This window comes from Brevundimonas diminuta (assembly GCF_050310045.1).
Classification (GTDB): domain Bacteria; phylum Pseudomonadota; class Alphaproteobacteria; order Caulobacterales; family Caulobacteraceae; genus Brevundimonas; species Brevundimonas diminuta_F.
This window is the reverse complement of sequence record NZ_CP190005.1, coordinates 1,762,734-1,817,200: the sequence shown is the minus strand read 5'-3', so window position 1 is coordinate 1,817,200 and position 54,467 is coordinate 1,762,734. Positions and strand designations below refer to the sequence as shown.

The 54,467-nt window shown below is 65.6% G+C and carries 59 protein-coding genes (2 of these 59 cut by a window edge); 32 read left to right on the top strand and 27 right to left on the bottom strand.

Going from position 1 to position 54,467, the window contains the following annotated elements; translation table 11 throughout:
* A protein-coding gene (locus ACORJG_RS08720; protein WP_427788606.1) for a D-alanyl-D-alanine carboxypeptidase crosses the window boundary here: on the bottom strand, positions 1–159 show its beginning. 1,242 nt of this gene lie to the left of the window's left edge; the window shows 159 of its 1,401 coding nt (coding positions 1–159); it begins with the start codon at positions 157–159; its stop codon lies off the left edge, out of view.
* 264 nt (positions 160–423) lie between these two features.
* Here ACORJG_RS08720 and ACORJG_RS08715 point away from each other — a divergent pair, with 264 nt between their 5' ends.
* The gene (locus ACORJG_RS08715) at positions 424–894 is read left to right on the top strand and encodes a phasin family protein (RefSeq protein WP_427788604.1); all 471 of its coding nucleotides are present in this window, start codon (positions 424–426) and stop codon (positions 892–894) included.
* 55 nt (positions 895–949) lie between these two features.
* Here the strand turns inward: ACORJG_RS08715 and ACORJG_RS08710 are convergent, their stop codons facing one another.
* Entirely contained in the window at positions 950–1,456 is a 507-nt protein-coding gene (locus ACORJG_RS08710) for a nuclear transport factor 2 family protein (protein WP_427788602.1), read from the bottom strand.
* Positions 1,457–1,630: 174 nt separating this feature from the next.
* Here ACORJG_RS08710 and clpS point away from each other — a divergent pair, with 174 nt between their 5' ends.
* Together clpS and clpA are read left to right on the top strand one after the other, a co-directional pair.
* Complete coding sequence (clpS, locus tag ACORJG_RS08705; protein ID WP_003164443.1) at positions 1,631–1,960, top strand: ATP-dependent Clp protease adapter ClpS; 330 nt, start codon at positions 1,631–1,633, stop codon at positions 1,958–1,960.
* 12 nt (positions 1,961–1,972) lie between these two features.
* The gene (clpA, locus tag ACORJG_RS08700) at positions 1,973–4,276 is read left to right on the top strand and encodes an ATP-dependent Clp protease ATP-binding subunit ClpA (protein ID WP_427788600.1); all 2,304 of its coding nucleotides are present in this window, start codon (positions 1,973–1,975) and stop codon (positions 4,274–4,276) included.
* Positions 4,277–4,362: 86 nt separating this feature from the next.
* Here the strand turns inward: clpA and ACORJG_RS08695 are convergent, their stop codons facing one another.
* The 4 genes from ACORJG_RS08695 to ACORJG_RS08680 all read right to left on the bottom strand — a co-directional run bounded on the left by ACORJG_RS08695 (position 4,363) and on the right by ACORJG_RS08680 (position 7,686).
* A complete protein-coding gene (locus ACORJG_RS08695) occupies positions 4,363–4,668 on the bottom strand; it encodes a CsbD family protein (RefSeq protein ID WP_427788599.1) in 306 nt (101 codons plus the stop codon).
* An 87-nt stretch (positions 4,669–4,755) separates the two neighbouring features.
* On the bottom strand, positions 4,756–5,901 hold the full coding sequence (locus ACORJG_RS08690) for a GNAT family N-acetyltransferase (RefSeq protein ID WP_427788598.1): 1,146 nt from the start codon (positions 5,899–5,901) through the stop codon (positions 4,756–4,758).
* Positions 5,898–6,356 (bottom strand): RidA family protein, encoded by a 459-nt coding sequence (locus tag ACORJG_RS08685; RefSeq protein ID WP_427788597.1) that lies wholly within the window; start codon positions 6,354–6,356, stop codon positions 5,898–5,900. The genes ACORJG_RS08690 and ACORJG_RS08685 overlap by 4 nt, the downstream gene beginning before the upstream one ends.
* A gap of 55 nt (positions 6,357–6,411) precedes the next feature.
* Positions 6,412–7,686: a DNA polymerase IV gene (locus ACORJG_RS08680; RefSeq protein WP_427788596.1), complete on the bottom strand. Its 1,275-nt coding sequence runs from the start codon at positions 7,684–7,686 to the stop codon at positions 6,412–6,414.
* Between the two features lie 125 nt (positions 7,687–7,811).
* On the opposite strand from ACORJG_RS08680, the gene ACORJG_RS08675 reads away from it, so the two are divergent.
* Positions 7,812–8,189 carry a response regulator gene (locus ACORJG_RS08675; protein ID WP_346531498.1) on the top strand — a complete coding sequence of 126 codons (378 nt, stop codon included), beginning with the start codon at positions 7,812–7,814 and terminating at the stop codon, positions 8,187–8,189.
* Positions 8,186–9,547, top strand: coding sequence for a PleD family two-component system response regulator (locus ACORJG_RS08670; RefSeq protein WP_427788594.1), 1,362 nt, complete (start codon positions 8,186–8,188; stop codon positions 9,545–9,547). Before ACORJG_RS08675 ends, ACORJG_RS08670 begins: the two co-directional genes overlap by 4 nt.
* Before the next feature lie 92 nt (positions 9,548–9,639).
* On the opposite strand, the gene rpmG is transcribed toward ACORJG_RS08670, so the two are convergent.
* Positions 9,640–9,807, bottom strand: coding sequence for a 50S ribosomal protein L33 (gene rpmG, locus ACORJG_RS08665; RefSeq protein ID WP_003164451.1), 168 nt, complete (start codon positions 9,805–9,807; stop codon positions 9,640–9,642).
* 127 nt (positions 9,808–9,934) lie between these two features.
* Here rpmG and ACORJG_RS08660 point away from each other — a divergent pair, with 127 nt between their 5' ends.
* Complete coding sequence (locus tag ACORJG_RS08660) at positions 9,935–10,549, top strand: hypothetical protein (protein ID WP_427788592.1); 615 nt, start codon at positions 9,935–9,937, stop codon at positions 10,547–10,549.
* An 18-nt stretch (positions 10,550–10,567) separates the two neighbouring features.
* On the opposite strand, the gene ACORJG_RS08655 is transcribed toward ACORJG_RS08660, so the two are convergent.
* Both ACORJG_RS08655 and rnr read right to left on the bottom strand, forming a co-directional pair.
* On the bottom strand, positions 10,568–11,275 hold the full coding sequence (locus tag ACORJG_RS08655; protein ID WP_427788591.1) for an NUDIX hydrolase: 708 nt from the start codon (positions 11,273–11,275) through the stop codon (positions 10,568–10,570).
* Between the two features lie 178 nt (positions 11,276–11,453).
* Entirely contained in the window at positions 11,454–13,769 is a 2,316-nt protein-coding gene (gene rnr, locus ACORJG_RS08650) for a ribonuclease R (protein ID WP_427788590.1), read from the bottom strand.
* A gap of 113 nt (positions 13,770–13,882) precedes the next feature.
* Here rnr and ACORJG_RS08645 point away from each other — a divergent pair, with 113 nt between their 5' ends.
* From ACORJG_RS08645 to ACORJG_RS08635, 3 genes are read left to right on the top strand one after another with little or no spacing between them, the layout of a single operon-like run.
* Positions 13,883–15,286 (top strand): pyridoxal-phosphate dependent enzyme, encoded by a 1,404-nt coding sequence (locus ACORJG_RS08645; RefSeq protein ID WP_427788588.1) that lies wholly within the window; start codon positions 13,883–13,885, stop codon positions 15,284–15,286.
* Between the two features lie 4 nt (positions 15,287–15,290).
* Positions 15,291–16,454, top strand: coding sequence for a cystathionine gamma-synthase (locus tag ACORJG_RS08640; protein ID WP_427788586.1), 1,164 nt, complete (start codon positions 15,291–15,293; stop codon positions 16,452–16,454).
* Positions 16,455–16,510: 56 nt separating this feature from the next.
* On the top strand, positions 16,511–17,737 hold the full coding sequence (locus ACORJG_RS08635) for a mechanosensitive ion channel family protein (protein ID WP_427788585.1): 1,227 nt from the start codon (positions 16,511–16,513) through the stop codon (positions 17,735–17,737).
* An 88-nt stretch (positions 17,738–17,825) separates the two neighbouring features.
* Here the strand turns inward: ACORJG_RS08635 and ACORJG_RS08630 are convergent, their stop codons facing one another.
* The 4 genes from ACORJG_RS08630 to ACORJG_RS08615 form a co-directional block, all read right to left on the bottom strand.
* A complete protein-coding gene (locus tag ACORJG_RS08630; RefSeq protein WP_003164457.1) occupies positions 17,826–18,038 on the bottom strand; it encodes a cold-shock protein in 213 nt (70 codons plus the stop codon).
* Between the two features lie 168 nt (positions 18,039–18,206).
* Positions 18,207–18,413, bottom strand: coding sequence for a hypothetical protein (locus ACORJG_RS08625; protein ID WP_427788584.1), 207 nt, complete (start codon positions 18,411–18,413; stop codon positions 18,207–18,209).
* A gap of 64 nt (positions 18,414–18,477) precedes the next feature.
* The gene (locus ACORJG_RS08620) at positions 18,478–19,170 is read right to left on the bottom strand and encodes a TorF family putative porin (protein ID WP_427788582.1); all 693 of its coding nucleotides are present in this window, start codon (positions 19,168–19,170) and stop codon (positions 18,478–18,480) included.
* Between the two features lie 38 nt (positions 19,171–19,208).
* Positions 19,209–20,135 carry an NAD(P)H-dependent flavin oxidoreductase gene (locus ACORJG_RS08615; protein WP_427788581.1) on the bottom strand — a complete coding sequence of 309 codons (927 nt, stop codon included), beginning with the start codon at positions 20,133–20,135 and terminating at the stop codon, positions 19,209–19,211.
* Positions 20,136–20,563: 428 nt separating this feature from the next.
* Here ACORJG_RS08615 and queF point away from each other — a divergent pair, with 428 nt between their 5' ends.
* From queF to ACORJG_RS08600, 3 genes are all read left to right on the top strand, one after another.
* Positions 20,564–21,025 (top strand): preQ(1) synthase, encoded by a 462-nt coding sequence (gene queF, locus ACORJG_RS08610; RefSeq protein ID WP_200216075.1) that lies wholly within the window; start codon positions 20,564–20,566, stop codon positions 21,023–21,025.
* 43 nt (positions 21,026–21,068) lie between these two features.
* Positions 21,069–22,484: a methylamine utilization protein MauJ gene (mauJ, locus tag ACORJG_RS08605; RefSeq protein ID WP_427788580.1), complete on the top strand. Its 1,416-nt coding sequence runs from the start codon at positions 21,069–21,071 to the stop codon at positions 22,482–22,484.
* A 70-nt stretch (positions 22,485–22,554) separates the two neighbouring features.
* Positions 22,555–23,364: a DUF817 domain-containing protein gene (locus ACORJG_RS08600; RefSeq protein WP_427788579.1), complete on the top strand. Its 810-nt coding sequence runs from the start codon at positions 22,555–22,557 to the stop codon at positions 23,362–23,364.
* A 30-nt stretch (positions 23,365–23,394) separates the two neighbouring features.
* Here the strand turns inward: ACORJG_RS08600 and ACORJG_RS08595 are convergent, their stop codons facing one another.
* On the bottom strand, positions 23,395–23,997 hold the full coding sequence (locus tag ACORJG_RS08595) for a nitroreductase family protein (RefSeq protein WP_427788578.1): 603 nt from the start codon (positions 23,995–23,997) through the stop codon (positions 23,395–23,397).
* A gap of 46 nt (positions 23,998–24,043) precedes the next feature.
* Between ACORJG_RS08595 and ACORJG_RS08590 the strand changes: the two genes are divergently transcribed.
* The 3 genes from ACORJG_RS08590 (at position 24,044) to ACORJG_RS08580 (ending at position 25,859) form a co-directional block, all read left to right on the top strand.
* Positions 24,044–24,673 carry an NUDIX domain-containing protein gene (locus tag ACORJG_RS08590; RefSeq protein WP_427788577.1) on the top strand — a complete coding sequence of 210 codons (630 nt, stop codon included), beginning with the start codon at positions 24,044–24,046 and terminating at the stop codon, positions 24,671–24,673.
* Between the two features lie 27 nt (positions 24,674–24,700).
* Positions 24,701–25,522, top strand: coding sequence for a serine O-acetyltransferase (cysE, locus tag ACORJG_RS08585; RefSeq protein ID WP_427788575.1), 822 nt, complete (start codon positions 24,701–24,703; stop codon positions 25,520–25,522).
* A 130-nt stretch (positions 25,523–25,652) separates the two neighbouring features.
* Complete coding sequence (locus ACORJG_RS08580) at positions 25,653–25,859, top strand: DUF3126 family protein (RefSeq protein WP_003164469.1); 207 nt, start codon at positions 25,653–25,655, stop codon at positions 25,857–25,859.
* 93 nt (positions 25,860–25,952) lie between these two features.
* Here ACORJG_RS08580 and ACORJG_RS08575 read toward each other — a convergent pair whose 3' ends face one another.
* The gene (locus ACORJG_RS08575; protein WP_427788574.1) at positions 25,953–26,459 is read right to left on the bottom strand and encodes a hypothetical protein; all 507 of its coding nucleotides are present in this window, start codon (positions 26,457–26,459) and stop codon (positions 25,953–25,955) included.
* Positions 26,460–26,660: 201 nt separating this feature from the next.
* On the opposite strand from ACORJG_RS08575, the gene ACORJG_RS08570 reads away from it, so the two are divergent.
* The 4 genes from ACORJG_RS08570 (at position 26,661) to ACORJG_RS08555 (ending at position 30,619) form a co-directional block, all read left to right on the top strand.
* On the top strand, positions 26,661–27,527 hold the full coding sequence (locus ACORJG_RS08570; protein ID WP_427788572.1) for a 50S ribosomal protein L11 methyltransferase: 867 nt from the start codon (positions 26,661–26,663) through the stop codon (positions 27,525–27,527).
* 203 nt (positions 27,528–27,730) lie between these two features.
* On the top strand, positions 27,731–29,554 hold the full coding sequence (locus tag ACORJG_RS08565; RefSeq protein ID WP_427788571.1) for an aminopeptidase P family protein: 1,824 nt from the start codon (positions 27,731–27,733) through the stop codon (positions 29,552–29,554).
* 4 nt (positions 29,555–29,558) lie between these two features.
* On the top strand, positions 29,559–29,930 hold the full coding sequence (locus ACORJG_RS08560; RefSeq protein WP_427788569.1) for a CidA/LrgA family protein: 372 nt from the start codon (positions 29,559–29,561) through the stop codon (positions 29,928–29,930).
* A complete protein-coding gene (locus ACORJG_RS08555) occupies positions 29,927–30,619 on the top strand; it encodes an LrgB family protein (protein ID WP_427788568.1) in 693 nt (230 codons plus the stop codon). The genes ACORJG_RS08560 and ACORJG_RS08555 overlap by 4 nt, the downstream gene beginning before the upstream one ends.
* A 101-nt stretch (positions 30,620–30,720) precedes the next feature.
* Here the strand turns inward: ACORJG_RS08555 and ACORJG_RS08550 are convergent, their stop codons facing one another.
* From ACORJG_RS08550 to ligA, 3 genes are all read right to left on the bottom strand, one after another.
* A complete protein-coding gene (locus tag ACORJG_RS08550; protein WP_427788567.1) occupies positions 30,721–31,143 on the bottom strand; it encodes a DUF2147 domain-containing protein in 423 nt (140 codons plus the stop codon).
* Between the two features lie 300 nt (positions 31,144–31,443).
* Positions 31,444–32,058: a 3'-5' exonuclease gene (locus tag ACORJG_RS08545; RefSeq protein ID WP_427788565.1), complete on the bottom strand. Its 615-nt coding sequence runs from the start codon at positions 32,056–32,058 to the stop codon at positions 31,444–31,446.
* A gap of 14 nt (positions 32,059–32,072) precedes the next feature.
* A complete protein-coding gene (gene ligA, locus ACORJG_RS08540) occupies positions 32,073–34,397 on the bottom strand; it encodes an NAD-dependent DNA ligase LigA (protein WP_427788563.1) in 2,325 nt (774 codons plus the stop codon).
* Positions 34,398–34,545: 148 nt separating this feature from the next.
* Here ligA and ACORJG_RS08535 point away from each other — a divergent pair, with 148 nt between their 5' ends.
* Positions 34,546–35,511: a M20/M25/M40 family metallo-hydrolase gene (locus ACORJG_RS08535; protein WP_427788561.1), complete on the top strand. Its 966-nt coding sequence runs from the start codon at positions 34,546–34,548 to the stop codon at positions 35,509–35,511.
* Positions 35,508–36,026: a hypothetical protein gene (locus tag ACORJG_RS08530; protein WP_427788559.1), complete on the top strand. Its 519-nt coding sequence runs from the start codon at positions 35,508–35,510 to the stop codon at positions 36,024–36,026. Before ACORJG_RS08535 ends, ACORJG_RS08530 begins: the two co-directional genes overlap by 4 nt.
* Before the next feature lie 141 nt (positions 36,027–36,167).
* On the opposite strand, the gene ACORJG_RS08525 is transcribed toward ACORJG_RS08530, so the two are convergent.
* Positions 36,168–36,632: a peptidylprolyl isomerase gene (locus ACORJG_RS08525; RefSeq protein WP_087140057.1), complete on the bottom strand. Its 465-nt coding sequence runs from the start codon at positions 36,630–36,632 to the stop codon at positions 36,168–36,170.
* A gap of 80 nt (positions 36,633–36,712) precedes the next feature.
* On the opposite strand from ACORJG_RS08525, the gene ACORJG_RS08520 reads away from it, so the two are divergent.
* The gene (locus ACORJG_RS08520) at positions 36,713–37,435 is read left to right on the top strand and encodes an RlmE family RNA methyltransferase (RefSeq protein ID WP_003167306.1); all 723 of its coding nucleotides are present in this window, start codon (positions 36,713–36,715) and stop codon (positions 37,433–37,435) included.
* Here the strand turns inward: ACORJG_RS08520 and ACORJG_RS08515 are convergent.
* On the bottom strand, positions 37,432–38,001 hold the full coding sequence (locus ACORJG_RS08515) for a DUF2061 domain-containing protein (protein ID WP_427788557.1): 570 nt from the start codon (positions 37,999–38,001) through the stop codon (positions 37,432–37,434). The two genes, ACORJG_RS08520 and ACORJG_RS08515, sit on opposite strands and share 4 nt — an antisense overlap.
* 128 nt (positions 38,002–38,129) lie before the next feature.
* Between ACORJG_RS08515 and guaB the strand changes: the two genes are divergently transcribed.
* The 7 genes from guaB (at position 38,130) to ACORJG_RS08480 (ending at position 45,795) form a co-directional block, all read left to right on the top strand.
* Complete coding sequence (guaB, locus tag ACORJG_RS08510; RefSeq protein ID WP_427788555.1) at positions 38,130–39,590, top strand: IMP dehydrogenase; 1,461 nt, start codon at positions 38,130–38,132, stop codon at positions 39,588–39,590.
* 65 nt (positions 39,591–39,655) lie between these two features.
* Positions 39,656–40,054 (top strand): MAPEG family protein, encoded by a 399-nt coding sequence (locus ACORJG_RS08505; protein WP_427788554.1) that lies wholly within the window; start codon positions 39,656–39,658, stop codon positions 40,052–40,054.
* A gap of 1 nt (position 40,055) precedes the next feature.
* A complete protein-coding gene (locus tag ACORJG_RS08500) occupies positions 40,056–41,351 on the top strand; it encodes an RsmB/NOP family class I SAM-dependent RNA methyltransferase (RefSeq protein ID WP_427788552.1) in 1,296 nt (431 codons plus the stop codon).
* Positions 41,348–42,043: a 5'-methylthioadenosine/S-adenosylhomocysteine nucleosidase gene (locus ACORJG_RS08495; protein WP_427788550.1), complete on the top strand. Its 696-nt coding sequence runs from the start codon at positions 41,348–41,350 to the stop codon at positions 42,041–42,043. The genes ACORJG_RS08500 and ACORJG_RS08495 overlap by 4 nt, the downstream gene beginning before the upstream one ends.
* Entirely contained in the window at positions 42,040–43,602 is a 1,563-nt protein-coding gene (gene guaA / locus ACORJG_RS08490; RefSeq protein WP_427788549.1) for a glutamine-hydrolyzing GMP synthase, read from the top strand. The genes ACORJG_RS08495 and guaA overlap by 4 nt, the downstream gene beginning before the upstream one ends.
* Positions 43,603–43,893: 291 nt before the next feature.
* Positions 43,894–45,159 carry a tyrosine-type recombinase/integrase gene (locus ACORJG_RS08485; RefSeq protein WP_427788547.1) on the top strand — a complete coding sequence of 422 codons (1,266 nt, stop codon included), beginning with the start codon at positions 43,894–43,896 and terminating at the stop codon, positions 45,157–45,159.
* Between the two features lie 12 nt (positions 45,160–45,171).
* Complete coding sequence (locus tag ACORJG_RS08480; RefSeq protein ID WP_427788545.1) at positions 45,172–45,795, top strand: DUF6088 family protein; 624 nt, start codon at positions 45,172–45,174, stop codon at positions 45,793–45,795.
* Positions 45,796–45,845: 50 nt separating this feature from the next.
* On the opposite strand, the gene ACORJG_RS08475 is transcribed toward ACORJG_RS08480, so the two are convergent.
* From ACORJG_RS08475 to ACORJG_RS08445, 7 genes are all read right to left on the bottom strand, one after another.
* Complete coding sequence (locus ACORJG_RS08475; RefSeq protein WP_427788543.1) at positions 45,846–46,127, bottom strand: helix-turn-helix transcriptional regulator; 282 nt, start codon at positions 46,125–46,127, stop codon at positions 45,846–45,848.
* 84 nt (positions 46,128–46,211) lie between these two features.
* Complete coding sequence (locus ACORJG_RS08470; RefSeq protein WP_427788541.1) at positions 46,212–46,892, bottom strand: hypothetical protein; 681 nt, start codon at positions 46,890–46,892, stop codon at positions 46,212–46,214.
* Between the two features lie 123 nt (positions 46,893–47,015).
* The gene (locus ACORJG_RS08465; RefSeq protein ID WP_427788539.1) at positions 47,016–50,336 is read right to left on the bottom strand and encodes a TM0106 family RecB-like putative nuclease; all 3,321 of its coding nucleotides are present in this window, start codon (positions 50,334–50,336) and stop codon (positions 47,016–47,018) included.
* A 21-nt stretch (positions 50,337–50,357) separates the two neighbouring features.
* Positions 50,358–51,350, bottom strand: a complete 993-nt coding sequence (locus tag ACORJG_RS08460; RefSeq protein ID WP_427788537.1) for a helix-turn-helix transcriptional regulator — start codon at positions 51,348–51,350, stop codon at positions 50,358–50,360.
* A gap of 110 nt (positions 51,351–51,460) precedes the next feature.
* Complete coding sequence (locus ACORJG_RS08455) at positions 51,461–51,865, bottom strand: hypothetical protein (protein WP_427788535.1); 405 nt, start codon at positions 51,863–51,865, stop codon at positions 51,461–51,463.
* 272 nt (positions 51,866–52,137) lie between these two features.
* Positions 52,138–52,506 carry a hypothetical protein gene (locus ACORJG_RS08450; RefSeq protein ID WP_427788533.1) on the bottom strand — a complete coding sequence of 123 codons (369 nt, stop codon included), beginning with the start codon at positions 52,504–52,506 and terminating at the stop codon, positions 52,138–52,140.
* Positions 52,507–52,512: 6 nt separating this feature from the next.
* Complete coding sequence (locus ACORJG_RS08445) at positions 52,513–53,241, bottom strand: putative quorum-sensing-regulated virulence factor (RefSeq protein WP_427788531.1); 729 nt, start codon at positions 53,239–53,241, stop codon at positions 52,513–52,515.
* A gap of 32 nt (positions 53,242–53,273) precedes the next feature.
* On the opposite strand from ACORJG_RS08445, the gene ACORJG_RS08440 reads away from it, so the two are divergent.
* The 3 genes in view from ACORJG_RS08440 to ACORJG_RS08430 are tightly spaced (at most 60 nt apart) and all read left to right on the top strand, a layout consistent with a single transcriptional unit that may run on beyond the window.
* Positions 53,274–53,975, top strand: a complete 702-nt coding sequence (locus tag ACORJG_RS08440; protein ID WP_427788529.1) for a hypothetical protein — start codon at positions 53,274–53,276, stop codon at positions 53,973–53,975.
* Positions 53,976–54,035: 60 nt separating this feature from the next.
* Positions 54,036–54,359 (top strand): hypothetical protein, encoded by a 324-nt coding sequence (locus ACORJG_RS08435; RefSeq protein WP_427788527.1) that lies wholly within the window; start codon positions 54,036–54,038, stop codon positions 54,357–54,359.
* 6 nt (positions 54,360–54,365) lie between these two features.
* A protein-coding gene (locus tag ACORJG_RS08430; RefSeq protein ID WP_427788525.1) for a thermonuclease family protein crosses the window boundary here: on the top strand, positions 54,366–54,467 show its beginning. The gene runs 357 nt beyond the window's last position; only the first 102 of its 459 coding nucleotides appear in the window; the start codon lies at positions 54,366–54,368; the stop codon falls past the right edge of the window.

Below are 54,467 nucleotides of genomic sequence, written 5' to 3'. Positions count from 1 at the left end.
CGAGAACAGCACCTCGCCCGAGGCGGCGTCCACGACGATGGCGGCGTACCGGCTGTCGGTCGACTGGGCTTCTGGCGGCGCGACGCCGAGGGTCGGCGTCAGGACGATACCCCCCAGAACCAGGGCGGCCAGGAAACGACGGCGGAAGATGGCGTTCATGGGCAAGCTACTAGCCTCGTCACTGTGGCGCGAAGACGGCTGCGATCACGCACGTTACAAACGCTAACATCCCCCCTGCCGGTTTCGAGAGGGTTAACGCGCCGTCAACGGAGTTGTGATCGCAGCGCTGACGGGCAGGTTATCAGCGATCATATTGTGCGTCGCACAAATTTCACTTGAAGTTTCTTCGCAGGTGCACCATATCGACCGTTGTCGCGATGGGCTTCGCCTGTCGCAAAACCCTTTCGCTTCAGGAGACTCCCCATGGCTGACGCCGCCGAGACCGTGAAGAAGACCGTCGAACAAACCACCGCCAAGGCCAAGGCCCAGGCTGAATCCATCCAGGCTGCGGGCGCCAAGGCGTTCCGCGAAGGCGTCGACAAGTCCGTCGCCTCGCTGAGCGAACTGAACGCGCACGGCAAGAAGAACCTGGAAGCCGTGGTCGAATCCGCCGCCGCCGCCCAGAAGGGCGCTGAAGTCCTGTCGCAACAGGCTGTGGCCTACGGCAAGAAGTCCTGGGAAGACGGCGTCGCCGCCGCCCAGTCCTTCTCGCAGGCCCGCTCGGTGCAGGAACTGTTCGAACTGCAGACCAACTGGGCCAAGTCGGCCGCCGAGGCCTATCTGGCCGAGTTCGGCAAGGCGACCGAGACCATGACCGCTTCGGTCAAGGATACCTTCAAGCCGATCAACGAGCGCGTTTCCGCCGCCGTTGAGCAGTTCCAGGCCGGCCGCTAAAACGCCGCCCTACGCTTGATGCGAACGAGGCCCCGGCGGAGACGCCGGGGCTTTTTCATGGCTGCGATTCTGCGCTCATGGCTGCGTGATCGATGCTGAAGGCGCGGGCAAGTCGCCAGCGCCCGTCCGCTTCCAGCCGCCACAGGACGGAGAAGCGGGCGCGCCCGACCAGGGTTTCCGGCCCGTCGCCCTGCCGCTCATAGAACAGGTGGCTGCCTTCCTCGACGGCGCCGACGCCGGGGATGGCGTAGACCCGCATCGTGCCGGGCGCCAGTTCGCGCCGCGATCGCCAGGCGTCGGGCGCGGTCCAGTCTGCGCAGCCCTTGCGATAGTCGTCGATGAAGCGCGCCCGCGTCGCCGTCAGCCCGCCGCGGTCGTGATAGAATTCCAGATCGTCGCTCACAAGATCGGCCAGGGCCTCGGGATCGCAGCGGTCAAACATGACCGAAAACAGGGCTGAGTCCTGTTCAGCGATGATGTGGGCGAGTTCTGCGTCATCGGCAGGGGCGGCGGGCGACTGGCCCAGCATCAGGGCGGCGAGCAATCCGGCGATTATCGGCATGATGGGCGATCCAGCGGCGAGGAATGGAAGCGCATTGGTGCGGTTTCCCGCCTCAGATGTCCCGTGAATCTTTGGTCAGACTGGCCGCCTCACGCAGGCTGTGACTGGACGCATCTACAAATCAGGCCATCATTCCCTATCTGATTATCGACACTCCCCGCTTACGGACCACGAATGCCTAACAGACGGCCAGGTGAACAGGGCGGAGGCGCAGGCGCCGCCGTCGTCACCGAGACAAAGCCGAAACTTCAGCGGCCCTCGCTCTATCGGGTGCTGATCCTGAATGACGACTACACCCCCATGGAGTTCGTCATCTATGTGCTGGAGCGGTTCTTCCAGAAGAGCCGCGAGGACGCGACCCGCATCATGCTGCACGTGCACCAGCATGGCGTCGGGGTCTGCGGCGTCTTCACCTACGAAGTGGCCGAAACCAAGGTCGCCCAGGTGGTCGAGACGGCGCGACGCCACCAGCACCCCCTGCAATGCACGATGGAAAAGGACTGAGAGGAACCTGCCATGCCTTCGTTTTCCCGTCCTCTCGAAGAGACCCTGCACCGCGCGGTCCACTACGCCAACGAGCGCCGGCATGAATACGCCACGCTCGAACACCTGCTGCTGGCCCTGATCGACGATCCGGACGCCTCGGCCGTGATGACGGCCTGCAACGTCGATCTGGGCGCGCTGAAGGCGGCGCTCGGCGCCTATGTCGACACGGACCTGGCCGCCCTGGCCACGGCTGATGGCGACGACGCCAAGCCGACGGCGGGCTTCCAGCGGGTGATCCAGCGTGCGGTTATCCATGTCCAGTCGTCCGGCCGCGAGGAAGTGACCGGCGCCAATGTGCTGGTCGCCATCTTCTCCGAACGCGAAAGCCACGCCGCCTATTTCCTGCAGGAGCAGGATATGACGCGCTACGACGCGGTCAACTTCATCGCCCACGGCATCGCCAAGAAGGCCGGTGCCAATGAGGCCCGCTCGGTGCGCGGCGCCAGCCCCGAAGAGGCCGAGGACGGCTCGGTCGTCAAACAGGGCGGCGAGGCGTTGGAAGCCTATTGCATCGACCTGAACGAGAAGGCCCGCAACGGCAAGATCGACCCCTTGATCGGGCGTCAGGCCGAGGTCGAGCGCTCGATCCAGATTCTGTGCCGCCGCACCAAGAACAACCCCCTGCTGGTCGGTGACCCCGGCGTCGGCAAGACCGCCATCGCCGAAGGCCTGGCGCGCAAGATCGTCAACGGCGAGGTGCCGGAAGTCCTGAAGGACGCGACGATCTACAGCCTCGACATGGGCTCGCTGCTGGCGGGCACCCGCTATCGCGGCGACTTCGAGGAGCGGCTGAAGCAGGTCGTCAAGGAACTGGAGAGCCACGACAACGCGGTCCTGTTCATCGACGAGATCCACACGGTGATCGGCGCGGGTGCGACCAGCGGCGGGGCGATGGATGCGTCGAACCTGCTGAAGCCGGCTCTGGCGTCGGGCAGCCTGCGCTGCATGGGCTCGACCACCTACAAGGAATACCGCCAGCACTTCGAGAAGGACCGCGCCCTGGTCCGACGCTTCCAGAAGATCGACGTTAATGAGCCGACGATTGAGGACACGGTGAAGATCCTGAAGGGTCTGAAGACGACCTATGAGACGCACCACAAGCTGCGTTTCACCGACTCGGCCATCCGCACAGCGGTCGATCTGTCGGCGCGCTACATCACCGACCGCAAGCTGCCGGACAAGGCCATCGACGTGATCGACGAGGCGGGGGCGTCGCAGATGCTGCTGCCGGAATCGAAGCGCAAGAAGGTCATCGGCCAGAAGGAGGTCGAGGCCGTCATCGCCAAGATGGCGCGCATCCCGCCCAAGTCGGTGTCGAAGTCGGACACGGAATCCCTGCGTGAGCTGGAAACCGATCTGAAGCGCGCCGTCTTCGGTCAGGAACAGGCGATCGATCAGGTCTCGTCGGCGATGAAGCTGGCGCGGGCGGGTCTGCGCGACCCGAACAAGCCGATCGGCGCCTTCCTGTTCAGCGGCCCCACCGGCGTCGGCAAGACCGAAGTCGCCAAGCAGCTCGCCGCCACCCTGGGCATCGAGATGCAGCGCTTCGACATGTCGGAATACATGGAGCGCCACACGGTCAGCCGCCTGATCGGCGCGCCGCCGGGCTATGTCGGCCATGATCAGGGCGGCCTGCTGACCGACGCGGTCGATCAGCATCCGCACTCTGTGGTGCTGCTGGATGAGATCGAGAAGGCGCACCCCGACGTCTACAACATCCTGTTGCAGGTGATGGACAACGGGACGCTGACCGACGCCGTGGGCAAGAAGGTCGACTTCAGGAACGTCATCCTGATCATGACCACCAACGCCGGGGCCGCCGACAACGCCCGCGCCTCCATCGGCTTCGGCCGGGGCAAGGTCGAGGGCGAGGACGACAAGGCCATCCAGCGCCTGTTCGCGCCGGAGTTCCGCAACCGTCTGGACGCCATCGTGGCCTTCAAGCCTCTGGGCGCCGAGACGATCCGCTCGGTGGTGACCAAGTTCGTGCTGCAGCTGGAAGCCCAGCTGGCGGACCGCAACATCACCATCGAACTGACCGACGAGGCGACTGACTGGCTGGCCAAGAACGGCTTCGACGAACTGTATGGCGCACGGCCCCTGGCCCGCGTCATTCAGGAACACATCAAGAAGCCGCTGGCCGACGACATCCTGTTCGGCCGCCTGACCCGCGGAGGACACGTCAAGGTTGAGCTGAAGGACGGCAAGATCGCCTTCGACATCACCCCGACCAAGGGCGCGGCGGTGAAGGAAGAGGAAGAGGAAACGGCCTGATTTTAGTCAGGCTCTAATGAGAAAGGCCCGGACGTCGCCGTCCGGGCCTTTTTATTCGTCTCTCACAGAGAAGAGAGACGCCTTTATCAGTTCTTGCGGCCGAGGGCGCTGAGCACGACGGCTGCGCCGGCGATGATGCCGACAGTCAGCAGGGGCTTTTCGCGGGCGAAGTCCAGCGCCTTGCGGGCCGGTTCGCGCACGTCGGACGGAGCCTGATCGACCATGTCGTCCAGACCATCGATGACGCGGCCATAGGCGTTCTTGGCGCGGCCCGAGACTTCCTTGACGGCGCCGTCGACCTGCAGCTTGCTGTCGCCGACCACGCGGCCCAGACCGCGCTTGGCTTTGCCTTCGAATTCTTCGACTGCGCCCTGGATGCGTTGATTTGCCATGATGTCTTACCTTTGGGGAGTGAAACTCCCCTAGGAAGCGCGCGGAAAAGGCTCAGGTTCCGGCGGTTTTTCAGGTGCGGCGTGATGTCAGCCCTGACGATAGGGCGACAGTTTCGCCGTCATCGCCTGCATCTCGGATTCCACTGCCGGGCGCTCCTGTTCCAGGTAGCGGGCGACCGGGTCACGCAGGGCCGGATCGGCGATGAAATGGGCCGAATAGACAGGGGAGGGCAGGTAGCCGCGCGCGATCTTGTGGTCCCCCTGCGCGCCCGCCTCGACCCGCGACAGGCCGCGGGAAATGGCGAAGTCGACGGCTTGATAATAGCACAGCTCGAAATGCAGGAAGGGTCGGTCGACCAGCGTTCCCCACTGGCGTCCATACAGGGCGTCGCGACCGATGAAGTTCAGCGCGCCCGCCACGGGCGTCCCGTTCTCGAACGCCATGACCAGGGCGATGCGGTCGGCCATGCTGGCGCCCACGCGGGCGAAGAAGTCGCGCGTCAGATAAGGCCGCCCCCATTTGCGGTCGCCGGTGTCCATGTAGAAGGCGAAGAAGGCGTCCCAGTGCGCCTTTGTGATCTGCGCCCCGGTCAGGACGCGGATGTCGAGACCGGCCTGCGCCTCGCGTCGTTCGCGGCGGATGGTCTTGCGCCGGTTGGACGACAGGGCGGCCAGAAAGTCGTCGAAGGTCCGATAGCCCTCGTTGCGCCAGATGAACTGGATGTCCCGGCGCGGCAGCAGACCCGCTTCGGTCATGGCGCGCCACTCGGCCTCAAGCGGGAAGTTGACGTGCAGGGACGAGACGCCGAGCTGTTGCGTCAACGTCAGCGCGCCTTGCAGCAGGGCCTGCCTGACTGTGGCGGCGTCCGTTCCCAGCGCGTTCAGGAAGCGCGGGCCGCTCGCGGGGGTAAAGGGCACGGCGCCCAACAGCTTGGGATAATAGCGCCCGCCTGCGCGCTGATAGGCGTCGGCCCAGCTGTGATCGAAGACGTATTCGCCCTGACTGTGGCCCTTCAGATAGAGGGGCATGACGCCGATCACGACGCCGTCCTTATCGTGCAGGGACAGGTGACGCGCCGCCCAGCCCTCGGACGGGACGGCGCTGCCGGACGCCTCGCAGGCGTCGAGGAAGTCGTAGGAAACGAAAGGATCGCCGCTGGGGGCCGCACAGGCGTCCCATGCAGCCCGGCCTATGGCGGCGATGCTGTCGTTGACCTGAAGGGTGAAGCTCACTTCACCTCGATGACGGCATCCACTTCGACGGCGAAGCCGAGCGGCAGCTTGTAGACGCCGACGGCCGAGCGCGAGTGCTTGCCCGCGTCGCCGAAGACCTGGACCATCAGGTCCGAGCAGCCGTTGATGACGCCGGGGATGGCGTCGAAGTCCGGCCCGGCCTGGACGAAGCCGCCCAGCTTGACGATGCGGACCACGCGATCCAGGTCGCCGTCGACGGCGGCGTTGATCTGGGCCAGCAGGTTGATCCCGCACAGGCGGGCGGCCTCGGCGGCCTGTTCCGGGGTCACGTCGACGCCGACGGTGCCCTTGATGCCGCCGCTGGCGTCGTTCGACAGCTGGCCCGAGATGAAAATCTGGTCGCCCGAGCGGACGTAGGAGACATAGCTGGCCACCGGCTTGGCGGGCTCGGGCAGGGTGATGCCGAGTTCAGCGATGCGGGCGTGGATGCTCATGGGGCGACTCCATATGAAAGGGGTGAAAGGGGTTTAGCGCGGTGCGGCGGCCGCGTCATCCGGGGCGTTCGTTGGGACGTTTCAGCGCGCGTCCGGAGACGACGGCGGCGGCTCCGAACTTGTCGCGCAGGGCGTCGATGGCGGTCTCGGTTTTCAGCGCCCGCGTCTCGGCCGTGGCGAACAGACCGGCGGGCGCGTCATGGGCGTCGGCGATGTCAGCCATGCCGATGCCGATCAGCCGATAGGGCACGCCAAGTTCCGGCTTTAGTAAGTCGCGCCCGGCGGCGAACAGGGCGCGCGCCGTCTGCACCGGCTCGGCCAGGGTGACGCGGCGGGTCACGATCTTGAAGTCCGTCTTGCGCAATTTCAGCACCACGACGCGGCTGGCCACGCCGTCGCGCCGCGCCTTGGAGGCCAGCTTCTCGCACAGGGGCCATAACTCGGCCTCCAGCGCTTCGGCGGTGGTCAGGTCGTCGTTGAAGGTGGTCTCGGCGCTCATGCCGCGCCGGTCGTGGTCGGGGTTTACCGGGCGGCTGTCGCGGGCGTGGCTGAGGTCGTGCAGGCGCAGGCCCGTCTCGCCATAGCGCCGCACAAGATCCTTGACGTCGGCAGAGGCCAGATCGCCGATCGTGGCGAAGCCGTCCGAGCGCAGGGTGCGCCCGAACACCGGCCCGACGCCGGGCAGGGTGGTCACGGGGCGCGGCGCCAGTAGCCCCTGCGCCTCGGCGACGCCGATGACGGAGAAGCCGCGCGGCTTGTCCAGCTCCGACGCGATCTTGGCCAGGAAGCGGTTGGGCGCCAGGCCGATGGAGACGCTGAGGCCCGTCTCGTCCTCGATCCATTTCTGCAGGCGCGCCAACTGGAAGGCGGGCGGGCCGCCGTTCAGGCGCTCGGTGCCCTTCAGATCGATCCAGGCTTCGTCCAGCGACAGGGTTTGAACCAGCGGCGTCAGACGGTGGACGGCGCCGAATATCCGCTCGCTCTCGGCCACATATTTGCGGAAGTCCGGCTTGATGACCACGGCGTCGGGACAGGCTTTCAGCGCCTTGAACATGGGCATGGCCGAACCCACGCCATACAGTCGCGCCACATAGCAGGCGGTGGAGACCACCCCGCGCTTGCCGCCGCCGATGATGACCGGCTTGTCGCGCAGTTCGGGCCGGTCGCGTTTCTCGACCGAGGCGTAGAAGGCGTCGCAGTCCATGTGGGCGATGTGCAGATCGGCCAGCTCGTCATGGGCGATCACCCGGCGCGAGGCGCACGACGGACACCGCGCGACCTTATGGTCGCCGGTCCACAGACAGTCGCGGCAGAGGGCCGTAATGGCCAAGCATGAACTCCATTTGTCTCAGCTTCACGTCAACTTAAGACTGCTGCGGTCACAGTGCATCCAAGAAGGCGTAACAGCCCGCCGCGAATGCGGATGAAACAAGAGGCGCAACAGCCGGGTGACGGATGTCCAAGAAGGTCCTCATCGTCGAGGATAATGAGCTGAACATGAAGCTTTTTCATGATCTGCTCGAGTCCCAGGGGTATGAAGTGCTGCAGACCCGCGAAGGTCTGCAGGCGCTGGCGATTGCGCGCGAGCATCGCCCCGATCTGATCCTGATGGACATCCAATTGCCGGAAATTTCCGGCCTTGAAGTCACGAAATGGCTCAAGGACGACGAAGAACTGAACCACATCCCCGTCATCGCCGTTACGGCCTTCGCCATGAAGGGTGATGAGGAACGGATTCGGCAGGGGGGCTGCGAGGCCTACATCTCCAAACCGATCTCGGTCATGTCTTTCCTGGAGACGGTGCGCAGGCACCTGGGACCGGAGGCGGCATGAGCGCACGAATCCTGGTGGTCGACGACGTTGACGCCAACGTCCGGCTGCTCGAGGCCAAGCTGACGCTTGAATATTATGACGTCCTGACCTGTCATGATGGGTTGAGCGCCATCTCACTGGCTGCGAGCGAGCAGCCTGATCTGATCCTGCTGGATGTGATGATGCCCGGCATGGACGGGTTCGAGACGTGCCGCCGGATCAAGGCGGCCGCGGACACGCGCCATATCCCCGTCGTGCTGGTGACGGCGCTGGACGGGCGCCATGACCGCATCAAGGGGCTGGAAGCCGGGGCCGACGACTTCCTGTCCAAGCCGCTGGATGATGTGATCCTTATGGCGCGGGTGCGCAGCCTGACCCGTCTGAAGATGGTCATGGACGAGCTGCGCGAGCGCGAGGAAAGCGGCCGTCGCGTCGGCGTGGACACTGGCGGTTCAGCACGGCTGAAAGGCTCGGGCGGTCGGGTTCTGATCGTCGACGACAATGTCCTTCAGGCTCAGATGATGGCGCAGGAGCTGTCGCAGGAGCATCGCCCGATCATCGAGACGTCGACCGAGGCCGGGCTGGAAACCGCGCGCGGTCCGGTGGATCTGGTCATCGTCAATATCACGTCGGAGCGGTTCGACGGCCTGCGCCTGATCGCCAATCTGCGCTCCAAGGAGCCGACGCGGCGCCTGCCCATACTGGCGCTGGTGGACACGCAGGACCGGCCGCGCCTGCTGAAGGCGCTGGAACTGGGCGCGCACGACATCCTGACCCGTCCGGTCGACCCAGAGGAACTGGCCGCGCGGGTGCGGACCCAGGTGCGGCGCAAGCGGTATGGCGATTTTCTGCGCCAGAAGTTGGACCACAGTCTGGAGATGGCGGTCACCGATCCGCTGACCGGCCTGCATAACCGTCGCTATATGAACAGCCAACTGGAGGCGCTGGTCGCCCGCGCCAATCGCGGCGGCGATCCAGTGGCGGTGCTGGTGCTGGACATCGACCACTTCAAGGCGGTCAACGACAGTCTGGGCCACGATGCGGGCGACGAAGTGCTGCGCGAGTTCTCGGTGCGGTTGGCGACCAATGTGCGGGCCGTGGACCTGCCGTGCCGGTTCGGCGGAGAAGAGTTTGTGGTCGTCATGCCCGGCACGACGCTGGATGACGCCCATCGTATCGCCGAGCGGATCCGCCGCGACGTGGGGTCTTCGCCCTTCCGCATTCTGGGCGGAGAGCCTTTGAGCATCACCGTGTCGGTCGGCGTGGCGGCCAGCATGGGCGCGGACGACACTCCGGCCTCCCTGCTGAAGCGCGCGGACGAGGGCGTCTATGAGGCCAAGAAGGCCGGGCGCAACCGGGTGGTGGCGCGCGCCGCCTGACGATCCCGGCGCAACCTTACGGACAACGAAAAACGCCCGGTCTTGCGACCGGGCGTTTCGAATTTCGCAGATTCAAGCGGAGGGCTAAGCCCTTACTTGATCTTGCCTTCCTTGAACTCGACGTGCTTGCGGACGACCGGGTCGTACTTCTTGACGACCATCTTCTCGGTCATCGTACGAGCGTTCTTCTTGGTGACGTAGAAGAAGCCGGTGTCGGCGGTGGAGTTCAGGCGGATCTTGATGGAAGCCGGTTTGGCCATCGGAATTAACCTCTGCGACGGCGAAAGCCGCTTGAAATAAGAGGCGCGGAACATACTCAGGACGGGCTCAAAGTCAACGGCTTCGATGTCACGTTGAGCCTGGCCATACAGGCGCTAGTGTTTCGCCATGAAAAAGCCCTGCTTCAAGCCCGCCCATGTCCTGTCCGCCGCTGTCGTCGCCGCTGGCCTGGCCCTTTCCGCCTGCTCGTCAGAGCCTGCCGCGCCGGCGGCCGCGCCCGCTGAGGCCCCGGCGTCAGCCCAGGACGCCTTTTTCGCCAATCTGACCGCCCTGTGCGGCCAGCGATTCGAGGGCAAGGTCGTCACGACCGAGGCCGCCGACTCGGATTTCACGGGCAAGCGCCTGCTGATGCACGTGCGCGAATGCTCGAAGGATGAGATTCGCATTCCCTTCTGGGTCGGCGAAGACCACTCGCGCACCTGGGTCGTGACCCGCACCGATTCGGGCCTGCGACTGAAGCACGATCACCGCCAGCCGGACGGCAAGACCGATCCGCTGCACTGGTACGGCGGCGACACGGCGAATGAAGGCACGGCCGAGCGCCAGGAATTCCCGGTCGATAAGGAGTCCATTGATCTGTTCAACGCGCAGAACGCTTCGGTCTCGACGACCAACGTCTGGGCGATGGAGGTCCATCCCGGCAAGACCTTCACCTATGAACTGCGCCGCCCGAATCGCCACTTCCAGGTCGATTTCGACCTGACCAAGCCGGTCGCGGAATAAGACTCAGCGGCCGCCGCGTCAGTCCTGATGGTCGATGACGTGGCGGCCGCGCACCATATGGACGAAGGGCAGGGGGCGTTGCGGCGTCTCCAGCCGTTCGGCCACTTCGCCCAGCACGAAGCGGGTGATGGCGGGCAGATCGAGGCTTCGCGCCTCGTCCAGCGGAATCCAGGCGATCTCGTCCAGTTCGCCTGAGCCTTCGATTCGGTCAGGATCGCGCAGGGCCTCGACCGGAGCCATGAAGAAGCGGGCGTCGAAACGACGCGTCCGGCCCGGCGGGGTGATGGCGCGCGCCACATAGGACAGCACCGACAGATCGGGCAGGGCGCCTGCCTGACGATACTCCCGCCACGGCCCGGCGACCGAAGCAGAGGGCGCCGGACGACCCAGGATCAGGCCGGTTTCTTCAAACGTCTCGCGCACGGCGGCCAGGGCCAGGGCGCGGGCGCGGCGGGCGGGCATTTCCGCCTGCAACCGTCGCGCGGCGTCGGACGACAGGGCGCCGTCGTCCGCGGCGTTGAAATCGGCCCGTTCGATGCGTCCGCCCGGAAACACCCACTTCGACGCCATGAAGACGTGCCCCGCCGCCCGGCGGCCCATCAGCACTTCCGGGCGCCTGGCGTCGCGGGTCAGGATCAGGGTCGCCGCATCCTTGGGACGTTGCACGCCGCCGACATGCGGCGCGTCGATGAGGTCTTGGGCGATGTCGAAGGGGGTGGGGGTCATGGCAAAAACTCCTGCCTTCTCCCCGCCGGGGGAGAAGGTGGCTCGCGGAGCGAGACGGATGAGGGGGGCGCCGCCTGCGTCCTCAACGTCAGTCGTCCTGCGTGCGGATACAGCCCCCTCATCCGAGCGCCGTCGGCGCCCACCTTCTCCCACGAGGGGAGAAGGGACGTGAAACTGCTCACCGTCGCTTGCCCTTTCTGACGCCCTTCAGGCCGCCGGAGGGCTTGGCGCCGTTGCGGGGCTTGGGACCGCCGGGGCGGCCTTTTCCACGCCTGGGCGGGCCGTCGCCGCCTCTTCCGCGCATCCCATAGCGCGGGGCAGGGGCGTTGGGATCGCGCGGGTCCGGCTCGGACAGCATTTCCAGCACCAGACCGCCGGTGACGGGGGTGGCCTCCATCAACCGCACCTCGACGCGGCGGCCCAGCGGGAACCGCTTGCCGGTGCGCTCGCCGACCAGGGCGTGGGCGCGGTCGTCGTGGGTGAAATATTCGTCGCCCAGCGTCGAGACGGGGACCAGCCCATCAGCGCCCGTCTCGTCCAGCCGGATGAACAGACCGAAGCGGGTCACGCCGGTGATCCGGCCGCTGAATGTCGCGCCGACGTGCTCTTCAAGGAAGGCGGCGATGTAGCGGTCCATGGCGTCGCGCTCGGCGGCCATGGAGCGGCGCTCGGTCTCGGTGACGTGCTCGGCGATGCCGCCCAGTTCGGCGATCTCGCGGTCGGTCAGGCCGTCCGATCCCAGCTTCAGCCCCCGGATCAGCCCCCGGTGGACGATCAGGTCCGAATAACGCCGGATCGGCGAGGTGAAGTGGGCGTAGCGGTCCAGATGCAGGCCGAAGTGGCCGACGTTCTCAGGCGAGTAGAAGGCCTGCATTTGGGTGCGCAGGACGACTTCGTTCACCACCTCGGCGTGCGGAGTGTCGCGGGTTTCCTCCAGCAGCTTGTTGAAGCGCTTGGTGTTCGGCGCCTCGCCCTTGTTCCACGGCTTGCCGATGGTGTGCAGGAAGTCGGCCAGGTTGAAGATCTTCTCCTGACTGGGCGTGTCGTGGACGCGATAGATCAGCGGCGTGTGCGTCTTCTCCAGCGTCTCGGCGGCGCAGACGTTGGCCTGGATCATCATCTCTTCGATCAGACGGTGGGCCTCCAGCGACTTGCGCGGCTCGATGCCGGCGATGCCGCCGTCGGGCGACATGATGATGCGGCGCTCGGGGCTTTCGATGGCCAGCGGACTGCGGCGTTCGCGGCCCTTCAGCATGGTGCGATAGGCGTTCCACAGCGGATAGAGGATCGCCTCCATGATCGGCCCGGTCGCATCGTCCAGCAGGCCGTCGATGGCGGATTGCGCCTGTTCATAGGACAGCTTGGCATGACTGCGCATCAGGCCGCGCGTGAACTTGTGCCCGGTCTTCCTGCCGTCCTTGTCAAAGACCATGCGCACGGCCATGCAGGCGCGGTTCTCGCCCTGCTTCAGGCTGCACAGGCCGTTGGACAGGACTTCCGGCAGCATCGGCTCGACCCGGTCGGGGAAGTAGGTCGAGTTGCCCTTGGCTCGCGCCTCGCGGTCCAGCGCCGTGTTCGGGCGCACATAGGCGGCGACGTCGGCGATGGCGACCCAGACGATCCAGCCGCCCGCATTGGCCGGGTCTTCGTCGCGCTCGGCATAGACGGCGTCGTCGTGGTCGCGCGCGTCGGCCGGGTCGATGGTGATGAAGGGGACATGGCGCAGATCTTCGCGCCCCTTCAGCGTCGGGACAGCCTGATCCTCGGCCTCGCGCTCGACGGCTTCAGAGAAGCCGGTCGGCACGCCATGCGCGTGGATGGCGATGATGGAGGCGGCGCGCGGGTCGTCTTCACGGCCGATGTTCTCAAGGATCTTGCCGCGCTTGGGGCCATAGCGATGCACGCCCTTTTCAATGGCGGCCAGCACCAGATCGCCGTCACGCAGGTCCGCAGCCTGCGCCTGCGGCACGACCAGCACGTCCTTGGAGCGCTTGTCGACCGGCTCGACCCGCGTCTCGCGCGCCGATTTGCGGATGACGCCCAGCACGCGGTTGCCGCCGGTATCCAGCCGCTTGACCAGTCGGGCCTCCCAGCCGTCGACGCCCTGGTTGAACTTGACCAGCAGGCGATCGCCCATGCCGGGCGCAGGGCCACGGCCCTCGCGGTCGGGCATCAGGACAGCGCGGGGCGCGTCCTCGCCGCCCTTGACCAGCTGGACGTAAAGCTCGCCATCGGCGTCGCGCTCGACCACATCGGCCACGCCGACGGGGGGCAGGGCGCCGACCTCGGAAAAGCCTTTGCGGCCGCGTTTGCTGAGGCGGCCCTCGGCCTCAAGTTCCTTCAGCATGTCGCGCATCTGGCGCCGCTCGGCGCCCTTCAGGCCGAAGGCGCGCGCGATGTCGGCCTTTTCGGCTTCTCCGGCTTCACGCAGGAAGGCGATGAGGGATTCTTTGTCGGGCAGGCCCGCTGCGGGGCGTTTCGGTGTCTTGACCATTGCGCCCTTTCTAACGCGCTTCGCGGCGAAAGGGTGAAAACTTGCAGGAGTTGACCGCGAAGGGCCGGACGCCCAGCTTCATGCTGAAACCCCGTGCAACGGAGCCTGCCTGTATGTCGATGACCGACACCCCTGTTCTCAGCCGTCCGGCGAAGACCCTGCTGGACCTGATCGGCAAGACGCCGATGGTCGAGGTGACGCGGATCGACACCGGCCCCTGCCGCCTGTTCCTGAAGCTGGAGAGCCAGAACCCCGGCGGCTCCATCAAGGACCGCATCGCCCTGTCGATGATCGAGGCGGCGGAACAGCAGGGCTGGCTGAAGCCCGGCGGCACCATCGTCGAGGCGACGGCGGGCAACACCGGCCTGGCGCTGACGCTGGTCGGCAAGCAGAAGGGCTACAAAGTTCTGCTGGTCATCCCCGACAAGATGTCGAAGGAGAAGATCCAGCATCTGCGCGCCATGGGCGCCGACGTGCGCCTGACCCGTTCGGATGTGCCGCACGGCCACCCGGAATACTATACCGACATGGCTGAGCGTCTGGCCCAGCAGATTCCCGGCGGCTATTTCGTCAACCAGTTCGCCAACGACGCCAACTCCGAGGCCCACTTCAAGACGACCGGCCCGGAGATCTGGGAACAGATGGACGGCGACATCGACGCCTTCGTCGCCGGCATCGGCTCGGGCGGAACGATCACGGGCAACGCCCAGTATTTCAAATCGCAGGGCTCGAAGGCCCAGATCATTCTGGCGGACCCGGTCGGCTCGGCGCTGGCGGGCCTGATCAACGAGGGCGTCGCCGGGCCGGACGGCAGCTATACGGTCGAAGGCATTGGCCAGAACTTCATGCCCGAGACGACCGATCCCGACCTGATCGACGTCGCCTATTCCATCCCCGACGCCGAGGCGATCGCCACGGTCCGCGAGCTGCTGCTGAAGGAAGGCATTCTGGCGGGGTCTTCGTCCGGCACCCTGATCGCCACGGCCCTACGCTGGTGCCGTGAACAGACCGAGCCGAAGCGGGTCGTGACCTTCGTCTGCGATACCGGCGCCAAATACCTGTCCAAGGTCTACAACGACGCCTGGCTGGCGGATCAGGGCCTGTCCGAACGCGCCCTGCAGGGCGACCTGTCGGACCTGATCAACCGCAAATATGCGTCGGGCGACGTAGTGGTGATCGGGCCGGAAGACACGCTGGACACGGCCTTCAAGCGGATGCGCGGCGACGGCCTGTCGCAACTGCCGGTCATTCAGGATGGCCGTCTGGTCGGCATTCTGGACGAAAGCGACATCGTTCAGATCATGAACACCGACGACATCACCCGTCAGGAGCGCTTCGCCAAGCCCGTGGCTTCGGCCATGACGCGCGATCTGGACACGCTTCAGGTGACGGAATCGCTGGACGCCCTGATCCCGGTCTTCGACCGCGACCGCGTGGCCATCGTGCTGGACGGCGAGACCTTCGTCGGCCTGATCACCCGCACCGACCTGATCAACCACCTCAGCCTGAACCGGTAAGCCCATGTCTGAACTGAAGAACCGCCAGGGCTTCTCGACCCGCGCCATCCATGCGGGCCAGCAGCCGGACCCGACGACGGGCGCGGTGATGACGCCGATCTACGCCACCTCGACCTATGCCCAGGAAAGCCCGGGCGTGAACAAGGGTTATGAATACGCGCGCGGCAAGAACCCGACGCGTGAGGCGTTCGAGGCCTGCATCGCCGATCTGGAGGGCGGGGTTCAGGCCTTCGGCTTCGGCTCGGGCATGGCGGCGACTTCGACGGCGCTGGAACTGCTGGACGCTGGGTCGCACATCATCACCGGCGACGACCTCTATGGCGGTTCGTGGCGGCTGTTCGAGCGGGTGCGGCGCCGGTCGATGGGGCTGGACTTCAGCTATATCGACCTGACCGACCTGGCGGCCGTCGAGGCGGCCATCACCGACAAGACGCGGATGCTGTGGGTCGAGACACCCACCAACCCGCTGATGAAGCTGGCCGATATCGAGGCCCTGTCGAAGATCGCCAAGGCGCACAAGCTGATCCTGGTGGTCGACAACACATTCGCCACGCCGTGGAGCCAGCAGCCGCTGACGCTGGGCGCCGATGTGGTCATGCATTCGGCGACCAAATATCTGAACGGCCACTCCGACATCGTCGGCGGGGTTCTGGTCGCCAAGGACGCCGAGATGGCGGCCCAGTTGAAGTTCCTGCAGAACTCGGTGGGCGGGATCATGGGACCGTTCGACGCCTTTCTGGTTAACCGTGGCCTGAAAACGTTGGGCCTGCGCATGAAGGCGCACAACGAGAATGCTCTGGCCGTCGCCCGCTGGCTGGAAGACAGGGCAGGCGTGGCCAAGGTCATCTATCCGGGTCTGGTCAGCCACCCCCAGCACGAACTGGCCGCGCGTCAGATGAACGGCCGCTTCGGCGGCATGGTCACGGTGCTGATCGATGGCGACCTGGAGCGCACCAAGCGCGTGCTGGAGCGGGTGCAGGTCTTCACCCTGGCGGAGTCTCTGGGCGGCGTCGAAAGCCTGGTCAATCACCCGGCCATCATGACCCACGCCAGCGTACCGAAAGAGGTGCGAGAGGCGGGCGGCGTCACCGACAACCTGATCCGCCTGTCGGTCGGGGTCGAGGATATCGACGACCTGATCGCCGATCTGGATCAGGCCATCGGCTGAGGCTGATTGAGGCGCCGGGGGTTCAAATCTCCGGCCAGCCTGCCTAGGCTGGGGTCATGTTTGATTTCGACGCCATGCGTATTCGCCTGGCGGAGTTTCCGATCGCGGAGATGCTGATCGGGCTCTGTCTTCTCGCCCTTGTCGCCTTCATTGCGGACTTTGTGGTCCGCCGCGTCCTGACCCGGCTGATCCTGAGAGTGGTCGGCCGGGCGGTGCATGATCTCGACACCCTGTTGCAGCCGGTGGTGCGCAGCTTCACCCGTGTCGTGCCCGCCATCATCATCCATCAGGGGATCAGCGGCGTGCCGCATCTGGCGCCCGGCGTCCTCACCCTGATCCAGAACGTGGCAGGGGCCTTCATGATCGTGGCCGTGGCCATCGGCATCGGCGCCGGTCTGGACATGGCCAACGCCATCTACGCCCGCTCGCCGCGCGCGCACCGCCGCAGCATCAAGGGCTATCTGCAGGTCCTGAAGATCGTCATCTACGCCATCGCCACCATTCTGGTGATTGCGGCCCTGATCGACCGTTCGCCATTGCTGCTTCTGTCGGGCCTCGGCGCGCTGGCGGCGGTGCTGATGCTGGTGTTCAAGGACACCATACTGTCGCTGGTGGCGTCGGTACAGTTGAACTCCAACGACATGCTGCGCGTCGGCGACTGGATCGAGATGCCGCAGGTCAATGCTGACGGCGACGTCATCGATATCGCCCTGCACACGGTGAAGGTCCAGAACTGGGATAAGACGATCACCACCATCCCGACCTGGCGGCTGATCAGCGAGTCCTATCGCAACTGGCGCGGGATGCAGGACAGCGGCGGGCGACGCATCAAGCGCTCGCTGCTGATCGACCAGACCAGCGCGCGCTTCCTGACCGAGGCCGAGCGCGACAAGATGCGGCGCTTCCTGCTGATCGACGACTATCTGGCGGACAAGAGCGCCGAGATGGCGGACTGGAACGCCAAACTGGTCGAGGCCGGGCGCGATCCGGTCAATATGCGGCGCTCGACCAACATCGGCGCCTTCCGCGCCTATGTGCAGAACTATCTGGAGAACCACCCGGGCATCCGTCAGGACATGACGCTGCTGGTGCGTCAGTTGCAGCCGACGGAGACGGGACTACCGCTGGAGATCTACGCCTTCACCGCCACCGCGGCCTGGGCCGAGTATGAGGCGATCCAGGGCGATATCTTCGATCACCTGCTGGCGATCCTGCCTGAGTTCGGCCTGCGGCTGTTCCAGTCGCCCAGCGGCGCGGATTTCGGCCAGTTGAAGCCCTCATAAGAAAAGCGCGCAGAGGGCGACCCCTGCGCGCTTTAAATCCTGTCATCGTCGGCCCGTCATTGCTGACGCGGTCGGCGATGGAGCCGGATCAGCCTTCGGTCTTCAGTTGACCAGCCGATTCCTTGCCCGAGCGACGGTCGCGCTCGATTTCGTAGGAAACCTTTTGGTTTTCGTCCAGGCCGCGCAGGCCGGCTTGTTCAACAGCCGAGATGTGGACGAAGACGTCCTTGCCGCCGTCGTCCGGCTGGATGAAGCCGTAGCCCTTGGTGGAGTTGAACCATTTTACAGTGCCGGTAGCCATTTTCAGGACCTCCGCTAGAAGTTGGCTTCAGAGAACGTCTCTGAAGACCTGTCGGGTCTGTATGGATCGGCTTAGACCTCGGTGCGCGGGGCAGAAGGCAGAGCGTTACGCAGAGAGATCGACCCCTTTAGGGTGGACCCTCCGGTGGCCTAATGCAAGAGCCGGGCGTCAGGGCTCGGCCGTTTCCGGCGGGGACACCCAGTTCTCCTGGCACAGTTTACGTAGCGCCGAGGTGATGGTGGAGCCATAGAGCGCATCCTGAATCCGCTCATAGCCCTCAAGCTTCAGGGCCTGTTTGACGTCCCCTACTGTCCGGCAAGAGCCGCTTTCAGCCAGTTGATACGCACGTTCCAAGGTCGTCAATCGAAAGGTCATGGCGGCAGCCTAGGCCCTTTCAAGCAAAAGGCGAAACCCGTCTCGCCCATAAAGGGAGAACGGGTCAGAAATAGACGCTGACCCCGGCCACCAGGGCGTCGGCGTATTGCTCGCCCGGGACATCGGCGTTGGTGCCGTACCAGCGCAGTTCGGCCTCAAGGTTGCGGGTCAGGGCATAGGTCGCGCCGATGTTATAGCCGGTGTAGTCGACGCTGTTGTTCTGCTCGCGGCGACCGACCTCGGCCGAGACGTTCAGCTTGTCGGTGAAGTCCCAGCCGCCGCGCAGGGCGACCCAGGTCCAGGCCTTCACCGAACCGGCTCCGTCGGGCGAATGCTGTAGCCGCAGACGCGCGCTGGCCGGGCCGATCGAGCGCTTCATGTCCGCGGTGAACTCCCACGACTTGTCATCATAGCCGGGATCGGTATCGACCCGCCATTTGTGCGCGACGTTCAGGTCGAAGTCGAAGCCCGCCCATTGCGGACGCACCCCGCCGGTCAGTTCCAGCTCCAGCTCTGAGCCGCCGCTCTTGATCGTTTCGGCGGCGGGGCTGACGTAGAAGAGGCCGCTTTCGCTTTCCCATTCCGCGGCGCCCCAGACGAAGGGATCGCCGTCGGACTTGGAGGCGTCCTTGGAGCGGTTGTCGCTGGCGGCGCCGGCGCTGAAGCTCCAGCGGCCGGGCATCTCTTGGGCCTGGGCCGTCGAGGCCAGGATCAGGAGCGGGGCGGTCGCCAAAAGGGCGGTCGTCAGGATGCGCATGAATCGGCCTCGAAAGGGGGGAGCTTCGAGGCCGCTTCCTAGAGACGCTTCTTGTCGAATTTATCACAGGCCTGCGAAAACTCGTCCGTCAGCCGAGCGACAAGCTGCGCCGTTGTCGGCACGTCGTGGATCGAGCCCGAACCCTGACCGGCGGACCAGATCGTTTTCCACGCCTTGGCCTCTTCGCCCATGTCCAGCTTGTGCTCGGGCAGGGACTTGGGGTCGATCCTGTTCTCGACCAGCGAAGGCGTCAGGAAGTTGGCCGGAATGCCGGAAACGGCGGGCGTATAGGTGATGTCCGCCGAGCCCGACTGGACGATCAGGTCCTTGTAGTGGGGCTGGGCCGCGCTCTCGGTCGTGGCGATGAAGCGGGTGCCCATATAGGCGAAGTCGGCGCCCATCATCAGCGCCGCCGCCACGTCCTGCCCGGTCGACAGGGCGCCCGCCAGGATGATGGTCCCGTCATAGAAGCTACGGACTTCGTTGATCAGGGCGAAGGGGTTCACGACGCCCGCATGCCCGCCCGCGCCGTTGGCGACCAGGATCAGGCCATCGACCCCCGCCTCGGCGGCCTTGCGCGCATGGCGCACATTGGCGATGTCGTGGAAGACCACGCCGCCATAGCCGTGCACCGCATCCACCACGTCGCGCACGGCGCCCAGCGAGGTGATGATCAGCGGCACCTTCTCCTCGACCGAGACCATCATGTCGGCCATCAGGCGCGGGTTGGTCGGGTGGACGATGTGGTTGACGCCGAAGGGAGCTGCGTCGGGCTTCAGCCGCGACTTGATCTCGTGCAGCCACTCCCGATAGCCCTCGGTCGTGCGCTGGTTCAGCGAGGGGAAGGTCCCGATCACGCCCGCATTACAGGCCTCGACCACCAGATCAGGCCCGGACACCAGGAACATGGGCGAGGCGATCACCGGCAGCTTCAGGCCGGACTGGAGGGAAGCAGGAATGGCCACGGGTCGTCTCTCCTGAGTTGCTTTTGGCTACGCTAACCGGCTGTCGTCGGGGAAGGCAATCAATGATCGTATCGCTGGTTTCGCTCAGACCCTCCAATCCCGCTCATCCCCGCGGAGGCGGGGACCCAGTGCTTTGGCTGTAAGCTCCGCACACAAATCAGAGGGCGCCTGTTCACGCGCGGAGCCTGAGGCTCTTGCTGGGTCCCCGCCTCCGCGGGGATGAGCGGATTTTGGCTGGCGCGCTCCAAGTGGAAGCCTCTCAGAAAAAAGAGAGTCCAATTCGTCTGAATCGTCTGAAATCCGCCCCGTCGTCGCATGGCCGCCGTCCCCTCGGCCGGAGCGCAGTCTAGCACGGGTGAAGCAGGGGGATGGCCGATTGCGGCGGGGGCGGCGTTTTCTTTGGCGGGGCGAAGGCCTAAATGGCGGGCATGACCCACTATACCGACAGCCTCAGCCAACTCGGCGTCCAGACCGCCGCCCCGACGAACCCGGAAGAGGCGGTGCTGGAGCGCGTGCCCAATCCGCACGCCGACACGCTCTATGTCGCGCGCTTCACCGCGCCGGAGTTCACCAGCCTGTGCCCGGTGACGGGCCAGCCCGACTTCGCCCACATCGTCATCGACTATGTGCCGGGCGACTGGCTGGTCGAGAGCAAGAGCCTGAAGCTGTACCTGACCAGCTTCCGCAACCACGGCGCCTTCCACGAGGACTGCACCGTCGCCATCGGCAAGCGCCTGGCCGACCTGCTGCAACCGAAATGGCTGCGCATCGGCGGCTACTGGTATCCGCGCGGCGGCATCCCCATCGACGTCTTCTGGCAGACGGGCGCGCCGCTGGAGGGCGTGTGGCTGCCAGATCAGGGCGTGGCGGGGTATCGCGGGCGGGGGTGAGGGAAACGGCAGAGCGAAATCTGACAAGGGGGCTTTCATAGTCGTGTTCGCGGTTACACTTGAACAGGTTTTGCTTCGCTTACTGGCCGGGAGCGATTTCTCGCCCGTTGATACCGCGGACCTTTCACGCCGGTTCGAATCTTTGAGGTCATATGGCCGGCTGCCGGCAGGACGTGAAAATCGCGCTGCGCGACTGACCCCATTTCAAGTTGGTTCTGCTGTTCTGGGATTAGTGCCGCAAAATCCCGCTTGGGCGGGTCACGCGTCCACAGTGTTGAATGGGCTTTTGCCGGTGGGAGGAGCGGACGCAGCTTTTGCTGGTGCTCAATCATTGGGCGCATTGCTTGAAACCTTGCTTACCGATACCGATAAGCTTGACGAAATCGACTACTTGTCTGTCTCGATGTCTGGTCGTCATGGTAATGTAAACGGTCTAGCGTGTCTTGCTTTTGTTGGTAAGGATCATCCATCACTGCAGGCCTATGTCCCTTCGACTGCTGTATCGATGCTGCAGCCGGGAGCTGTCGTCAACTTTAATCCTGATGCTAAATCATCTCTTATTCGACGTGACTTCCGTTTAACGCGTCGTTTCTTCGAGGCTCTTGCCGATCAGATGAAGGCGTCTCTCGCAATAGAAGCTCCATCAGGTAGTGGATCCGAGTATGATGCGGAGGATGCGCGTCGCGCTCGTTTGAAGCGGTTAAGAGTTCGGCCTCACGCTCGATATCTAAATGTTGGTGTCGAGACCCAAGTGTGCTGGCCGAAAACTGAGGAGGTGATCTCCTTCGAAGGCTACGAATTTATCGTCATGCCTCCGACGAAGAATAGCTCTGCTTCAGTCCATATCGATCTGAACGGTGAGCGGATTGATGATGGCTACGCTCTTACCTTAATAAACCGGCTTCTTAGCCTGATGGCGTGGGAGGATGATGCCTTCGCTATTTGTCGAGACGGCTGGTCGGGGAATCCGGAGCCGGTGGCTGTTCCCCGCCGAAATCTCGCAAACTCCGTCAGTCCTTTTTGGCTGCGTCCATTAACCGCTCCTGCATCAGACAAAGTTCGGCGGGCTATTGGTTACTATCGCGAAGGCCTGAATGCGGATGAAGCTGAGATAATTAGCTTTTCCGTCCTGAGCTATCTCAAGGTGATAGAAATAAAATTTCCTGAAAACAGTAAAAAGCTCAAACGATGGATTGGCGAGAACTACGAGAAATCTCTAGAACAATTCTCAGATGATCTTCGTTTGACGCGTTTTGATGCCGCTCGTGGAGCAGAGGTGCCGGAGGATTATATTTGGAAGGCGTGCCGGGTGGCTGTGGCACACGCGAGCGAAAATTATCCTAGCGATTCCGATGACATGGAAGAGCTTACTCGCTTGTCAGTTGCGGCATTTGTATTGCGACGACTGGCACGTCGTATGATTGACGAACTTATAGCGGATGCTGAAATCATCGCATGAATACGGTGGCGGCTACTGCCTCATGACCCCATCCCCCCGCCTCCCGCTCGAAGCTTGGGGCCGTCGGCTGATGACCCGCGCGGAGGTGTGGGCCGACCGCTCGCGCCTTCGCCGTTACGCCTATGAGTTCCTGTGGTTCGGGCTGAAGCAGGGATGGGCGTGTCTGTTCGGCGGGGCGATGCTGGCGCTGATCCTGGGGACGTTTCTGTTCTGGCCTGATCAGGCGCCGCTGGCGCGCTATGACTTTCTGGTGCTGGGGGCGCTGGGGATACAGGCGGCGATGCTGGCCCTGAAGCTGGAGAGCTGGGAGGAGGCGCGGGTCATCTTCCTGTTCCATGTCGCCGGGACGATCATGGAGCTGTTCAAGACCTATCACGGGTCGTGGATCTATCCGGAAGAATCGGTGCTGAGGATCGGCGCCGTGCCGCTGTTCTCGGGCTTCATGTATGCGGCGGTGGGCAGCTACATCGCGCGGGTGCAGCGCATCTTCCATATCCGGGTGCGGAACTATCCGCCGCTGTGGGCGACGTGGGTGCTGGCGGCGGCGATCTACGTCAACTTCTTCGCGCACCACTGGCTGCCGGACGTGCGGCTGGCGCTGTTCGCGGCGACCGGGCTGCTGTTCGCGCGGGGGTGGTTCTACTTCACCGCCGACCGGACGCGGCGGTCGATGCCGTTGCTGCTGGGCTATGGGCTGGTGGCGCTGTTCATCTGGTTCGCGGAGAACCTGGGGACGTTCGCGCGGGCCTGGGTCTATCCGGGGCAGGAGGGCGGATGGGAGATGGTCAGCCTGAACAAGCTGGGGGCGTGGTTCCTGCTGATGATCATCTCGGTGGTGCTGGTGTCGATCGTGCACCGGCCGGAGGAGGAGGGGCGCTGACACCCCTCAACTGTTTCGCATAGGGGAGCGTTACGGGCGCGCCGTCACCTTGTGCGTCAGGTCGGGGCGGGGGCGTTCCAGCGGGGGCTCGGACAGGGAGCCGACGTGGATGAAGCCGGCGATGCTCTCGCCGTCCTCGACGCCGAACAGGGCGACGGCGGCGGGGTCGTAGGAATACCAGTCGGTGATCCAGCTGGCGCAATAGCCCAGCGCATTGGCCGCGTGCTCAAGGTTCATGCAGACGGCCCCGGCGGACAGCTGCTGCTCCCACACCGGAACCTTGTGGCCTTCGATGGGGGTGGAGACGACCATCAGGGTCAGCGGCGGGTTGGCCAGCTTGGCCAGGGCGGCGATCTCCTTGCCGGTGCGGTTCTGGGTTTCGCCCAGCGCGGTCAGGGCCTGAGACAGTTCGGCGCGGCTGCGCGGGCCGAGGATGACGAAGCGCCACGGGAACAGCTTGCCGTGGTCGGGCGTGCGGGCGCCCAGCAGCAGCATCTGCTCGATCTCGGCGTCCGAGGGGCCGGGCAGGCTCAGCGACTGGGCCGGGGCCGAGCGGCGCACGGCCATGCGCGACAGCAGCTCTTCCGAACGGACGGGCAGGGGCAGGGCGGCGGACAGGTCTGACTGGCTCATGAGGGATAGCTAGGATTTTCCGGCGGCGGGCGCCATAGCTGGGGCCATGAGCCGCATCCCTGACATCAAGCCGCGCTGGGCCGAGGGCCTGCCTGACACGCCGCCGTGGCGCAGTCTGGGCGACAGCGTCCTGATCGACACGCCGTGGATGCGGGTGACGCGCCATCCGGCTATCGCGCCGACAGGGGCTGAGGCCGACTATATGGTCGTGCGGCCGAAGAATGTGGGGACGGGGGTGCTGCCGCTGCATGACGACGGGACGGTCAGTCTGGTCGGCCAGCACCGCTTCGCCCTGATGCGCTATTCGTGGGAAATGCCCGAAGGCGGGGCGCCGGAGGGCGAGGATCCGTTCGAGGCCGTGAAGCGCGAACTGGCCGAGGAGGCGGGGCTGACGGCGGCGCACTGGCGCGCGGCGCTGGACGTGGACCTGTCCAACTCCATCACTGACGAGCGGGCGATGACCTGGGTGGCCTGGGGCTTGAGCGAGACCGAGACGGCGCCGGATGAGACGGAGGTCTTTCTGTCGGCGCGGGTGCCGTTCCGCGATCTGATGGCCGAGATCGCGCGGGGCGCCGTGCGCGACGGGCTGACGGTGGCGACGGCCTATCGGGCCTACCATATGGCGCGTGAGGGCGAACTGCCTGCTGCGCTGGCGCGTTCCATGCTGGGCGCGTAGGGTCGCGCCGAAGAGTAAGGATGCCTGATGGCCAAGCTGGAAGTCGTGCCGAAGCAGCCGGACCTGTGGGCGCAGTTGCGCGCCGCGGCCGAGGATGCTGCGCGCGAAGAGCCGCGTTTGGCGTCGCAGTTGAACGCCGTCGTTCTGGCCCATGACGACTTCGCCCGGGCGCTGAGCTTCCAGATCGCGCGCAAGCTGGGCGATGCGGAGCTGGCCGCCATGACGGTGCGCGAGGTGGCGCTGTCGGCCTTCATCGCTGATCCGGCCATTGTGGCCGCCGCCGAGGCGGACCTGAAGGCGGTGCAGGAGCGTGATCCGGCGATCCGCTCGCTGTTGCAGCCCTTCATGTATTTCAAGGGGTTCCAGGCGCTGCAGGCGTGGCGCGTGGCGCACTGGCTGTGGGAACAGGATCGCGACACCCTGGCCTTCCACTTTCAGAGCCGGATTTCAGAGCTGTTCCAACTGGACATCCACCCGGCCGCGCGGATCGGCGCGGGCGTCTTCATCGACCACGGCACGGGCATCGTCATCGGCGAGACGGCGGTGGTGGGCGACGAGGTGTCCATGCTGCACGCCGTGACCCTGGGCGGGACGGGGGCCGAGCGCGGCGACCGCCACCCGAAGATCGGGCGCGGCGTCCTGCTGGGCGCCGGGGCCAAGGTGCTGGGCAATATCGAGGTCGGGGACTACGCCAAGGTGGCGTCCGGCTCGGTGGTGCTGAAGCCGGTGCCGGCGGGCTGCACCGTGGCGGGTGTGCCGGCAAGGCTGGTCAACTGCCCGACCGACGCGACGCCTGCACGGACGATGGACCATACGCTGGCCGACATCGTCTATGACTTCGTGATCTGAGGCGCCGCGGCCGCGCCTGTGGACGCCTGATGCAGGGGCTTGTCCACGGGCTTCCCAAGGCGAGGCGGCTTCTCTAGGGTCCGCGGCCAACGATATGCGCCCCCTTCGGCGCCAAAGCGAGGCTGACCCCGTGACCGAGAACGATCTGAAGCGCGTCGAGACGCACCTGAAGCGCACCTTCAACCACGGCGGCATCAAGGTGAAGGCCCGCAAGGTCGCCGACTCCGCCGAAGTCTATGTCGATGACGAGTTCATCGGCGTGGTGTTCGAGGATGAAGACGAAGCCGGCTCCTTCATGTTCGAAATGGCGATCCTGGCGGAAGACCTGCCGGAATAAGCCGCCTGAACAGCGAGAATTGAAGAAGGCCGGAGAGGGCGTCCTCTCCGGCCTTCCTTGTCTTTGGCGTTGAATGCCCGAAGCGAAGTCAGATCACAGGCCGAACAGGCGAGCGAAGAAGCCTTTCTTCTTCTGCGGCGCAGGCGCCTCGACGGGCTTGACCGGTTCGGCGGGAGCGGCGGCAGGCGCAGCCGATTGCACCGGCGGCGCGGCAGGCGTCGGCGCGGCGGCGACGACCGGTTCCGGCTTCGGCGCGGGTTTGGCCTCGGAGACGGGCGCGGGCGTTACAGGCGCGGGCGTCGACGGCGCAACGGCGCCCTTGGGCGCAGCGGGTTTCTTTGGAGCCGCCGCCTTCTTGGGAGCGGCGGCCTTGGTCGCAGTGGTCGCCGACTTGGTCGCCGTCGCCTTGGCCGCAGGTTTGGGGGCAGCGGGTTTCTTGGCGGCAGTGGCGGTTTTTGAGGCGGTCGACTTGGCCGAAGCCGCCTTGGGCGCAGCGGCGGCCTTGGTCGTCGTCTTGGCGGCAGGTTTGGCGGCGGCCTTGGGCGCAGCCGCCTTGGCCGGGGCCTTTGCAGCAGGCTTTGCGGCGGCAGGCGCCTTCACGGCCTTGGGCTTTGCGTCAGCTTTTGTCGCTGCGGCGCTCGACTTTGCCGCCGGTTTCGGCTTGGAAGCGGCGGAGGCCGCTTTCGCGGCAGGTTTCGTTTCAGACGGTGCTTTGGCCATAAACTCCCCGACCCCTCGTTGGACGCGGACGTGAGAACCAAGCCCGCACTGGCGATTCGCCATTATAACGGTGTTTGAAAAATGTCCGAATCCGCAGTTCAGGTGATCGCTCGCGGCGATCGCGCCCCGGCCGAAGCGGCCGCCGCCGCCATCGACGCCAACCCCCTGTTGGAAGGCGCCACCTACTCGATCCTGGAAGAGGACGAGGACCGCAATATCTGGCGCATCGACGCCTTCCCCACGACCGATGAAGAGGCCGAAGGCATCGCCGAAATCCTGCGCGCCACTCCGGGGCTGGAGGTGATCGTCGAGAAGCTGGCCGACGCCGACTGGCTGGCCATGAGCCTGTCGGGCCTGCCGCCGGTCGATGCCGGGCGCTTCTTCGTCTATGGCGCGCACGATCAGGGCAAAATTCCCGAAGGCCGGGTCAATCTGAAGATCGACGCGGGCGCCGCCTTCGGCACCGGCCACCACGGCACGACGGTCGGTTGCCTGGAGGCGTTCGACAATCTGCTGAAGACCGAGACCTTTGAGAAGGTTCTGGACGTGGGCTGCGGCACGGGCGTGCTGGCGATTGCAGCGGCGAAGACCGGTTCGCCCATCGCCGTCGGCACCGACATCGATGAGCCCTCGGCCCGCATCGCCAATGAGAATGCGGCGATCAACGACGCCAAGTGCGAATTCTATTTCGCCGATGGTCTGAGCGATGCGCGGATTGCGCAGCATGCCCCGTATGATCTGGTGTTCGCCAATATTCTGGCGGCGCCGCTGGTGTTCCTGGCGCCCGAGATCGCCGGGGCGCTGAAGTCGGGCGGGGTGGCGATCCTGTCGGGCCTGCTGCGGACGCAGGAAGAGCGGATTCTGGAGGCCTATCTGCCGCTGGGCTTCGTGGTGGAGCAGACGATCCATCATGATGCGTGGAGCGCGCTGCAGCTGCGCAAGAAGTAGGCCCACCAGATTCTCCCTCCCCGTTCTGGGGAGGGTGGCCGCGAAGCGACCGGGTGGGGAGGGCCTGGTGATCCTGGCCTCGGCGCTTGAATAGCCCTGCCGCCCCCACCCGACCTCGCCTTTGGCTCAGCCACCCTCCCCGGGACGGGGAGGGAGAATGTCTTGCCTCTCCTCAAACGCTGCAGGGAGAGTATATGGGCTTCATGCGCCAGACATTCGACGAAACCACCGATCCGTCCTTCGGGGCCAAGCACCTGCCTCTGCTCCGCGCCGAGATGGCCAGGCAGGGTCTCGACGGCCTGCTGGTCCCGCACGAGGACGAGCATCAGAACGAATACCTGCCCGACGCCAATGAGCGGCTGGCCTGGGTCAGCGGCTTCACCGGCTCGGCCGGGGCGGGCGTGGTGATGCAGGACAAGGCGGCGGTCTTCGTCGACGGCCGCTATACGGTTCAGGCCAAGGCCCAGACGGACGAGACCCTGTTCGAGCGCCAGCCGCTGAACAAACTGGCTGACTGGCTGGCGGCCGTGCCGTCGGGTTCGGTCATCGGCTATGATCCGCGCCTGCACAGCCCTGATGCGCTGACCAGCCTGCGCGCCGCCGTCGAGAAGGCCGGAGCGACGCTGAAGGCGGTCGAGGCCAATCCGATTGATCTGGCCTGGGGCGACGCCCGCCCGGCCCAGCCGCAGGCGCCGGTGGTCCCGCATGAGGACCGCTATTCCGGCGAGGACGCGGCGTCCAAGCGCGCCCGTGTCGGCAAGGCCATCGCTGAGGTCGGGGCCGAGGTCGCCGTGCTGACTTCGCCGTCGTCGCTGGCCTGGCTGTTCAACATTCGCGGCGGCGACGTGATCCGCACGCCGCTGCCGTTGGGTCAGGCGGTGGTGAAGGCGGACGGGACGGCCAGCGTCTTCCTTGATCCGGCCAAGGTGACGAACGAACTGCCCGGCTGGCTGGGCGACGCCGTGACGCTGGAGGCGCCCGAGGCGCTGCCCGCCGCGCTGGACGCCCTGTCGGGCCAGAAGGTGATGATCGATCCGGCTGTGTCCTCGGCCTGGTATTTCGACCGGCTGGAAGCGGCGGGCGCCGACATTGTGCGCGGCATGGACCCCTGCGCCCTGCCGCGCGCCCAGAAGAACGCCGTCGAGATCGAGGGCAGCCGTCAGGCCCACATCCGCGACGGCGCGGCCCTGACGCGGTTCCTGCACTGGGTCGATACGGTCGCGCAGAAGACGCTGCCGGACGAGCGGGCGGTGGTCGAGGCGCTGGAGGGCTTCCGCGAAGCCACCGGGATGCTGAAGGACCTGTCCTTCGACACAATCGCCGGGGTCGGGCCGAACGGCGCCCTGCCGCACTATAAGCCGGTCGGGGCCAAGATCAGGAAGATGGAGGCGGGTTCGCTGCTGTTGGTGGACGGCGGCGGCCAGTATCTGGACGGGACCACGGACGTGACCCGCACCATGGCCATCGGCGAGGGCACGCCCGACCAGCGCCGGATGTTCACGCTTGTGCTGAAGGGCCACATCGCCATGGCGACGATCCGCTTCCCGGCCGGGTCCAGCGGGCGCCAACTGGACGCCATTGCGCGCCAGCCGCTGTGGAACGCAGGCTTCGACTTCGACCACGGCACGGGCCACGGCGTCGGGTCGTATCTGGGCGTGCACGAGGGGCCGCAGCGCATCGCCGGCTGGGGCACGGACCAGCCGCTGCTGACCGGCATGATCCTGTCGAACGAGCCGGGCTATTACCGCGAGGGCGAGTGGGGCATCCGCATCGAGACGCTGCAGGTCGTCACGGCGCCCACGCAGGTTCCGGGCGGCGAGCGGCCGATGCATGGGTTTGAACAACTGACGCTGGCGCCGCTGGATCGGCGTCTGATCGACACGGCGCTGTTGACGGCGGACGAGCGGGCTTACGTGGATGCCTATCACGCCGAGGTTCTGGCCAAGGTCGGGCCTCTGCTGGCGGACGGCGTGCAGAAGGACGAGGCGGCGCTGGACTGGCTGAAGACGCAGACGGCGCCGCTGTAAGCCGATGATCGGCGCCATCGCCCTGCTGCTCGTCTGCCAGTTGGCGGGCGAGGTGATCCACCGGCTGACGGGCCTGCCCCTGCCGGGGTCGGTGATCGGCATGGTGCTGCTGCTGGCGTGGCTGGCCCTTGTTCCGAGGGAGCGGCTGACGCTGACGCAGGTGACGGGCTGGCTGACGGCGCATCTGTCGATCATGTTCGTGCCCGCCGCCGTGGGCGTGATGGAGGAGGGGGCGATCCTGTCGCGATACGGCCTCGGCATCGTCGTGGCGGTGGCGGTTTCGACCCTGCTGACGCTGGCGGTGACGGCGCTGGTGTTCCGCGCCGTGGCGGGGCGGGAAGAGCCAGAGCCTGAAGCTGAGGAGGACGCGTCGTGAGCGATCTGATCGCGACGCCCCTGCTGTGGCTGGCGGTGACGCTGGTGGTGTTCGAGGCGGCGGACATCCTGTCGCGGCGCAGCGGGCGCCATCCGCTGTGCCATCCGGTGCTGCTGGCGACGCCGGTGCTGATCGGGGTGCTGCTGGCGACCAAGACGCCCTATGCGACATACGCCGAAGCGACGCAGGTGCTGGGCTTCCTGCTGGGACCGGCGGTGGTGGGGCTGGCCGTGCCGATCTGGGCGCAGCGGGCGACGATCCGGCGACTGGCCAAGCCGTTGGCCTGCGCCCTGCTGGCGGGGGCCGTGACGGCCATCGTCAGCGCCGTGGGCATCGTCTGGCTGTTCGGGGCGCCGGCCGAGATCATGGCCTCCATCGCCCCGCGCGCCACGACGACGCCGGTGGGGATGGCGGTGGCGTCCCAGTTAGGCGGCATACCGGCGCTGGCGGCGGTGATCGTGCTGATGTCGGGGGTGTTCGGGGCGATGACGGCGACGCCGCTGCTGAACCTGCTGAAGATCAGGGATTATCGGGCGAGGGGCTTTGCGGTCGGGGTGTCGGCGCACGGCTTCGGGGCGGCGCGGGCGTTTCAGGTGGACCAGACGGCGGGCGCCTTCGCCAGTCTGGGCATGGCGCTGAATGCGGCGGCGACGGCGACGATCCTGTCCATTGTGACCAGTCTGATTTGAACAACCCGCTCATCCCTGCGGACGCCGGGATGAGCGGAAGGAGAGGTTGCGACCAAGGCTCGATCCTAATCCGCCTTGTCATTGCGCACCGTGCGCCTCGATTACCGGACGCGGGTCCAGGTCTGGGTCTTGCACAGGGGGGCGACGATGCAGCCACGCAGGCGCAGGGTGTCGTCGTTGGTCATGGTGATGGTCCCGCGATAGGTGCCGCCGTCCTCGGGATTATAGACCGATCCGCCGCTCCATTCGGTCGGGCCGCCGGTGAAGCCCGACAGCATCTGCAGGCCGCGCAGGGGGCGGTTGCGCAGGGATTCATCCTTGTTGCGCTGGTCCTTCACATCCGGGTTGGCGCGGATGTGGCTGGAGGTGACGAGGACGCCGCACAGGGCCTGACCGCAGCGTTCGATGCGGACCTGACCCCCGTTGGTCGGGGTCTGCCACAGGCCGGTCGGGTCGCTGGCGAGAGCGGGAGAAGCGAGGGCGGCGGCTGCGACGGCGAGCGCCGTCAGGACGGAGGTCTTCATCGGCGTGTTCCTTCTGATGGACCGATGGAACGATCCAGACATGAAGGTTGATCCGCGTTTGGTCGCGAAACAAGGCTGGAATTGTGAACTTCACTCAATGATTACATGACGTTAGGTCAAGTTAGATGCCTTCCATGCGTCTAAGGCGATGGATTCGGGCGGGATTTTCCTCCCCATGAAATGGGGAGGTGGATCGGCGGCGTCAGCCGACGAGACGGAGGGGCTGCTTGGTCCCGCTGCCGTAAGCCCCTCCACCGCTGCGCGGTCCCCCTCCCCACATAGTGGGGAGGAAACGCGAGGTCAGCCGCCGCGCGGGCGGCGGGGGCGGGTTCCGGCGTTGGAGCAGGGCGTGTAGCCGTCGCGCCAGATGCGGCCCGGCGTCAGGCGGCTGGCCTCGGCCAGGGCGCGACAGTCGGCGGCCTGATGCACCTGCGCCGCCGCCAGAGCCACGGAGGCGCAGGCGAAGGCGTCCTCGGCCGCGTCGTGGTGGCGGAAGGCGACGCCCAGTTCGGCGCAGACGTTGTTCAGCTTGTGCGAGGGGAACTCGGGCCAGCTGATCTGGGCCAGTTTGACGGTGCAGAGGTAGTCGAACTCGGGATAGGTCAGGCCGTAGTGGTCGCAGGTGTTGCGGATGACGCTGACGTCGAAGGCGGCGTTGTGGGCCAGCACCGTGCGGCCTTCGAGGCGCGGGGCGATGGCGGCCAGGACAGCGGGGAATTCCTCGGCGTCCTCGACCTGTTCGGGGCCGATGCCGTGGAAGGCGATGTTGAAGCTGGCGAAACGCATCCCCGGCGGGCGGATGTAGTGGTGCTCGACGGATTCGATGACGCCGTCGTTGATCCAGGCCAGGCCGATGGAGCAGGGGCTGGCCCGCTGCTCATTGGCGGTTTCGAAGTCGATGGCGACGGCGTGCATCAGGCGATCATATTTCAGGCGATGAGGGCCAGCCACTCGTCCTCGGTCAGGACGGCGACGCCGTGCTTTTCGGCGTCCTTCAGCTTGGACCCGGCGCCGGGGCCGGCGACGACGTAGTCGGTTTTCTTGGAGACTGAACCGCTGACCTTGGCGCCGAGGCTTTCGGCGCGGGCCTTGGCTTCGTCGCGGGTGAAGCGTTCCAGCGAGCCGGTGAAGACGACGGTCTTGCCCGCCACGGGGCTGTCGGTCGTGGGGGCGGCCACGTCCTCGACGCGCTCAAGCTCGGCCAGCAGGGCGTCGACGACCTGAAGGTTGTGCGGCTCGTGGAAGAAGTGGGCCAGCGCCTCGGCGGCGACCGGGCCGACGCCTGAGACGCCCGCGATCTGGTTGAGGATTTCGGACGGGCCTTCATTGCGCGCGACTGCGGCCCAGCGGGTCAGGTCGGTCCAGCCCTCGGAGATTTCCGCCAGCGAGCGGCGGGCGGGCGCGGCCATGCCGGGGAAGGCGAGGGCGATCTTCTGATCCATGGGCGCTTCCGGCCACGGATCGTCGGCGGGAGGCTGCGCCTCGGCCATCAGGCCCAGCACGCGGGTCGAGATGGCGTGGGTCGCGGCCAGCGTCTTCCAGTCGTCGCTGGCGAGGCCGTTCGCGGCGGCCATGCAGGCGTCGCGGAAGGCGGTCCAGCTGCCGAAGGCGCGCGACAGGACCAGCGAGGTTTGCTCGCCGATCTCACGCACGCCCAGACCGAAGATCAGGCGGTCAAGGCTGATGACGCGCCGGGCGTCGATCCCGGCGATCAGGTTGCGGACGCTGGTCTCGCCATAGCCGTCCTCGGCGCGCAGCAGGGCCAGCTTCTCCTCGTCGCGGGCGAGGCGGAAGATGTCGGCAGGCTCCTTGATCCAGCCGCGCGCATGGAAGGCGATCAGCTGCTTTTCGCCTAGCCCTTCAATGTCGAAGGCGCGGCGGCTGACAAAGTGCTTGAGGCGCTCGACGATCTGGGCGTCGCAGATCAGGCCGCCGGTGCAGCGGCGCTTGACCTCGTCCCCCTCGCGCACGGCTTCGGAGCCGCAGACGGGGCAGACGGTGGGGAAGACGTAGGGGACGGCGTCGTCGGGGCGCAGGGTTTCGACCACACCTACGATCTGGGGGATGACGTCGCCGGCGCGTTGCAGGACGACGGTGTCGCCGATGCGGACGTCCTTGCGGGCGATCTCGTCCTCGTTGTGCAGGGTGGCGTTGCGGACCACGACGCCTCCGACGGTGACGGGATGCAGGCGGGCGACGGGAGTCAGGGAGCCGGTGCGGCCGACCTGAATGTCGATGCCTTCCAGCACGGTCGTCGCCTGCTGCGCCGGGAACTTGTGGGCGATGGCCCATCGGGGGCTGCGGGCGATGAAGCCGAGGCGGTTCTGCCAGTCCAGCCGGTCGACCTTATAGACCACGCCGTCGATGTCGTAGCCGAGGCGGCTGCGGTCGGCCTCCAGCGCCTGATAGACGCCGATCAGGCCGTCGGCGCCTTCGACGCGGGCCGAGCGGTCGTTGACCTGAAAGCCCCAGCTGCGGAACGCCTCCAGCGCGCCGTGTTGCGTTTCCGCGAACGGGGCGGAGGTCTCGCCCCAGGCGTAGGCGAAGAAGGTCAGGGGGCGCTGGGCCGTGATCTTCGGGTCTTTCTGGCGCAGCGACCCGGCGGCGAAGTTGCGCGGGTTGGCGTAGGTGCGCTTGCCTTCGGCCTCGGCGGCCGCGTTGAAGGCGTCGAAGGCGGCGTTGGGGGCGTAGACCTCGCCGCGAATCTCAATGACGTCGGGCCAGCCGGATCCCGCCAACGTCTGGGGGATGCTGTCCAGGGTGCGGAGGTTGGCGGTCACGTCCTCGCCGGTCTTGCCGTCGCCGCGCGTGGCGCCCTGGACCAGGACGCCCTTCTCGTAGCGCAGGTTGGCCGAGAGGCCGTCGATCTTGGGCTCGGCGACGAAGGCGATCGGCTCGTCGCCCGGCAGCTTCAGGAAGCGGGCGATGCGGGCTGCGAAGTCGCGCACCTCTGCGTCGTCGAAGGCGTTGTCCAGCGACAGCATGGGCACGCCGTGACGGACCTCGGCGAACTGGGTCGAGACGGGGGCGCCGACGCGCTGGGACGGGGAGGCGGGGCTGGACAGGGCCGGGAAGCGGGTCTCGATGTCGAGGGCGCGGCGCTTCAGGTCGTCATAGTCGGCGTCGGAAATCTCGGGCGCGGCGTCGGCGTAATAGAGGGCGTCATGGCGCGACAGTTCGGCCGACAGGCGGTCCAGCTCTTCGCGCGCCTGGGCTTCGGTCAGGATTTCGACGGGCGTGGGAAGGTCGGACATGAGAATCGCAGGAAGTCGGCAAAGGCGGAAGGAGTTCCTTACCATCCCCCGACCCTGATGGCAGACGCGGCATGACAGAAACGTAATCTGACGTGGCGGCCGGCGGCCGTTAGCGTCACGCCACAAAGATTCCTGCCCGGAGCCCTTCATGCGTCCTGTCCTCGTCAGTCTGTCCGTGATCGCCGCCGCTCTTACGCTGGGCGCCTGTGAGACGACGCCTGCGCCTGTGGTCGAGGCGCCCGCTGTGGAGGCGGCTCCATCGGGCGATTACGCCCAGTTGATGGACGACCTGCGCATCCTGTCGGCTGACGACATGCAGGGCCGCGACACCGGCTCTGAGGGCGGGGCCAAGGCGCGCGACTATATTGTGGCGCGGCTTGAGGCGCTGGGCGTCCAGCCTTCGCCGATGGGACGTCTTCAGCCGTGGGAGGCGCTGGGCCGCACGCGCGAGGGGACGAAGACCTATAACGGGACCAACATCATCGGCGTGATCCCCGGCACGCGCGTCGCCGACAAATACATCGTGGTGACGGCCCACTATGACCACGTCGGCGTCAACGACGGCCAGATCTTCAACGGGGCGGACGACAACGCCTCGGGCGTCGCGACCATGCTGGAGCTGGCCAGACGGCTGAAGGCGAACCCGCCCGAGCACAGCGTGCTGATCGTGGCGGTGGACGGCGAGGAACGGGGCCTGCTGGGCGCCAAGCACTTTGTCGAAGTCCCGCCGGTGCCGCTGCATGCGATTTCGATGAACCTGAACTTCGACATGACGGCGCGGGCCGACAGCGACGGCAAGCTGTGGGTGACGGGGACGTATCAGCATCCCTATTTCCGCCCGGTGCTGGATCAGGTTCCAGCGCGCCGGAACGTCGCCTTCGCCTTCGGCAAGGATACGCCCGAGGACAAGGGCGCCGACAACTGGGTCGAGGCGTCGGACCACGCCGCCTTCCATCGCGCAGGCCTGCCGTTCCTGTATTTCGGGGTGAACTATCACCCGGACTATCACCGCCCCAGCGACACCTTCGACAAGGTCAAACCGGGGGTCTTCCAGGATGCAACAGAACTGGCCATCAGCGGTTTCCGTGCGTTGGACCGGTGGCTGGATCAATGAGAGGCGGGCTGATCGCCGCCGCGATTTTGGCGGGCGTCATCGGTCTGGCGGCCTGCGAGCGGGGAGGCGCGCCGCAGAAGGGAGCCGAGGCGTCGGGCTTCACCCATGATCTGCCGGAGGACGTGTCCGGCTATTACATCCCCACGACGGCGGTTCAGGTCGGAGAGTGGCGGCTGCATCACCTGTTCATGGGGCAGGTTCCCGACTTCATCAGCTGGCGCGACGGGGCGCGGACGGCGGGCTATGCGCCGATCATGCTGGAGTTCTCGGCGGGCGATGAGGCGCGGCGAACGCGGCTGATCCCGACGGCCTATGACGTGACCGAAGATCATGTGCGCTTTGAGGCGCGGTCGCGCGATCTGGGCGCGGTGTCGTTCGAGGGGAGGCTGGACCCGGATGCGCTGGCGAAGGCGCGGCGCAATCTGGGCGATCAGGGCGTCGTGCTGAAGGGGACGCTGAAGGTCGGGGGCCGGACCTTTGACGGGGTGTCGATGCGGTGGTGGGCGGGGGATTGATCCTCTCCTCCCCATGACAATGGGGAGGTGGATCGGCGGCGAAGCCGACGAGACGGAGGGGCCGCTTGGTTCCGCCGTCGCCAAGCCCCTCCACCCCTTCGGGGTCCCCCTCCCCACAAAGTGGGGAGGAGATATTTGGCGTTAGGCCACCGTCGCCTTGACGATCTTGCCCGGCGCGCGCGGGGGCTCGCCCTTCGGCAGGGCGTCGACGTGATCCATGCCTTCGATCACTTCGCCCCAGACGGTGTACTGGCCGTCCAGGAAGCGGGCGTCGTCGAAGCAGATGAAGAACTGCGAGTTGGCGCTGTCCGGGTTGGCGGTGCGGGCCATGGAGCAGACGCCGCGGACGTGCGGCTCCTTCGAGAATTCCTGCTTCAGGTTCGGCTTCTTCGAGCCCGAGGTGCCGGTGCCCGTCGGATCGCCGCCCTGGGCCATGAAGCCCGGAATCACGCGGTGGAAGACCACGCCGTCATAGAAGCCTTCCTTGGCCAGGTCGGTGATCTGCTTGACGTGGTTGGGCGCCAGGTCGTCGCGCAGCTTGATGACGACGTTGCGGTCTTCGCCGTCGCCGGTGTCCAGAGTGAAGGTCAGGGTTTGGTCGGCCATCGGGCGCTCCTTGAGGTTATGCGAGCCGGAATTGTGCGCGGGTCATAGCGGCTGAACGCCGTCAGGGCTATGTGGGAAGCATGAGTGAAGACGAAAAGCCCGCCGACAAGCCGCAGGAACGCCGCCGCATGGTGCGCCTGCCCACGGGCGGCACAGCCTCGGGCCGCAAGGTCGGCCAGAAGATCAAGACGGCCGACAAGAAGACCCTGTCCAGCCAGGCGTGGATCAAGCGACAACTGTCGGACGAATGGTCCGACCGCGCGCGGGCCGAGGGCTGGCGCAGCCGCGCCGCCTTCAAGCTGATGGAGATCGACGACAAGTTCCGGCTGATCAAGCGCGGCTCGCGGGTCATCGACCTGGGCGCGGCGCCGGGCGGCTGGGTGCAGGTGGCGCTGGATCGCGGCGCGGCGGCGGTGGCGGGCGTGGACCTGCTGATGATCGAGCCGATTCCCGGCGCGACGCTGATTCAGGCGGACTTCACCGATCCGGGCGTGGATCAGCAGATGCTGGACGCCATCGGCGGGCCGCCGGACCTGGTGCTGTCGGACATGGCGCACAACACCATCGGCCACCGTCAGACCGACCACCTGAAGATCATCGCCCTGATCGAGATCGCGGCCGACTTCGCCATCCGGACCCTGCGGCCGGGCGGGAATTTCGTGTCGAAGAACTTTCAGGGCGGCGATGCGGGCGGGGTGCTGACGCGCCTGCGCGAAGAATTCGAGACGGTGAAATACGTGAAGCCCGAATCGAGCCGTAAGGGCAGCGCCGAGGTGTTTCTGGTGGCGCTGAACAAGCGCTAGGCCGACGCGCTTTCGGCCTCTGCAGCGGCGCGGCGGGCGGCCTTCCTGGCCTCAAGCCGCGTCCAGATGCGGTCATGCAGGGTGAAGAAGACCGTCTGCACCAGAGGCTCAATCGTGCCGATGGCCAGGGCGATGCGGATGTCCCGCGTCAGGGCATAGGCCACCAGCACCGCCACGGTGAAGTGCATCAGGCCATAGGTCACCGTCTTCAGCGCGACCTGCTTCAGATTGCGGGGCAGGGCGTGGTTGTGGCCGTGCCCGCCGTGGTGATTGTGGGCGCGGTTCTGTTCCTGCAGGTCCATGACCTCCAGACGGGCGGTGAAGGCCTCGGCCGTCTCCTCGACGCGGGACAGCATCTTACGGCGCTCGACCCGGTGCCAGACGCGGTCGTGGATCGAATAGGCGACGGTTTGGAAGATCGGCTCGACCACCCCGACCGCCAGCGCCAGCCGCCAGTCGCGGGTCAGGGCAAATGCCACCAGGATCGCCACGATCAGGTGCATGGCGCCATAGCTCGCAATCTTGAGGGCGAGCTGTCGCGCTGTGGTGATCAAGATGCGAACCATTCGCGGTAAATGCGGCCTCTGCCCGTCGGTTTCAAGGCAATTTCTCTTATATGCACGATAGCGCGGGCTTGGGGTTGCGGTTCCCCGGCAACGGGGGCTATACGCGGCCCGCAAAATGGAGGCTCCAAATGGAGATACGCGAAGGCCTAACCTTCGATGACGTTTTGCTCGAACCCGGTCCGTCCGAGGTCATGCCGGCTGATGTCGATGTCTCGACCCAACTGACACGCGAAATCAAGCTGAACATCCCGCTGCTGTCGTCCGCGATGGACACGGTGACGGAAAGCCGACTGGCGATCGCCATGGCGCAGGCCGGCGGCCTGGGCGTGCTGCACCGGAACATGACCATTGAGGAGCAGGCCGAAGAGGTCCGCGCCGTCAAACGCTATGAAAGCGGCATGGTGGTGAACCCGGTCACGGTCGCACCCGACACGACGCTGGGCGAAGTGCTCCAGATCGTCGAGCGCAAGAAGATCACCGGCTTCCCGGTCGTCGATCCCAAGACCGGCAAGCTGGTCGGGATGCTGACCAACCGCGACATGCGCTTTGAGACGGATATGAATCTCAAGGCCGCCGAACTGATGACGACGGGCGAGCTGATCACCCTGCGTGAAGGTTCGGCCGGACGCGAAGCGGCGCAGGAACTGCTGCGCACCCGCAAGATCGAGCGGGTCATCGTGGTGGACGACGCCTATCGCGCCGTCGGCCTGATCACCATGAAGGACATCCAGAAGGCCCAGGCCTTCCCTAACGCCTGTAAGGACGAGCAGGGCCGCCTGCGCGTCGGCGCCGCCTCGACCGTCGGCGACGCCGGGTTCGAGCGGGCGATGGCGCTGGCCGATGCGGGTGCGGACGTGGTGGTGATCGACACCGCCCACGGCCACTCGGCCTCGGTCGCCCAGGTGGTCGAGCGCATCAAGCGCGAGAACAACCGCGTCCAGATCATCGCCGGCAACGTCGCCACCTATGACGCCACGCGCGCCCTGATCGACGCGGGCGCTGATGCGGTGAAGGTCGGCATCGGGCCGGGCAGCATCTGCACCACCCGCATCGTCGCGGGCGTGGGCGTGCCGCAACTGACGGCCATCGTCGACGCCGCCCGCGCGGCGCAGGGCACGGGCGCCTCGGTCATCGCCGACGGCGGCATCAAGTTCTCGGGCGATCTGGCCAAGGCCATCGCGGCGGGCGCCAATGTCGCCATGATGGGCTCGATGTTCGCAGGGACCGACGAAAGCCCCGGCGAGGTCTTCCTGTATCAGGGCCGGTCCTACAAGTCGTATCGCGGCATGGGCTCGGTGGGCGCCATGGCGCGCGGCTCGGCCGACCGCTACTTCCAGAAGGAAGTTTCGTCCGAGAAGCTGGTCCCCGAGGGCATTGAGGGCCAGACCGCCTACAAGGGGCCGATCGCCCCGGTGGTGCATCAGCTGGTCGGGGGGCTGCGCGCCTCGATGGGCTATGTCGGCGGCGCCAATATCACCGACTTCCAGCAGCGCGCGCGCTTTGTCCGCATCACCAATGCGGGCCTTCGTGAAAGCCACGTCCACGACGTGATGATCACGCGCGAGGCGCCCAACTATCGTCAGGGCTGACCTGATCCGCTCCCGGCCCCGGCCGGGAGCGGTTTTGTTTTGGGCCTGCAGAACAGGAGACCGGCGTGACGACTGAACTGACCTGGCTGGCGGCGACGCTGGTGCTGGCTCTGGTGCAGGTCTTCCTGCCCGCCTTCGCCCGAACACGCGAGTTCGGCCTGTCGTGGAACGCCGGGGCGCGGGACAAGACGCCTGAGGCCAAAAGCCCGGTCGTCGGCCGTCTGGAGCGGGCGCAGGCCAATCTGTTCGAGACGTTGCCGCTGTTCATCGGCGCCGTGCTGATCGCCCAGGTCGCCGATCGGACCGGCGCGCTGACGGCGTGGGGCGCAGGCCTCTACTTCTGGGCGCGCGTCGCCTATATCCCGCTTTACGCCATGGGCGTTCCCTATATCCGGTCGCTGGTCTGGCTGGTCTCGCTTGCGGGACTGGCGCTGTGCCTTCTGGCCCTTTTCATCCGAGTCTGATTTGACCCCAGCCGCCCGTCTGGCCGCCGCCGCCGCCATCATCGACAGCATTTCCCAAGGCCGCCAGCCCGCCGACGCCGTGCTCAAGGCCTGGAGCCAGCAGAACCGCTATGCCGGTTCGGGTGACCGCCGCGCCATCGCCGAGCGTGTCTATCAGGTGCTGCGCTCGCGTGGTCGCCTGTCGGCCTTCATGGGCGGGCGTCAGGACGGACGCGCCCTGATCGTCGGCGCTCTGTCGGTGCTGGACGGCGCGACGCTGGAGGAGATCGAAGGCCTCTACAACGGCGAAGGCTATGGTCCGCGCCCCCTGTCCAAGCACGAGCGCGGCCGCATCATGGCGGGCGAGGACGCGGCCGATCTGGCCGAGGTCGCCCTGCCGGATTTCGTGACGGCGGACCTGAAGGCGGTCCATGGCGACCGCTGGCGCGAAGAGGTCGAGGCCCTGAGCGGTCGCGCGCCCGTGGACCTGCGCGTCAATGGCTTGCGCGCCACGATGGAAGAGGTCGAGTCCGAACTGCGCGACGCCGGTCTGTCGCCCCAGCGCACGGAACTGTCGGGCTGGGGGCTGCGTCTGGACGCCGAGCCTGCGCCGAACGTGCAGCCGCTGCACGGCTTCCAGAACGGTCATTTCGAGATTCAGGACGAGGCCAGTCAGGTCGTCGGCTGGCTGTCCGGCGCCTTCCCCGGCGCGACAGTTGTGGACTACTGCGCGGGCGGCGGCGGCAAGACGCTGGGTCTGGTTCAGGCCATGCAGGGGCAGGGGGCGCTGATCGCCTGCGACGTCTCGGCCAAGCGTCTGGACAATGTGAAGCCGCGACTGGCCCGCGCGGGCGTCGAGGCCGACCTGCGCCTGCTGGGCACGAACGGCGGCGGGGTCGAGGATCTGAACGGTCAGGCCGATGTGGTGCTGGTTGATGCGCCGTGCTCGGGCTCGGGCGCCTGGCGGCGTCGGCCGGAGGACAGCTGGCGCCTGACGGCAGAGGAAGTCGCGCGCCTGCACGCGCTGCAACTGCGCATTCTGGGGCAGGCGACGAAGCTGGTGCGGCCGGGCGGGCGTCTGGCCTATGTCACCTGCTCGGTGCTGGGCGCCGAGAACGAAGCGACGGCCGCCGCCTTCGAGGCCGCCTACCCGGACTTCAAGCCCGTTCCCGTCGCCGATGCGGCGCACAGCGCGGACCTGACCGAGGCGGGGCGCGAGCGCCTGACTGCGCTGGCGCAGGGCCACCGCCTGCGCCTGTCGCCCGCCGCGACCGGAACGGACGGCTTCTTTATCGCCCTGTTCGAGCGCGCTTCATGAGGCTGGAACGCTACGGCGCCGTCACGGTCCTGCCGGTGATGGCGGCCCCGGCGGAATACGGCGAGCACCTGCGCGCCCGCATCGATCCGCTGATGACCGGCATCGGCCCGGTCGAGGGGGCGGTGGCGCTGACGGCGGCTCTGGCGCGGCTGGAAGCGAGGGGTGAGGCGCCGGACCTGATCCTGTCGCTGGGGTCGTGCGGGTCGCGTGTGCTGGATCATGCGGCGGTCTATCAGGCGTCGTCCGTGGCCTATCGCGATATGGACGCCAGCGCGCTGGGCTTCCCCAAAGGCGTGACGCCGCTGCTGGACATGCCTGCTGTCCTGCCGCTGCCGTGCCCAATTCCCGGCGTGCTGAGCGCGCGTCTGTCGACGGGCGGAAACGTCATCTCGGGCGCCGCCTATGACGCCATCGACGCCGAGATGGTGGACATGGAGACCTGGGCGCTGGTCCGCGCGGCCCAGACCTTCGGCCTGCCGCTGGTCGCGCTGCGCGGGGTGTCGGACGGCAAGGCCGAGCTGACGGGCCTGCACGACTGGACCTCGACCCTGCATCTGGTGGACGAGAACCTAGCCCGCGCCGTCGACGGCTTGATTGCGGTGCTGACGGATCACGGCCTCTCCGCCCTTGAAATTCCGGCCCTTCAGGGCCAAACCCTCGCCCAATCGCTCGCCCCGGATTCGACCTCATGACCCAGCCGACCCAACACCAGAAGGTGCTCATCGTCGATTTCGGCAGTCAGGTGACGCAGCTGATCGCGCGCCGCCTGCGCGAGGCCGGCGTCTATTGCGAAATCCATCCGTTCAACAAGGCGGGTGAAGCCCTGAAAGCGATGCAGCCGCAGGCCATCATCCTGTCGGGCGGCCCCAACTCGACGACCGACGCCGATAGCCCGCGTGTCGATCGCGCCGTGTTCGACTATGGCGCGCCGATTCTGGGCATCTGCTACGGCGAGCAGCTGATCTGCGCCGAACTGGGCGGCAAGGTCGAGAGCGGCCACCACGCCGAGTTCGGCCGCGCCGAGATCGTCATCACCAAGGACAGCCCCCTGTTCGCAGGCATCGGCGCCCTCGACCATCGCGAGCCGGTGTGGATGAGCCACGGCGACCGCGTGACCGCCCTGCCGGAAGGCTTCCACGTCATCGCCACCTCGGAGGGCGCGCCCTTCGCCGCCATCGCCGATGAGACGCGCAGGATCTACGGCGTGCAGTTCCACCCCGAGGTGGTGCACACCCCGCGCGGCGCCCAGCTGCTGAAGAACTTCACCCACGGCGTGGCGGGCCTGACCGGCGACTGGACTATGGCCGCCTATCGCGACGAGCAGATCGCCAGGATCCGCGAACAGGTCGGCGACGCCAAGGTCATCTGTGGCCTGTCGGGCGGGGTCGATTCATCGGTCGCCGCCGTTCTGATCCACGAAGCCATCGGCGACCAGCTGACCTGCGTCTTCGTCGACACCGGCCTGATGCGCAAGGGCGAGGCCGATCAGGTCACGACCCTGTTCCGCGAGCACTACAACATCCCGCTGGTGCACGTTGATGCGTCTAAGGAATTTCTCGGCGAGCTGGCCGGGATTTCCGACCCGGAAACCAAGCGCAAGACCATCGGCCGCGTCTTCATCGAGGTGTTCGACCGCGAGGCGAACAAGATCGAAGGCGCCGCCTTCCTGGCTCAGGGCACTCTCTATCCCGACGTGATCGAGAGCGTGTCCCCGACCGGCGGCCCCTCGCACGTCATCAAGAGCCACCATAACGTCGGCGGCCTGCCGGACTTCATGAAGCTGAAGCTGGTCGAGCCTCTGCGCGAACTGTTCAAGGATGAAGTCCGCGCCCTGGGCCGCGAGCTGGGCCTGACCGACGCCTTCGTCGGCCGCCACCCCTTTCCCGGACCGGGCCTGGCCATCCGCATCCCCGGCGAGATCACGCCGGAGGCGGTCGCCACGCTTCAGGATGCGGACGCCATCTATCTGGACGAGATCCGCAAGGCGGGCCTGTACGATGACATCTGGCAGGCCTTCGCCGTGCTGCTGCCGGTCAAGACGGTCGGCGTCCAGGGCGACGCCCGCACCTATGAGAAGGTGCTGGCCCTGCGCGCCGTCACCTCGACCGACGGCATGACGGCTGACTTTTACCCGTTCCCGTGGGACGTCCTGGCCAAGACCGCCACGCGCATCATCAACGAAGTCCGCGGCGTCAACCGCGTCGTCTACGACGTGACCTCCAAGCCGCCGGGCACGATTGAGTGGGAATGATTCAGGCCTTTCGGCAGCTTTCGGCGTCGCTTTCGAAGGTGCCTATAAGTCACTGACGTAAAAGTGAATTTTGACGAGACCCTTCGAAGCCTTTCGGAGGGTCTCTTTTTTGTGATGACGGCTTTCCTGACGGTCTCGCGTCCGTTGCCTCAGCCGCCCCTGATTCATACCGTCACCCCATCCAGGGCGTTCTGACGGTCTTTTTTTCGAAACAAGATTTTGAATTGTTTGCGAAAAATGACCGTTGAGGACCCCGAAAACGCCTGACGGTCTTTTGGAAGGGGAGATGGCATGCTTACCGACGCAGAACTGAGGAATACGAGAGGAAAATCAAAGGCGTATAAAAAGACCGACAGGGACGGTCTTTATGTGCTCGTAACACCGTCAGGAGGCATTGCCTTCAAGTACGACTACCGCTTCAACGGGCGGCGCGAGACGGTCACTTTCGGGTCCTACGGGCTGACCGGCCTGTCGCTCTCCAGGGCCCGCGAGAAGCTCATCGAGGCCAAGCGGATGATCGCGGAAGGCGTGTCGCCGGCTCTGGAAAAGCAGCGCGCCAAGAGGCGGCTCCGGGAGGCCCGCGACTTCGCCCATGTGGCGCAGAAGTGGATGGACGAGGCGCCCATGGCTGACAGCACGCGCAACATGCGGCGGTCCATCTTCAATCGGGAGGTCCTGCCGCAATGGCGTAGCCGGCTTTTGACCGAGATCACGCCGGACGACCTGCGCGCCCATTGCAAGTCCATCGTGGAGCGGGGTGCTCCGGCGACAGCCATCCACGTCCGGGACATCGTCAAGCAGATCTACGCCTGGGCCATCCTCCATGGCGAGAAAATCGACAACCCGGCCGACGGCGTTGCGCCTGCGGCGATCGCGCGTTTCCGCCCCCGCGATCGGTCGCTGTCGCCGTCCGAGATCCGGATCATGCTTGGGCTGCTGGGGGAGGTGGCTACGCTGCCGACGATCCGCCTGGGTCTGAAGTTCATCCTGCTGAGCATGGTCCGCAAGAGCGAGTTGCAGGACGGGACATGGGATGAGGTGGACTTCGACAACGCGGTCTGGTCCATCCCGAAGGAGCGGATGAAGCGGTCGCGTCCCCACAACATCTACCTGTCGACCCAGATGCTCGACATTCTGGTGGCCCTGAAGACCTGTTCCGGTAACTCCCGCTACATCCTGCCGTCGCGCTACGACGCCGATGCGCCCATGTCGCGGGCCACCTTCAACCGGGTGACGACGGCCATCGCCGAGCGGGCCCACGAGCAGGAACTGCCGCTGGAACCGTTCACCGTCCACGATCTGCGTCGGACGGCCTCGACCCTGCTGCACGAGATGGGTTTCAACTCAGATTGGATCGAGAAGTGCTTGGCCCATGAGGAGCGCTCGTCGCGCGGAGTCTACAACAAGGCGGAGTTCGAGATGCAGCGGCGGCACATGGCGCAGCAGTGGTCGGACGCCGTCGAGGCGTGGGAGCAGGGGCGTTCGTTCTCGCCCATCCTGACGCCGCTGGAGGCCGGCTCACCTCGCTTCAGCCCCACCTTCTTGGCTTTGACTTGAGGGTGTCAGAAGATGGCTTATGTTTCTGACAGGAGCGAACCGATACAGACCCTGGCCGAACACATCCTCGCGCACGCCGCGAACTTGCCGGAAGGCCAGCCGCTGGGCGCTAAGGGCTTGCTGCACCTGGGCGAACGCGCCGCCGTGGATCAAGCGCTGTCACGGCTGGTAAAGCGCGGACACCTCTTGCGGGTCGAGCGAGGGCTCTACGTCTCGCCGATCCAGAGCCGCTATGGAGCGCGCCCGCCGACCATCGAAAGCGTTGTCGAGCACCTTTCGGCCCGAGGCTGCGAAACGGTTGTGCGCAGTGGAGCGTCCGCAGCCAATCAACTGGGTCTCACCACCCAGACAGCCATTCGCCACGTCTATCTCACGAGCGGCCGCAGCCGCCGATTGAAGGTCGGCAAGCAATCGGTCGAGCTGCGGCATGCGCCGCCTTGGCAGCTCGTTCTGCCTCACCGCCCCGCCGGAGAAGCAGTTCGCGCCTTGGCATGGCTTGGCCCTGAGCAAACCGCGAGCGCCTTAAAGGCGTTGCGACGGCGCTTGCCGCCGAGCGCATTCGAGGAACTGGCTAGTGTCGGCGCGCGTCTGCCGACCTGGCTCGCACGGTCGGTGAGCCTAGCGATACATGGCTGACGCCTTCGGGGTCGGAAGGACGACCTAACCGAACTGATCAATGCCGCTGCCTAGAAAGGGTGTCGTTCGGGTCGGCCACGCGCCACGGGCCGCGAACGGCGAAGACGGACATCTGGCCCTTTCGCCGATGTGATCGGGCGCTCGCGTCGCAAGGCCAGCCACGCTTCGACTTCGCTCAGGTCCCAGACCACGCATCGGGGGGTGAGCAGAAAACGGCGAGGGAACTCTCCCTTCCGCTCCAACTCCCAGATGGTGCTGTCCGCCAAGGGCACCATCTGGCGCAACTCGGTCTTCTTGATTGTTCGTTGCAAGGGCCGGTTCGCGGTCGCCATGGCGCATCTCCTCGTTCGAAGGGAATCGAACCCGAACGACGCCAAAGCGTGAACCCGTAGGCCTACGGAAGGTCGGGTGCGGACCTAGTTCACAACGGGATAGAAGGGCTGTCCCCAGTCGCGGGTTGGGTTGTCCATCATGATGTCGATGAAGATGGGCAGCAGGCTGGCTATGACGGCCGCGCCGTCGCGAACCTGGTCTCGGTTGACGCCGCTGTTCCAGGTCGCTCCACCGTGAACGAGCTGGTTACGCAGCACGTAGAGCCGATCGAACATGAGCGACAGGATGCGCGGCGTGTTGCGTTGCGCCATGGCGGTTGCGACCGCCTTTTGGCTGAGAGCGAGGCGCTCTTGCCAATCCTCATAGCCCTCCATTCCATTCTGGTGGTTCCAGAACGGCGAGAAGACATAGCGGTTGTTCAGCAGCAGCCGGATCTCGTGAGGGAAGCGCTCCCAGACTGAATTATAGATCCGGTGATCTCGATCGAGACCGACGAGGGCGTCGAAATAGGCGGCGAAGGCGCCGCGTTCGCTATTGAGCTCAGCGTGCAGATCGCCCGCATAGGCGGCGTTGAAACCGACCCAGTAGAGGATGAATCGCACGTCGGCGTCGTCCGTCTCCTGTTCAGCCCGCCCAAGCCAGCTCAAGGCGCGATGAACGCGAAGACCCAGAGCTTCAGGAAAGGCGTCGCGGACGCCCCTTTGCTTATCCTTGAGGATAGAAAAGTCAGAAGCGGTCGGCGATTTCACCTGAGCGTTTGTCATGGCCCCCTCGATGCATTGCATGCCCGAGTGCAACCTTAGCCGTTGTCCGGTTCTCTTTTGGTGAAGAGCGCGTCTTAAGCCGCGTTCATCGGGCTTAGGACGCGATGAGCTCAAGGGCGGCGACTAGGCCGCTTCGCGGCTCGCCTTCTCGATGCGAGCGAAGAGATCCAGCCGCGGCAGGTCCTCAAGACTGGGCGAGGGCAGATCCATCAAGCGCTCCGAATGAACAACGATGGCGAGGGACTTGGCCCGACTGATCGCGACATTGAGACGGTTGCGGTTGAAGAGGAACTCCGTCCCTCTTGGCGCGTCGCCGCCAAAGGAGGTGGCCATGGAGATGATCACCACCGGGGCCTCCTGCCCTTGGAACTTGTCCACGGTGCCGACCCGAGTACCCTTTGGCAGGGTCCTGCGCAGAAGATCGACCTGCATGTTGAAGGGGCTGACGACGAGGACGTCGTCAAGGCTTAGACGACGGCTTTCAGAGCCGTTGTTCCACGAAGTCGGCAAGAGGTCTTGTAGGAGGCGGGCGACCTCGCGCGCCTCTTCGATCGCGCTTTGGGTGGATCCTTCATGAGCGAGGGCGATCTGCACAATGCCAGCCGGTTTCAACGGCGAGCCGGCGTTCAACTCCAGGCGACGAGCTTTGGTTTGAGGGTGGGCCTTCAGTCGGCCGTCGTAGATGGCGTCGGAAATGAAGCTGCAGACCGCCGGATGCATGCGCCACGAAACGTCGAGCAGGACCCCGCGTTCAGGCGGCACGGTCGCCTGATCTCGAAGCGCATAGTCGAGGGTCGACAGGCCTGTGTCGCCAGGATGCACGCCCTGCACCGGTTGGGGCAGCTGCATTTGGTCGCCGACGAGGACGAGGTTTTTGGCGCAGCCGGCCATGGCGATGAGGTTGCCCAGGGACACCTGGCCCGCTTCATCGACGAACAGATAGTCGAAGGCGTTGCAGCCGTCGGTCGCGAAGTGGAAGGCTGTGGCGCCCACCAAGTCGTATCCCCCTTCATCGACCTCTTCCGACTTAAGGACGGTCGTGAAACCGGGCTCTTCAAAAAAGGTCTCGGGCTTGTCCCTCGTGCCCTTCTTGGCGCCGTTGAAGCGCACGCCGCGCTCGACGGCGTGCTTCGAGATGGCGGCGAGGAGATTGTTGATGGCCTTGTGGGAGTTGGAGGAGACGCCGACCCGCTTGCCTTGCTCCAGCAGGCTGACGATGGCGTGCGAGGTCGTATAGGTCTTGCCCGTGCCTGGCGGGCCTTGGATGAGCAGCGTGCTGTCGTCGAGGTCCCGCACCGCGCGCGTGACGCCGACGACGAGGTCTTCGCCGTCGTGGATCACCGCCGCGCCCGGGGCGGCGTTCTTGAGCCGAGGCGCAACGCGTCGAAGGAAATCGAGCGTCGCCTGGTCATACTCGAACACCCCGTCCGCCATACGTGTCGCAAAGGCCATCAGGGCCTCGACCAAGGGCTTCTGGTTGATGATGGTTCCCGGGATGAGCGAGCAGGCGACAGGGAAGTCGCCAGCGGTCATGCCGCGGCGAAGCACGACGCGCCCCGCCTCGGGATCAATCTCGACGATCGAGCCGGCGCGTTCGAGGTCGATGGCGAACTTCGGGGTGTCGTCCGGCTTGAGCTTGGTGTCCTGGGGCGGGAAGGCGTAGGTCGCGAGGTAGGAGCGCTTGTCAGGCTCAAGCTTGAGCAGCGTCAGCTTGCCGAGGCTTTCGGCGTCGTCCAACAGCTCCTCGTCGGTCCAAGCCTGACGGTCGAACATGGCCCAGAGCTGAGGCTTCTGCGCGCGCTGGTGGAACCATAGAAGCTCCGCGATCAGTTCGCGGATTTCCGGCTCGAGTGCGCTCTGTGCGCGAACGCGGGCCGCAAGAGCATTGCGCTCGGCTTCAAAGGCTTCGCGTTTTTCCGCGCGTTCCCGATCTTCGGGCGTTTCATCTTCCGCAAGCCCGTAGACGGCGTCTTCAGGCCGCAGGCTCTCAAGCCAGTCGCGCAGCTTGGCGGTCGAGACGCAATCGTCCTCATTGTAGCGGGCGATGGCCTCCAGGATGGCGGGATCCTGGGTTTCCCGCCACCGTTCGTACTCGATGATGCTGTCGCCGGCGTTGGTCACTTCGCCCGCGCGCTTGCCCCAATAGATTTTTTCCAGGGCCTTGAGGGAGTAGCTCTCGGTCGACGCCCGGATCCCCTGACGCGCCACCTGATAGAGGTCCACGAACCTGTGGGTGCGCAACAGGTGGTCCAGCTCGGTTTCTCGGGTCGCGTAGCGCATGGCTAGGCGCTTCAGCGCGGTCTGCTCATAGGCCGCATAGTGATAGATCCGCGCTTGGGGATAGCGCTCCAAATGCGCGGTGAAGAGATCGATGAGGCGCTCGAACGCGGCCTTCTCTTCCTCATGATCATGCGCCCAGATCTCGACGAAGCCGTCTTCTCCGTTCTCACTGAGCGGCCCCCACAGGCCGTGAAGATACTCCAGCCGTTCCGGATAGAGCGGGTCGCCTTCGATATCGTAGAAGAGGTCGCCGGCGGCCGGCGAGGGGAGGAGGGCGAACCCGCGGGCGGGGGCGACAGGGAGCACCTCCACCGTATGTTCCTGGGTCTCCTCGGCGCGCTTTTGCAGGCGGGCTTGGGCCGTCAGCTTGGCGAGCGTCTCTTCGCCGATCCCGGGGATTTTCCGATCCGCGGGCAGGGCGGCGAGCTCCGTCAGGGTCGCTACGCCGGCCTTTTCGAGCTTGATGATTTGGTCGCCTCTGATGTTGGCGACGAAAACGGGGCTGTCCGCTGCCCGCCATTCGGCCGTGCATCGCTCAGCGAAGTCGCACTGGCCGCAGGCCGAGGTCTTTACGGGGCGCGTGGCGCGCTCTGCCTGATCCGCAAAGGCTTCAAAGCCTTGCATCAGGCGCTGGGTGATATGGCGCGTCTGGTTCAGGTCAAAGACGGCGGGTTCAGGCGCGGAGACATGAATGACTCCGCGGCGGGGGTAGGCGCCGGTGACGGGCTCAAGAAGCGCAGCATAAACGCCGAGCTGGACGACATGGTCGGCCTTGGCCTTCTTGGCGAGCTTGGCGTCTTCTGGGTCGTAAAGCCAACGCCCGTCCGCACCCTGGCCGGTGCGAACCAAGAAGTCGGGAAAGCCGATCCAGCGCTCATCCGCAAAGGCCGCCTGATAGATGAGAGGCGCGCCTCGACGCATGGCCTCCAAGGTCTGGGCCTTTCGCTCCTCGAGCGACCCGGTCGTGGTGACCTCAAAGACGTCGCCATGGCGTTCGGCGAGATCGGCGAGCACCTTGGCTTCATGATCGAAGCCCTTGCTGCGCACGAGGGTCAGGGTGTCCTCGGCGCGCTCCGGCGCCTTCTCGCCTGCCAGCCAAAGGGCGGCGTGGTGGGGGCAGGCTTGGAAGTTGTTGAGCCGCGAGGCCGAGAGCAAAGGTTTCATGGGGCCAGCTCTAACGGCGAATTACGACGTTATCGGTCGTTGATGACGGGCGAGAGAGGTTTGGAGCTCTTCCACCATCACCTGTTTGAGCCTCTCGGGGGCGATGATCTCAATGGTGTCGCGCCAGGTGAAGAGGTGCCACGCCAACTCCATCATGCCGCTGGCTCTAAAGGCGACGATGACAGAGCCGTCCTCTTGTTCAGTGATGGTTTGACGGGGATGGAAGCGCCAGCGACGGCCGTCCTCGGCGGCCTCGGGCGTCACCCTAAGAACCACGTCTTCTTGCGCGTCGTGGAAGACGCCGAAGGACTGGGCGGCGAAGTCGGAAATGGAGAAGTCTTCAGGCGCGCCCCCGGCTTCATCGAGCACTTCGAGGTCGACGATCCGGTCAAGGCGCCAACTGCGAGGCTTGTCCTGACCCGGTTCCGCCGCGACGAGATAGTTCATGCGATCGAACAGAAGGCCAAATGGAACGACCTTGCGGCGGCTCCCCGATTTCGAGCCGCCCATGTAACGGAAGCTGATGAGAGAAAGGCCCATGATGGCCTGGCGGATCGCAGCAATGAGGGCCGGATCCTCATGAGGGTGCGGGCCGGCGCGCACACCCGTCAGTTCGGCTCGCGCCAGGGCTTCGACATCCGGCGTAAGGCGACGAAGCGCCTCCGCTTTCAGGGCCGATCGGACCTTCTGGTCAAGCGATGCGAGCGTCGCTGCGCGCCGAGGATGACCGCCGTCTTTGAGCGTATGGATGGCTCGAGACAGCTCTACCAGCTCTTCTGTAGTCGGCGACTGGAAGAAGCCGTCGAGGCCCTTGGGAATGCGGAAGCGTTTGACGACGCCCTCAGGAAGCTCCTCCATTTGAGGAAAGAGTGACCACAAGGCGTCTCGCATCCGTTCTGCGGTGCGACGACTAATGTCGAGCTCGGACGCCATCTCGTCGAGCGTCATGCCCTCCGCGCTCGCAGCGAGGCGACGGGCGAGCTCCAACAACAGTCCCGCCTTCTCGTGCCGCATGCCCCCTCCGATTTGCGACCGAATCTGTCGCTCAACCGTAGCCGTGCGCAGGGGTGGAGCCAAGCGATGGGCGGAAGGGGGCTAGCGATGGGGTTTGGAGCTCTGTCGTTCTAGGCCAGCAGGGCGTTCAAGAGGACTTCGGCTTCTTCCACAGTTCGGACGGTGACGCGGGTTACGGCCTGGTCGCGCAGATCCGGCATTTGGTTGACGTTGGAGTGCCGGCCCTTGCCGCCTTCCGTCACTGGGTAGGCGCGCGCCATGGCCGGCAGGTCGAGGCGGTCGTCGCTGGCGAACCACAGGTGCTGAGGCGAGGTCTCGATCTGATGGCCTAGGCTTCGTCCATTGGCGAGACGATAGCGGATCATCTTGGCCTTGGCCGGGTCGCAGAGATCGTGGGGACGGACGGCAGGGTGATTGACGAAGAGATCGGTCAGGGCGCCGCGAAGCGGATTGGGGGTCTTCACGTCGGCTGCGCGGATGCGTTGCTCAATCTCAGTGTAAGCGTCTTTTACCATTTTACTTCAATGTCTTGTGTGTGAGCCGCATGGAGCGGGTCGTATGCTCAGGTGTGAGCCGGCCTCAACCGATTCCGGGCTGAGACCAAGAGCGGGCAGGGACGGTCACAGGCTGGTGATGATCAGTATGACGAACAGCGTGAAAAGGCTGCCGGGGATGACATTCCTCGGATGATGCCGGAGCATCCGGCGATAAGGATTGCGACGACGTCGGGGCATGTCGGGAGCTCCTGACTAGGCTTTGTTTTGATCGGTTGAGGCGGGCGGCGTTTTCAGGCGTCTTGGCCAGGATCGGCGGGCGATGGGGCGATCACGCCGCTCGTCCAGGCCATGTCATGGATCTGTCCAGACGCATCCCAGTCGACGCCTCGGCAGGCCGCGGTCGATTGCAGCGTGATGATGCGACGTTGGCGATCTTGACCTGTCAGATCAGTGCTTTGCAATGGGCGGATGTCCAGAATGACGCCGCCGAAGTATGACGGCCGCCCTTTGGTTTCATGGAAGAGGACCTCTCCGCCCTTCAGCGCAACGACATCGTCTTCACCGAGGAGCCAAGCCTCACTCTCATAGACGCCGGCCTTAGCATCCAGGCAAGTCAGGCCGACGTTGGCTTTGCAGATGAGGTGGATCTTGGACATCATAATCGCTCAGAAGTGGGTTGAGGAAACGGCGACGAGATCAGACGACTTGCGAAGCGTCAGTTCGGCGCTGGCGCGGGTGCGCACCGCGTCGGACATCTCGGACTGCACGACAAGCCACTCAAGGTAGTCGGTCGGCAGCTCAGGCCAGGCTTTGCCGCGGTGTTTGCCGAACGGCATGTGCTCGAGGCTGCGCGCTTCATCGTTCCATTCCATGAGGCGTTCGACCGAGGCCTCTTTCAGCAGATCAATGAGGATATGGGCGGTGACCCAAGCATCGGGCGCGGCTCTATGGGCCGGCATGGCGAGTTCAGGCGCGAGCTGAAGGTCTCTCCAGTAGCGAAGCACCTGGTTCGAATACCCTGGCGCTTCAGGCCAGGCGGCGCGAGCGGCTTTGACCGTGCAGAGCCAGGGACGGGCGCCAGTGATCTCCACCGGAATATGGCGCGCTTCAAAGGCGGCGTGGTGGGCCACGAGAATATCGGCCGCAGGTCCCTCATTGATGAAGGCGGTGAGCCCCTCGTCTGAATAGGCAGGCGCATCGGCGAGATCTGCCGGTGTCAGGTGGTGGATCGCCATGGCGTGAAAGGTGATCTCGCCCAGGGGCTTGAAGCGCCGGGCGTGCGGCGGTTCCGCTTTCCAGCCGCCGAGATGGGAAACGACGTCGACCGCGGCGATCTCAATGATCTCAGAGGGCGATCCTCCGGTGGTTTCGATGTCGATGACCCTTAGTCGCATGCTGCGTCGTCCCTATTGCTACGAGGTTCAATTTGGTCGAGCTTTCCGTCAATATCGGACGTGATTGCGGGGGCGAGATGGCGGATCTGGAGGCGGAGATCGTTGCGCGATGCCAGGCCCTAGGGCTGGGGCGATGCGGCTTGGGCTCCATCCGTAACTTCATCGCGACAGCCTTCTATCACGCCAGTCTGCCGGGGACCTTGCCGGCTGACCGACACGTGGTTTTCAACAGCGCCATTCGCTTTGCGACGAACCGCATCGCCTGCCAGGGACGCGACGGCGCCAGCATATGGGGCAGCCGGGTGTTAAGCCGGCGCGCCTTTGAGCTGCGCCAAGCCTTGCTGACAGACGATCAGCCGGAGCGCGCGAAGGTGAAGGCGTGGACGCAGGCCGTGACGTTTGAACACCAGGATCCCGTCTGGGAGGTCCAGGACTGGATCGACAAAGACAGTCGCATCGGCGTCGACGACGTGATCAGGCGCCTGCTCGTCCACCCCGCCGTCGTCATTCTCCGTGAGGAAGAAAAGAAGATCCCCGGCGTCTTTCGGAGTCGCGGGCGCCCTGAAGAACGATATGAAGCCGCGGGCATCGAGGTGATGGCGGTGGGGGAGGGAACCGGCGCACTATTCAGAGCCCAGCTATGGCCTGATCGTCCACAGCGAAAGAGCAAGTATCACTGGCCGTTTGAGCCCTTTGACGTTTCTACGTCCGCATCTGACATGGCGACGATATAGGGACGATTGGGCGACGGACCGTTGTGGAGCGTCGCTTGAGCTGGACAATAGGAGGGTGATTTGTCGAACGAAGCAGGAAGGCTGTTGGCAGCCTTGGATTTGGTCGCCGCCGGGAGCGGCGAAGGCCGATACCTTCGTGCGACGCCAGGGCCTGCCCAAGGCTATCGCTATTGGGCGACCATGATCAAAGGCGACTACATCTTCGGCGTCCAGCCGGAACCTAAGCGCGAACTGTCGCCGGCTTTGATCGAGCGCTTTAAAGCTGCGCAGTTTGATATTCGAGAGAACAAGAACGAGGCCTTTATGAACCTGGGTCCTGTTTTTGAAGCCGCGATTGATCGGGCTCGAGTGACCATGAAGGCTATCGCGGAAGTGCTGGACTAAGATCCCATGCTAGGCGTTTTTGTGCTGGCCCTAGCCTTATCCGGCGGGGCCGAGGCTTGGGTCGGGCGAGCCTCGGTGATCGACGGCGACACGCTGGAGATCCGCGGG

Excerpts from the sequence above, each read along its gene's own strand:
- ACORJG_RS08715 (WP_427788604.1), top strand. The coding sequence starts at position 424 with ATGGCTGACGCCGCCGAGACCGTGAAGAAGACCGTCGAACAAACCACC.
- ACORJG_RS08710 (WP_427788602.1), bottom strand. The coding sequence starts at position 1,456 with ATGCCGATAATCGCCGGATTGCTCGCCGCCCTGATGCTGGGCCAGTCG.
- clpS (WP_003164443.1), top strand. The coding sequence starts at position 1,631 with ATGCCTAACAGACGGCCAGGTGAACAGGGCGGAGGCGCAGGCGCCGCC.
- clpA (WP_427788600.1), top strand. The coding sequence starts at position 1,973 with ATGCCTTCGTTTTCCCGTCCTCTCGAAGAGACCCTGCACCGCGCGGTC.
- ACORJG_RS08695 (WP_427788599.1), bottom strand. The coding sequence starts at position 4,668 with ATGGCAAATCAACGCATCCAGGGCGCAGTCGAAGAATTCGAAGGCAAA.
- ACORJG_RS08685 (WP_427788597.1), bottom strand. The coding sequence starts at position 6,356 with ATGAGCATCCACGCCCGCATCGCTGAACTCGGCATCACCCTGCCCGAG.
- ACORJG_RS08675 (WP_346531498.1), top strand. The coding sequence starts at position 7,812 with ATGTCCAAGAAGGTCCTCATCGTCGAGGATAATGAGCTGAACATGAAG.
- ACORJG_RS08670 (WP_427788594.1), top strand. The coding sequence starts at position 8,186 with ATGAGCGCACGAATCCTGGTGGTCGACGACGTTGACGCCAACGTCCGG.
- rpmG (WP_003164451.1), bottom strand. The coding sequence starts at position 9,807 with ATGGCCAAACCGGCTTCCATCAAGATCCGCCTGAACTCCACCGCCGAC.
- ACORJG_RS08660 (WP_427788592.1), top strand. The coding sequence starts at position 9,935 with ATGAAAAAGCCCTGCTTCAAGCCCGCCCATGTCCTGTCCGCCGCTGTC.
- ACORJG_RS08655 (WP_427788591.1), bottom strand. The coding sequence starts at position 11,275 with ATGACCCCCACCCCCTTCGACATCGCCCAAGACCTCATCGACGCGCCG.
- rnr (WP_427788590.1), bottom strand. The coding sequence starts at position 13,769 with ATGGTCAAGACACCGAAACGCCCCGCAGCGGGCCTGCCCGACAAAGAA.
- ACORJG_RS08645 (WP_427788588.1), top strand. The coding sequence starts at position 13,883 with ATGTCGATGACCGACACCCCTGTTCTCAGCCGTCCGGCGAAGACCCTG.
- ACORJG_RS08640 (WP_427788586.1), top strand. The coding sequence starts at position 15,291 with ATGTCTGAACTGAAGAACCGCCAGGGCTTCTCGACCCGCGCCATCCAT.
- ACORJG_RS08635 (WP_427788585.1), top strand. The coding sequence starts at position 16,511 with ATGTTTGATTTCGACGCCATGCGTATTCGCCTGGCGGAGTTTCCGATC.
- ACORJG_RS08630 (WP_003164457.1), bottom strand. The coding sequence starts at position 18,038 with ATGGCTACCGGCACTGTAAAATGGTTCAACTCCACCAAGGGCTACGGC.
- ACORJG_RS08625 (WP_427788584.1), bottom strand. The coding sequence starts at position 18,413 with ATGACCTTTCGATTGACGACCTTGGAACGTGCGTATCAACTGGCTGAA.
- ACORJG_RS08620 (WP_427788582.1), bottom strand. The coding sequence starts at position 19,170 with ATGCGCATCCTGACGACCGCCCTTTTGGCGACCGCCCCGCTCCTGATC.
- queF (WP_200216075.1), top strand. The coding sequence starts at position 20,564 with ATGACCCACTATACCGACAGCCTCAGCCAACTCGGCGTCCAGACCGCC.
- ACORJG_RS08600 (WP_427788579.1), top strand. The coding sequence starts at position 22,555 with ATGACCCGCGCGGAGGTGTGGGCCGACCGCTCGCGCCTTCGCCGTTAC.
- ACORJG_RS08595 (WP_427788578.1), bottom strand. The coding sequence starts at position 23,997 with ATGAGCCAGTCAGACCTGTCCGCCGCCCTGCCCCTGCCCGTCCGTTCG.
- ACORJG_RS08590 (WP_427788577.1), top strand. The coding sequence starts at position 24,044 with ATGAGCCGCATCCCTGACATCAAGCCGCGCTGGGCCGAGGGCCTGCCT.
- cysE (WP_427788575.1), top strand. The coding sequence starts at position 24,701 with ATGGCCAAGCTGGAAGTCGTGCCGAAGCAGCCGGACCTGTGGGCGCAG.
- ACORJG_RS08570 (WP_427788572.1), top strand. The coding sequence starts at position 26,661 with ATGTCCGAATCCGCAGTTCAGGTGATCGCTCGCGGCGATCGCGCCCCG.
- ACORJG_RS08565 (WP_427788571.1), top strand. The coding sequence starts at position 27,731 with ATGCGCCAGACATTCGACGAAACCACCGATCCGTCCTTCGGGGCCAAG.
- ACORJG_RS08560 (WP_427788569.1), top strand. The coding sequence starts at position 29,559 with ATGATCGGCGCCATCGCCCTGCTGCTCGTCTGCCAGTTGGCGGGCGAG.
- ACORJG_RS08550 (WP_427788567.1), bottom strand. The coding sequence starts at position 31,143 with ATGAAGACCTCCGTCCTGACGGCGCTCGCCGTCGCAGCCGCCGCCCTC.
- ACORJG_RS08545 (WP_427788565.1), bottom strand. The coding sequence starts at position 32,058 with ATGCACGCCGTCGCCATCGACTTCGAAACCGCCAATGAGCAGCGGGCC.
- ligA (WP_427788563.1), bottom strand. The coding sequence starts at position 34,397 with ATGTCCGACCTTCCCACGCCCGTCGAAATCCTGACCGAAGCCCAGGCG.
- ACORJG_RS08535 (WP_427788561.1), top strand. The coding sequence starts at position 34,546 with ATGCGTCCTGTCCTCGTCAGTCTGTCCGTGATCGCCGCCGCTCTTACG.
- ACORJG_RS08530 (WP_427788559.1), top strand. The coding sequence starts at position 35,508 with ATGAGAGGCGGGCTGATCGCCGCCGCGATTTTGGCGGGCGTCATCGGT.
- ACORJG_RS08525 (WP_087140057.1), bottom strand. The coding sequence starts at position 36,632 with ATGGCCGACCAAACCCTGACCTTCACTCTGGACACCGGCGACGGCGAA.
- ACORJG_RS08520 (WP_003167306.1), top strand. The coding sequence starts at position 36,713 with ATGAGTGAAGACGAAAAGCCCGCCGACAAGCCGCAGGAACGCCGCCGC.
- ACORJG_RS08515 (WP_427788557.1), bottom strand. The coding sequence starts at position 38,001 with ATGGTTCGCATCTTGATCACCACAGCGCGACAGCTCGCCCTCAAGATT.
- guaB (WP_427788555.1), top strand. The coding sequence starts at position 38,130 with ATGGAGATACGCGAAGGCCTAACCTTCGATGACGTTTTGCTCGAACCC.
- ACORJG_RS08495 (WP_427788550.1), top strand. The coding sequence starts at position 41,348 with ATGAGGCTGGAACGCTACGGCGCCGTCACGGTCCTGCCGGTGATGGCG.
- guaA (WP_427788549.1), top strand. The coding sequence starts at position 42,040 with ATGACCCAGCCGACCCAACACCAGAAGGTGCTCATCGTCGATTTCGGC.
- ACORJG_RS08485 (WP_427788547.1), top strand. The coding sequence starts at position 43,894 with ATGCTTACCGACGCAGAACTGAGGAATACGAGAGGAAAATCAAAGGCG.
- ACORJG_RS08480 (WP_427788545.1), top strand. The coding sequence starts at position 45,172 with ATGGCTTATGTTTCTGACAGGAGCGAACCGATACAGACCCTGGCCGAA.
- ACORJG_RS08475 (WP_427788543.1), bottom strand. The coding sequence starts at position 46,127 with ATGGCGACCGCGAACCGGCCCTTGCAACGAACAATCAAGAAGACCGAG.
- ACORJG_RS08470 (WP_427788541.1), bottom strand. The coding sequence starts at position 46,892 with ATGACAAACGCTCAGGTGAAATCGCCGACCGCTTCTGACTTTTCTATC.
- ACORJG_RS08465 (WP_427788539.1), bottom strand. The coding sequence starts at position 50,336 with ATGAAACCTTTGCTCTCGGCCTCGCGGCTCAACAACTTCCAAGCCTGC.
- ACORJG_RS08460 (WP_427788537.1), bottom strand. The coding sequence starts at position 51,350 with ATGCGGCACGAGAAGGCGGGACTGTTGTTGGAGCTCGCCCGTCGCCTC.
- ACORJG_RS08455 (WP_427788535.1), bottom strand. The coding sequence starts at position 51,865 with ATGGTAAAAGACGCTTACACTGAGATTGAGCAACGCATCCGCGCAGCC.
- ACORJG_RS08450 (WP_427788533.1), bottom strand. The coding sequence starts at position 52,506 with ATGATGTCCAAGATCCACCTCATCTGCAAAGCCAACGTCGGCCTGACT.
- ACORJG_RS08445 (WP_427788531.1), bottom strand. The coding sequence starts at position 53,241 with ATGCGACTAAGGGTCATCGACATCGAAACCACCGGAGGATCGCCCTCT.